Source organism: Candidatus Photodesmus anomalopis (assembly GCF_000731785.2).
Classification (GTDB): domain Bacteria; phylum Pseudomonadota; class Gammaproteobacteria; order Enterobacterales; family Vibrionaceae; genus Vibrio; species Vibrio anomalopis.
This window is the reverse complement of record NZ_JGVJ01000010.1, coordinates 230,686-288,356: the sequence shown is the minus strand read 5'-3', so window position 1 is coordinate 288,356 and position 57,671 is coordinate 230,686. Positions and strand designations below refer to the sequence as shown.

The following is a 57,671-nucleotide window of genomic DNA, read 5'->3' as shown; positions in this document are numbered from 1 at the left end:
TTTTCATTACAGCACCTTGTAAATCTGCTGTAACAATACCTAGATTAGAAATAGCCTTAGATATGTCTTCATTATTATCGTGTAAAGCTAAGCTTGATAAGCGATTACGTACAAGAACTAACTCACCTACCATATTCATGATGCTATCAAGTGTTAAAGTATCTACACGAACAGTTTTATCATTAGATTGCTTTGTGTGAAATTTTAATATTTTATTAGTAGATTCAGATATCTCTTCTTTACTAGGAACTAAGAGTTTTTGATTTACAACTGGAGATGCTTTTTTAGAAGATGGACCTTTGCCAGAACCATATAATTCATCTAATAATTGTTCAAATTCATTATCTATAATTTCGTTTTTTTTTTCTAGCTCACTATCATTAGATGATATTGCATTTAAAGAATCAGTATTTTCACTGTGCAATTCATTCAAGAGCTTTTCATACTTTTCCTGAGATATATCATCAAGTGTTCCACTATTTGTAATCTGTTTTTTTTCTTCTAGTTCTGAACTACCAACATGAGATAATTCATTTAATAATTTTTGGTTGACTGCAATTAATGGCTTTCTGTTCTTAATACAATCAAATTGTTCATTTATAGCATCCAGTGTTTTTAAAATAGCATCGATTACACTGGAACTTACCAAATATTTCCTATTTCTTAATGAGTCAAAAATATTTTCAGCTCTGTGACAAAGATCTACAAATTCTGTTAAAGATAAAAAGCTTGCACCACCTTTAAGTGTATGAAAATTACGGAAGATTGAATTAAGCAATTCATCATCATCAGGTTTTTTTTCAAGTTCAATTAATTCTTGAGATAATTGTTCAAGTATTTCCGAGGCTTCTATTAAAAAATCTTGAAGGATATTTTCATCTAAATCGTAAGCCATAATTACCTCTAAAAACCAAGGCTAGAAAGCAAATCATCTACTTCATCTTGCGAGGTAAGTATATTAGCTTGTTGATCAGATTTTATAATGGAGTCTTTAGAATCTTTTAATGCTTTGTTTTTATTCAGTTTTAATGTTTGTGCATTTTTATTACTAGCAAATATAGTCAATATATCAACTAATCTTTTTTCTACTTCATTAACTAAAGCAATTACATGACGAATAATTTGACCTGTTAAATCTTGAAAATCTTGAGCTATTAATATTCTATTAAGTTGCTTTTTTAATTCAGAACTATTACTTTCAACATAAAATAAAAGTTTATCAAGCTTATGACATAGTGCTTTAAATTCAGATAATTTTATCCTTCCATGCATAAGTTCATTCCATTTAGGAAGAATTTCAATGGAATCATTATAAAATTTTTCTGCTATAGGCATACATAGATCAACAGCATTCATAGTTTTGTTTGCAGCTATTTCTGTTTTTTCAATAATGTATAGAAGTCGTTCTCTTGCATCAGGAATTTTATCATCAGTAATTTTTCTAATCCGTTCATCAAAACTAAAATGATTGAGAGAATCATGCAAATCCCTAGTTAATGTTCCTATATGTTTAAGCATGACATGCTCACTGTTTTCATAAATATTTTTTAAAAATATATCAGCTTTTTCTTTCTGATTTTGTTCAAGCAATTCAACAAGTTGCTTTGCCTGTTCTAATGAAATCATTTTAATTAGCCTTCTTAATTTCCTCAACTAAGAGTTGATATAATATTTTCTTATAGACGCTCAAAAATTTTTTCTACCTTTTCTTTAAGCGTTGCTGCAGTAAAAGGTTTAATAATATAACCATTTACTCCAGCCTGTGCTGCCTCAATAATTTGTTCACGTTTAGCTTCAGCAGTAATCATTAAAACTGGAAGATGTTTAAGTTGAAGATCAGAACGAATATTTCTTAAAAGATCAATTCCTTGCATACCTGGCATATTCCAATCTGTTACTACGAATTCAAAACCACCTTTCTTTAACATAGGCAAGGCAGTTAAACCATCATCCGCTTCTTGGGTATTATTAAAACCTAGTTCACGAAGTAAATTTTTAACGATACGACGCATCGTTGAAAAATCATCAACAATAATAATTTTCATGTTTTTATTCAAAATTTCCTCCAATACATTTAGGCACTAGCAATTATAATTCGTATTCTATAAATAGATTAAGTATTTAACCGATACGAAATTCACTTCACCCAATCATTTTTACAAATTCTTTTAAGTTTAAATTTTAATCATAATAAAACGATAGAACTCGACTTTCATATTCTGGCAACATTTGTATTGAATTTATTAATATTTGATGAAAGAACACATTCACAACACCTTTAAATAAAGTATTACCCTTACATTCTTTTATTGAAGCTATATATTTATCACTCACTTGGATAGTGGTCAAATTTACTTTCGAGTAATATAATCATCACTTGGGTGATTTTTTTAATCATAATTGCTTTTAAATCATTCAATAATGCTAATCATACCTACCTGGCAAAAAAAGTCTTAGCTATTATAGTTAGCACACTATTGAACTACTTGTAAGTAATAGTAATCGCTTTATTCAACGAATAATTCTCCTAAAAAAACCAGATTTGTTTAGTAATCTTTCTATAAAAAATTCTAAGTGACCATTTGGAACATCTGGTGTAGGCCATGAAAGAATCTTGTTTGCTAATGCAGTAATTGCTAATGCTGCTGGAGAACGAGGAAAAGCATCAACTACAATTTTTTGTTTTTTAACTGATTGACGAACTTTATCATCTAATGGGATACATGCCACAAAATCAAGACTGACATTCAAAAATCTTTGAGTAACTAAAGTTAATTTAGAAAACAATTCCCTGCCTTCACGATAACTTCTAAGCATATTTGCAACTACTTTAAATCTTTGTACTTGATGCTCTCTACTTAACAATTTGATTAAAGCATAAGCATCCGTAATAGAGGTAGGCTCGTCACATACCACCACAAGTACATTCTGTGCAGCTCTTGAAAAACTAATGACCATATCTGAAATACCCGCAGCCGTATCTATTAATAGTATTTCTATTTCTTCCTCTAATGTACTAAATGCTCGGATCAATCCAACATGTTGTGTATGAGATAGTTCTGTCATACTTCTCGTTCCTGAAGTTGCTGGAATAATTTTAATACCATAAGGACCTTCAATAACAGCATCTTTTAATGTACATTTTCCTATTAAAACATGGCCTAAATTAAGTTTAGGTCGAATTCCTAACATTACATCAATATTAGCTAAACCTAAATCGGCATCAAATACCATCACCTTTTTCCCTTGACGAGCCATACAAATTGCTAGACCTAAAGTTAGGTTAGATTTGCCTACCCCTCCTTTACCTCCAGTCACAGCAATCACTTTAGTTGATAAAGGTCTCGCTAAATGACGTAAACCGCTAGCCTGGTCACGTATTGTATTATTTGTCATAATTTTTTCTGCCTAACGTTTATCATCTGAATTACTATTCCAATAATAAGGTTCATTGTCTATTGATTTCTCTAGTAATTCATTTGCTTTCGCTACCATATATTTTGGTTTTGCTAAAACAATATCTTCTGGTACTCGTTGACCATTTGCTATATAAATAACAGGCAATGCGTTTTGAACTACTGCGCTTACGAATTCTCCTAATCCTAATGATTCGTCAAGTTTAGTCATTATACAACCAGAAAGTGGAATTCTTCTAAAGTGTTCTATAGTTTCTTGTAATACTTTTCTTTGAGCAGTTGCAGATAACACAAGGTAACTATAAATTATCTCATTGCTTTCTTGCATTAAGGTATCTAATTGCTCTGATAAACGTACATCACGTTGCCCCATCCCAGCAGTATCAACTAAAATCAATCGACGATTTTTTAATTGTTCGATAACACTAGCTAATTCATTGGAATCTTTAGCAATTCTTACAGGACATCCCATAATTTTCCCATAAATTGAAAGTTGCTCATGTGCACCAATACGATAAGTATCAGTAGTTATTAATGCAACATTATTTGAACCATATTCCATTGCTGCTCTTGTAGCTAATTTTGCAATAGTTGTGGTTTTGCCTACACCAGTTGGACCTAGTAAAGCAACTATTCCACCACGTTTCAAAATATCATTTTTTGGTACTGGAATTTGATCAGCAATTAAACTAAGCAAGGTTTTCCAGGCTTTTTTTGGTGGAGTGTTTTCTGGAATATAACAAGCTAGCTGTTCTGAAAGTTCAGAAGCAACTCCCATTCTTTCTAACCGTTTTATTAACATTGCACGTAAAGGTTCTCGACGTTCTACCTCTTGCCACATTAATCCAGAAACTTGATGTTCAAGTAAATGACGCATAGATGTCATTTCTTGACGCATATTTTCTAGTCCTTCTGATACCGTTTGAGCTAATGGAGCATTATTATTAATCACTTTTCTATGAGAATTTGAAAAAAACTTATCATTTTTTTGTTGTTTTTTAAAAATATCAGATAAAGATTTTTCATTCTTAAAATTATTTTTATGGTATACTTTTTGACTAGTTTGACTGGCTTCAGCATATTGCTTTAGCATGTCAGAAAAACAGTTTATAGATTGAGTAGTATTAGATTGTAAAGTAACTTGATCTTCCTTTAATTGACGTTTAAAAGGATCATAGATATTTGTTGAATGAATATTAATTTGTTCACTATCAACTGCTGCAATAATCTCTACACCATTATCAATTTTTTTATTTGACATAATTACAGCTTCAGAACCTAATTCTTCTTTTACTTGAAGTAGAGCAGAACGCATGTCTTTTGCAAAAAAACGTTTAATTTTCAAAATAAATATCCATCATTAAAATTATGCATCGATTAATTGCCAATCGTTTGTACAATTCGGATCTCTTTCTCATCTGGAATTTCTTGATAAGAAAGAACCCTTAACGAGGGAATAGTATTCTTAACAAACTTAGCTAGTGTAGTACGCAATATACCAGATGTTAGCAGTATAGCAGGCTCCCCTTTGAGTTCTTGTTCTTGAGTAACTTTACTTAATGATGTCTGCAACCGTTGTGCTAATCCTGGTTCTATAATACCTAATGATTCTTCAGATGAAACTTTCATACTCTTATTTAATACTTGCTCTAAATCCGGAATTAAAGTAATAACTGGTAATTCTATCTTTACCCCATTGATTTCTTGAATAATTAAACGTTTTAATGAAATTCGGACAGCCGCTGTTAAAATATCAGATTCCTGACTTTTGCTAGAGTACTCTGATAAAGTTTGGACAATTGTTTTTATATCTCGAATGGGAACAGCTTCATTTAATAAATTTTGTAAAACTTTAACTACAACTCTAAGAGGTAATTGTTCAGGAATAAAGTTCTCAACTAATTTTGGTGCAGTATGAGATAAGATTTCTAATAAATTCTGTACTTCTTCGTATCCAATTAATTGAGATGCATTATTAGTCAATAATTGACTTAAATGCGTAGCTAATACCGTTGATGCATCTACCACTGTATAACCTAATGCTTGAGCATGTTCTCGTTGTTCTTTTTGAATCCAAGCAGATTCCAAACCAAATGCAGGATCTACAGTTTTTTCACCTTTAATATCACCATGTACTTGCCCTGGATTAATCGCAAGTTCTTGATTGGGTTTTATTTCTGATTCTCCAACTATAACACCCATTAAAGTAATTCGGTAACGATTTGGTGTTAACTCTAAATTATCTCTAATATGAACTGCAGGGATAAGAAACCCAAAATCTTGAGAAAGTTTCTTGCGTACACCTTTAATACGATCTAACAATTCACCATTTTGTTCACGATCGACTAATGGAATGAGTCTGTAACCTACTTCTAAACCTATAGAATCAACAGGTTGTACATCATTCCATGATAATTCTTTCTGCATTAATACATCATTAGATTTTTTTATATCAAAAGTTTCTTTGATTGCTAATTTTTTTTTCTGTTTAATAAAAATCCAATATACACCAGCAGTCGATATAATAGCCAATAACAAAAATGGGAAATGGGGCATTCCTGGTACTAATCCCATTATACCTAAAATAAAAGAGGTAATCATAAGTGATTTAGGGTTATCAAATAATTGAAATATAACTTGCTGACTCATATCTTCATCAGTATTTTGACGTGTTACCATAATAGCTGCACCAATTGAAAGCAATAAAGAAGGAATTTGTGCTACTAGGCCATCTCCAATAGTTAATAAAGTATAAATTTCTACTGCTTTATTTAATTCTAAAGAATACTGGACCATTCCAATCAAAAAACCGCCAATAATATTAATAAATAAAATTAAAATACCAGCAATAGCATCACCTTTGACAAATTTAGAAGCACCATCCATTGAACCATAAAAATCAGCTTCTTTAGTTACTTCAAAACGACGAGCTCTTGCTTGGTCTTGATTAATAAGACCTGCATTTAAATCAGCGTCTATAGACATCTGTTTTCCAGGTAAAGCATCAAGGGTAAAACGTGCACTTACTTCAGAAATACGACCTGCCCCTTTGGTTACAACCATAAAATTAATAATCATTAATATAAGAAATACAACCAAACCAACAGCATAATTTCCACCAATCACTACATGACCAAAAGCTTCAATAACACTACCAACAGAACCAGATCCTTCATGACCATGAAGAAGCACTATACGTGTTGATGCAACATTAAGAGCTAATCTAAGTAAAGTAGCAATAAGGAGAATAGTTGGAAATGCAGAAAAATCTAATGGTCGGCGCGTATACACCGTCACCAATAATACTACCATAGACAAAGCAATATTAAATGTAAAAAATAAATCAAGAATTAAAACTGGCACAGGTAAAACTATCATAGCCAGCGTTGCTAAAACAACTATAGGAGCACCTACTGTTGGCATAGAGTTTTTAGATATCACTGGTATGTTTTTAAAAAATGAGAGACTATTTTTCATAAAATTAATTAATAATGCTATTGTTCCTGATCAACTATTTAAATAAAATTATTCAATAACTAAAAAATCATTAAGTCCTGTAGATAAAACAGAAAGCTTCAAAAGCATAAAAAGAGAGTAAAATACTCTCTTTTTATGCTTAATTCCTTAAAAAAAATAGCATTGATAACTTTCTTAGCTGTTTTTTATAGCTTCTTTCATACTTAATCGGATACGACCATGACGATCAATTTCAAGCACTTTAACTTGCACTTGCTGACCTTCCTTTAAATAATCAGATACTTTTTCTACATGAGAATTAGAAATTTGAGAAATATGAACCAAACCATCTTTTCCTGGAAGAATACTTACAAATGCACCAAACTCAGCTAAACGAACAACCTTTCCTACATAAATAATGCCAACTTCAACTTCAGCTGTTAAAAATTTAATGCGATTAATTGCATTTTCAGCTTGTTTACTAGAAGTTGCAGCGATTTTAACAATACCATCATCCTCAATTTCAATTACAGTACCAGTTTCTTCGCAAAGAGAACGAATAACAGTTCCACCTTTACCAATAACATCACGAATTTTATCCGTATTAATCTTCATTGTATGAATACGAGGGGCAAACTGAGAAATTTCTTTACGTGAACTAGAAATAGCTTTATTCATTACAGCTAAAATATGTTTACGTGCAGAATGAGCTTGGTAAAGGGCAACTTGCATAATATCTTTGGTTATACCTTCAATTTTAATATCCATTTGTAGTGCAGTAATACCATTAATAGTACCTGCCACTTTAAAATCCATGTCACCTAAATGATCTTCATCACCAAGGATATCAGAAAGAACAACGAAATCTTCCCCTTTCTTCACTAACCCCATAGCTATACCTGCCACAGCAGACTTAATTGGTACACCGGCATCCATAAGAGCCAAAGAAGTTCCACAAACAGAAGCCATTGAAGAAGAGCCATTAGACTCAGTAATCTCTGAAACTACACGAACTGTATATGGAAATTCTTCAATAGAAGGCATTACTGCAGAAATAGCTCGTTTAGCTAATTTACCATGACCAATTTCACGACGTTTAGGAGAGCCAACAAAACCAATTTCACCCACACAGTATGGCGGAAAATTATAATGTAATAAAAAATAATCTTTATGTTCACCTGTTATTTCATCAATAACCTGAGCATCACGTTGTGTTCCTAAAGTTACAACTACAAGTGCTTGAGTTTCACCACGAGTAAATAAAGAAGAACCGTGAGTCCTAGGAAGAATACCAGTACGCACATCTAAAGCACGAATCATCTCTTTTTCTCGACCATCAATACGTAAACTGCCGTTGAGAATACGATCACGTACTACATTTTTTTCTAATTCAATCAAAATGGATAAAATATCACGCTTACATAGTTCATTATTTTTCTCAAGTAACTCTTCAATAGTATCGTTTTTTATTATATTAATCTGTTCATAACGATTTATTTTATCATTAATTTGATACGCCTTAATAAGGCGAGTTTTAGCTAGTTTAACTATGTGATTTTTTAGTTCTGTATTAACTATTGGAGCTTTCCATTCCCACAAAGGAGTTGCAACTACATCTGCAAATTGATTAATCTCATTAATTAATACCTGTTGTTGCTCATGACCAAATACGATTGCTGATAACATTTCTTCTTCAGACAGATTATCAGCCTCTGATTCTACCATTAACACTGCATTATCAGTACCAACAATGACTAAATCAAGTCGAGAATGTTTTAACTCTATATTGCTTGGATTTAAGACTAATTTATTATCAATATGGCCAATACGTGCAGCACCAATAGGACCTTTAAACGGAATACCAGAAATAGAGAGAGCTGCTGAAGCACCAATAATTGCTACTATATCAGGTTGAACATCTGGATTTAGTGACATTACTGTTGCAATAACCTGTATTTCATTTGTAAACATACTTGGAAATAATGGACGAATTGGACGATCAATCAGACGAGCTGTTAATATTTCAGCTTCAGAAGGTCTACCTTCACGTTTAAAGAACCCCCCAGGAATTTTGCCTGCAGAATAAGTACGTTCTTGGTAGTTCACTGTTAAAGGGAAAAAATCTTGTTCCTCCATTGCTTTTTTATTACCAACTACAGATACAAATACTGTTGTATCATCCATAGTTACTATTACTGATGATGTAGCTTGACGTGCAATTACACCAGTTTCTAAAGTAACTGTATGATTACCGTACTGAAAAGTCTTAACAACTGGTTTTTTGAACATTCTCATTCCTTGCTAAGTATTAAATTAAGTATAAATTAAATTAAATTGAATAGACTCTACAAACTAGAAATTAACTCTGGAACTAAATAAAAATAATCGAACTTATTTTGCCTTACTTTTAGTTTTTTTAATCCCTTTAATAAAAATTTCTTAACGTTAATAATGCTAATATATGGTCAATTATAAATTGTAGAAGCTAGCTAAAATGTAGTATAAACTACTTGTAAAGAATTTTGGAAAGTTTATAGAGAATAAAAAAGGAGCAAAAGCTCCCTGAAAAATTCAAACCGTTCCTTTGATTTCTACTTATCTGCGTAACTCTAATTTTTTAATTAAATCTTGATAACGAAAATGGGACTTGTTTTTTAAATAATCAAGAAGTTTCCGACGGCGAGAAACCATAAATAAAAGGCCACGACGACTATGATGATCTCCTTTGTGAACTTTAAAATGGGATTGAAGATGATTAATGGTTCCTGTAAGCAAAGCAACCTGAACTTCCGGTGAACCAGTATCAGCCTTACCTCGAGCATATTGAGCAATAATCACTTTCTTACTTCCTGTGCTTAAAGACATAATATATTCCTAGAATCAAATTATTTTAAATGTAACAACCAAGCGTTTATTTCTAGGTCACTACTCTAATTAGTGAGAGATTGTAAAAAAAAACATCTAATATAGCAACTCTCTTCTTATTCAACTTTTAACATAATACAAAACTTATTTTTTATGCAATTCTTGTATTGAAATTAATAAATTAGAATAATTACTAGCGCTATGTGCCATACAGGTTGCAAACGCCGCATTTAAGGTAGTAGCATAGTTCACCTTTTCTGTTAATGCAGCACGTCGGAGAATTTTTGAATCCTTAATTGCCTGACGACCAGAAACAGTATTTACGATATAAGTATATTCATTATTTTGTATACGATCAAGAACATGAGGATGTCCTTCATGTACTTTATTAACTATACGAGGATTCATACCCGCTTCTCTAAGAACAATCGCAGTACCATAAGTCGCATCTAGTTCATAACCAATTTTTTCTAATTTTAATGCTAAATCAGCAATTCGCCCTTTATCACCTTTACAAACAGAAAGAAGTGCGCGTTTAATACCTTTATTAGAATATACATTACCACAACTTAACTCTGCCTTAGCGTATGCTTCATTAAATATTTTACCAATACCCATAACTTCACCAGTAGATCGCATCTCTGGACCTAATAATGGATCGACGTTAGGGAATTTATTAAAAGGAAACACAACAGCTTTAACTGAATAATGGGAAGGGATAATTTCCTTAGTAAAATTTTGAGATTTAAGAGATTGACCTAACATAACACGGGCTGCAATTTTTGCAATCGGCACTCCAATTGCCTTAGATACAAATGGGATTGTACGTGCTGCTCGAGGATTAACTTCAATTAAATATACCTCATTCTTCTTAACTGCAAATTGTATATTCATTAAACCTAAAATATTGAGTTCAAATGCAAGTTTTTTGGCTTGTTTACGTATAATATCCTGAATTTCTTGACTTAATGTGTATGCTGGTAGGGAACATGCAGAATCACCAGAATGAATGCCAGCTTGTTCTATATGTTCCATAATACCAGCTATAACAACATGCTTACCATCACAAATAAGATCTACATCAAGTTCAACCGCATCATCAAGAAAAGCATCAAGGAGTACTGGTAACTGACTAGATAAACTAACAGCTTCTTTAAAATAACGACATAAATCTTGTTTATCATAAACGATTTCCATTGCGCGACCACCAAGAACATACGAAGGACGAACTACGAGTGGAAACCCAATTTCTTTTGATTGCTCAATCGCTTCTTTTATTGTATTAATAGTTGCATTTTTAGGTTGAAGTAAACCCAAATGATTCACTACTAACTTAAAATGTTCACGATCTTCAGCATAATCGATGGAATCAGGACTTGTACCCAATATTTGAATACCAACCTCCTCAAGAGAACGAGCTAACTTAAGTGGTGTTTGACCACCATATTGAATGATAATACCTTTAGGTTTTTCAATACGCACAATAGATAAAATATCTTCTAATGTGATTGGTTCAAAATATAACCGATCAGAAGTATCATAATCGGTAGAAACCGTTTCAGGATTACAATTTACCATAATTGTTTCATAACCATCTTCTCTCAATCCTAAAGATGCATGGACACAACAATAATCAAATTCAATTCCCTGACCAATACGATTTGGACCTCCTCCAAGTATCATGACTTTTTCTTTATCAGTAGGATCTGATTCACATTCATCATCATAAGAAGAATACATATAGGCTGTTTTAGTAGAAAATTCAGCAGCGCAGGTATCAACACGTTTATAAACAGGATGAATATCATATTGATTACGTAAAGAACGGACATCTTTTTCAGTTACTCCAACTAATTTAGATAAACGAGCATCAGAAAAACCTTTACGCTTCATTTGAGTCAAGTTTTCTTTATTAAAACCAGAAAATCCTATGATTTTAATTTTTTCTTCTAATACAATTAGTTCTTCAATTTGCATTAAGAACCAACGGTCAATTTGTGTTAAATGATAAACTTTATCAATAGACATTTTTGCTCGAAAAGCATCTGCTATATACCAAATACGCTTGGAGCTTGCTTGTTTTAATTCATAGCAAATTTTTATCAATGCCTCTGGATCATTTAGGTTAACAATTTCATCAAAACCGGTGACACCTACTTCTAATCCGCGTAATGCCTTCTGTAATGATTCTTGTTGGTTACGCCCAATAGCCATTACTTCACCTATTGACTTCATTTGGGTTGTTAATCGATCATTCGTACCAATAAATTTTTCAAAATTGAAGCGAGGAATCTTAGTTACTACATAATCAATAGTAGGCTCAAAAGATGCAGGCACTATACCACCAGTAATATCATTCATGAGCTCATCAAGAGTAAAACCTACAGCTAATTTTGCAGCGATTTTTGCAATAGGGAAACCTGTTGCTTTTGATGCTAAAGCAGAGGAACGAGATACACGAGGATTCATTTCAATAATAACCATACGTCCATTTTTCGGATGAATAGCAAACTGTACATTTGAACCTCCAGTTTCAATTCCTACTTCACGCAATACAGATATTGAGGCATTACGCATAAATTGATATTCTTTATCAGTCAAAGTTTGAGCTGGCGCTACAGTAATAGAATCACCAGTATGAATACCCATTGGATCAATATTTTCAATTGCACATACAATAATACAGTTATCTGATTTATCACGAACTACTTCCATCTCGTATTCTTTCCAACCAATCAGTGATTCATCAATTAGTAGTTCATGTTTTGAAGAAAGACTAAAACCACGGCAACAAATATCATTAAACTCTTGTTTATTGTAAGCGATACCACCACCAGAACCCCCCATAGTAAATGATGGACGAATAATACAAGGGAAACCGATTATCTCAACAATACGATCAGCTTCGTCCATGGTTCTAGCTATATCAGAATAAGGAGAATCTAAGCCAATAGATTTCATCGCATTATAAAAACAAGCTCTATCTTCTGCTTTATTAATACTTTTTGCTGTTGCACCAATCATTTCAACAGAGAATTCTTCTAGAACTCCATGTTTATCTAAATCTAATGCACAATTAAGCGCAGTCTGTCCACCCATTGTAGGAAGTAGAGCGTTTGGACGATCTTTTTTAATAATACGGCGTACGATTTTCCAGTCAATTGTTTCAATATAAGTTACATCGGCTATATCAGGATCAGTCATAATAGTAGCAGGATTAGAATTTACTAGGATAAGCCTATAGCCTTCTTCACGTAAAGCTTTACAAGCTTGAACGCCTGAGTAATCAAATTCGCAAGCTTGACCGATCACTATAGGTCCAGAACCTAGAATTAAAATACTTTTAATATCAGTACGTTTTGGCATTTATCTAAACTCCAAATTACGGCTACATATACTGTCTAATTAAATCTACAAAGTAGTCAAATAAAATAGATGCATCATGCGGACCAGCACTGCCTTCCGGATGACCTTGAAAACTAAAAGCAGGTTTATCTGTACGATGAATACCTTGCAAAGAACCATCAAATAAAGATTTATGTGTTGGTATCAAATTCTTAGGTAATGTATAAGGATCAACTGAAAAACCATGATTTTGTGATGTAATCATTACTAGACCACGTTTAATGTCTTCAACAGGATGATTGACTCCATGATGACCAAATTTCATTTTTATAGTTTTTGCACCAGATGCTAATGCTAATATTTGGTGTCCTAAACAAATACCAAAAATAGGTATGCTTTTCTCTAAAAATATTTTAGTTGCTTCAATGACATTGTTGCATGCTTCAGGATCACCAGGACCATTAGATAAAAATATTCCATCTGGCTTTAATGCTAATATCTCATCAACTAGAATTGTTTCAGGCACTACTGTCAAATGACAACCACGATCAACAAGCATCCGAAGAATATTACGTTTTACACCTAAATCATAAACAACGACATGATATGGCAATTCAGTATTATCTTTATATTTAGAATATTTTGTTAAGCATGCACAAGAACCTTGTCTCCACTTATATATCTTATTAGTGGAGACTGATTTTATAATCTTCATTCCTTTTAAACCAGGAAATTTCCTTACCTTAGATAACACCTTTGTTCGATCAAATTTTTTATTACCAGCAATAATACAAGCATTCTGAGCACCTTTCTCACGAATTATTCGAGTTAATTTACGAGTATCAATACTAGCAATACCAACAATTTTTTTAAATTTTATATAATCTAAGATGGATTGTTCGCTACGAAAATTTGAATGAGCTATAGGAAGTTCACGAATTACAATTCCTTGTGCATGAATTGAAGAAGATTCTTCATCCTCTTGATTTACCCCAGTATTACCTATATGAGGGTAAGTAAAAGTAATAATTTGTTGATAATAAGAAGGATCAGTAAGAATTTCTTGGTACCCTGTCATTGAGGTATTAAAAACCATTTCACCAATAGATATACCTGATACTCCAATAGAAACACCACTAAATTCTGTACCATCTTCTAAAAACAAGAATGCCGATTTACTCAAGATATCCTCCAGAATAAAAACATACAACTAAGATTTTGTTACAATTACAGCAATAAAGAAAACATAATTTTTATATGATCTAAACCCTATTTTTAACGATCGATAAAAAAATTATTTAAAACCAAAGTTCAATTTAGAATTAAGAAATAAATATTAAAGACCTAAAACATCTGTCATAGAAAATAAACCTGAACTTTTATCAGATAACCAAAGAGCTGCTGCAATAGCACCATTAGCAAACATCATACGATCAGTAGCTTTATGGACAAGTTCTACTCGTTCACCAGTGCCAAAAAAAATAGCCGTATGCTCACCAACTAGATTACTAGCTCTAATAACTGAAAAAGAAATTTTATTTTTGGACATCTGATGAAATACATCATCTTTAGAATTTTCCCTCATAGCATCAACGATGATATCTCTCATAGCAATAGCAGTACCAGATGGCATATCTACTTTATGACGATGATGAGCTTCAATGATCTCAATATCACAAAAATTCCCTATTACTTTAGATGATATTTCTAATAATTTAAAAAGCAAATTAATTCCAACACTGTAATTTGGAGAGATCATAACTGCTATTTCTTGTGCTGCTTCATTGATTAAAAAACGTTCTTTATCACTGAAACCTGTAGTACCTATAACTATCTTCTTTTTATATTTTTTACATAATTCAATATTTTTCAAAGTACTTTCTGGAGTTGTAAAATCTATTAAGATCTCAAATTTTTCTGCTGATTCCTCAAAATTATTTGTCAAAATAACTCCAATGTTTTTTTCACCGAATAATTTGCCAATATCCATACCAATAGACGAAGAATTAGCGGATTCAAAAGCAGCATTTACCATTATATCACGATGATTTAATGCTGATTTTACTACGCAAGAACCCATACGACCCATTATACCTGAAATACCAATTTTTACCATTGTATCCTCATATTGTATGTAATACTCATTAACTGAGTTTAAGCTGTATAAGAGTAATAGTAATTAAAGAGAGAATTTATCAGGATAAGCAAATAAATTAAAAACTATTCTTTTTACTTATCCTATCTATGATAGATATATTTGCTTTAGGAAAACGATAATTTTTTAGGTTGCTTAGCTTTATCCAAACTCCTTTCTGTCCCTCACGTCCATATGGTTCATTTTCAAATAAAGATACCAAAAAAAAATCAAATTGAAATAAGGTTCCCTGTTCCTTATAAATTGAACGTTCAAAATGATTTAACTTTATAACTACTATCCCTACTTCTTCCTTTAATTCCCTAATAAGAGCTTCTTGATAACTTTCTCTAGTTTCTACTTTACCACCAGGAAATTCCCAATAACCAGTTTTTTGAACATTTTTATGACGCTTAGTAATAAAAACCTCAGTTCTTTTTGGATTTAGAATAATGCCAGCAACAATTTTCAAAGGTTTCATTTATATAGATTCATTTCTTTATCCTACCATGGCAGTGCTTAAATTTTTTACCACTTTCACATGGACAAGATTCATTACGACCAACTTTACGTTTTTTATTAAAAATAAATTGTTTTTTTTTGCTAGAAAACGACTGTTTCTGATTTATAAAAGTACTATTCTGTGAATAATTTTGAGATTCTATGCTTTTAATATCTTGACTTTTTATAGAAAACTTTGAGAGTATAATGATTACATCAAATTTAAGTGAATCTAAAAAATTTTCAAATAATTCAAAGGATTCACGTTTATATTCTTGATTAGGATTTTTTTGAGCATAACCGCGAAGGTGAATTCCTTGACGTAAATGTTCCATTGCAGATAAATGTTCCTTCCAAAGGATATCAAGTGTTTGTAACATAACTGACCTTTCAAAATTACGCAGAATCGTTGTGCCAATTATTTTTTCTTTCTGTTTATAAACTTCAACTGCTGAGAATAAGATCTTATCAAATAGATCTTTTTCAGTTAATTCAGTGTCTAGATTTAACCAAGATCTAATTGATATATCCAGATTAAAATCCCTTTTTAATCGATTTTCAAGAGAAAGCACATCCCAACTATCTTTAGGAGATCGAAAAGGAATATATTCACTCATTACTGATAAAAAAACATCACTACGATTCTGTTTGATCATTTGACTAATATTATCAATATCCATCAGTTCATCTCGAAGCTCATACACTACTTTGCGTTGCTCATTTGCCACATCATCATACTCAAGTAATTGTTTTCGAATATCAAAGTTACGACCTTCTACTTTACGTTGAGCTTTTTCAATTGAACGCGATAACATTTTACTTTCGATTGCTTCTCCTTCATCCATTCCACCTTGAATTAAACTTACTACACGGCTAGGCGTAAAAATTCGAAGTAATGAATCCTCCATAGATAAATAGAAACGAGATGAACCTATATCACCTTGACGACCTGCACGACCACGTAACTGATTATCAATACGACGAGATTCATGACGTTCAGTACCAATGATATGCAATCCTCCAGCATTAAGTACTTTATTATGATTAATTTCCCAATCAGCTTTGATTTTATTAATTTCCTCTAAGGTAGGATTATCTAATAATTCAACTTTAGATTTCCAACTACCACCTAATACAATATCAGTGCCACGACCAGCCATATTTGTTGCAATTGTAACTGCACTAGGCATACCAGCTTCAGCAATGATATCTGCTTCACTTTCATGAAACTTGGCATTTAATACATTATGTTTAATTTTTGCCTTACTAAGAGCATTAGAAAGTAACTCTGATTTTTCTATAGAAATTGTACCAACTAAGCAGGGTTGTCCTTTAATTACGCGTTTTTTGATGTCTTGAATAATTGCATTAAACTTTTCTAGTTCAGTACGATAAATAACATCAGGCATATCATTACGAATCATTAATTTGTTGGTTGGAATGACTACTGTTTCTAAACCATAAATTGAATGAAATTCAAATGCTTCAGTATCTGCAGTTCCAGTCATACCAGATAATTTTTCATATAAACGAAAATAATTTTGAAATGTGATTGATGCTAAAGTTTGATTTTCATTTTGAATATTAACCTTCTCTTTAGCCTCTATTGCTTGATGAAGTCCTTCTGACCAACGACGGCCTGGCATTGTTCGACCTGTATGCTCATCAACAATAATCACTTCACCATTTTTAAGAATATAATCAACATTTTTTTCAAATAGTATATGTGCACGCAAAGCAGAATCAATATGATGCAATAAACCAATATTTTTTGGAGAGTAAAGCGTATCATCTTTAGTCATTAGATTATTTTTAATCATTAATTTTTCTACAAAATCATGACCTGTTTCAGTTAAATAAACCTGCTTGGATTTCTCATCAACTGTATAGTGACCATTGCCTCGATATTCCATTGAATCTTCTCGATCCTGTTTTTTCAACAAAGGAATTAAGGAATTAATACGTATATAAAGATCAGAACTATCTTCTGAAACACCAGAAATGATAAGAGGAGTGCGAGCCTCATCAATTAAAATTGAATCTACTTCATCAATAATAGCAAAAGAACGCTCCTTTTGAACACGATCATCATGACAAAAAGCCATATTATCACGAAGATAATCAAAACCAAATTCATTATTTGTTCCATACAAAATATCAGTTTGATAAGCTTCTTTTTTTTCTTTATGCAACATATTAGATACATTTATACCAACATTCATATCAAGAAACTGAAAAAGAGGACGATTAACCTCTGCATCACGTTTAGCTAAATAATCATTTACTGTTACAATATGAACACACTTACCGGTTAAAGCATTTAAGTAAGCTGGCAAAGTAGCTGTTAAAGTTTTACCTTCACCTGTACGCATTTCTGCAATTTTCCCTAAATTAAGTACTAAACCACCCATTAATTGAACATCAAAATGACGCATTCCATGCACGCGTTTTGAAGCCTCACGTAATGTTGCAAATGCTTCAGGAAGCAAATTATCTAAATGTTCACCCTGGTTTATACGTTGACGAAATTCAGTTGTTTTTAATTTTAAATTAGCATCAGAAAGTTTTCTAAATATAGATTCATAGTTATTAACTTCTTGGACAATTTTATTAAGGTGACTTAATACTCTATCATTTCGACTACCAATTAACTTCGTTAACAGCTTAGTGATCATTTCCAAAAAATCTCTCTTTTTAAGTAAGTAAATTCAATTAATTTCGGTTATGCTTTGTGAAACATTTAATTGAATAAATTCTACTGACAATAAGAAATACCACAAGTACATTTTCGAATAATTAATTTACTACTTCTATTATTTCCTAATAATATATATTAACATGGTGCAAATTATTAATTTTTATTAAAAGTTCCTATGAATCAAAACAATACAGTTTTAATTAATAAACTTATGTTAGACCCTGGTTTTAGTCGGATTCTGAATCACTGTAAAAAAATCCTAGAAATTGACCAGTATCTTAAAAAAAATCTTCCTGAAATCATAGTTTCCTATTGCCGAGTAGCAAATATTAGAGATAATTGTTTAATTATAGAAGTTGCCAATGCTGGGTTAAAAATACTAATTAATTCTGAGATGTCAGGGATTTTAAAACAATTGAAAAAAGCTGGATTTACCTATCTTATGAAACTCAAGGTAAAGGTTAATCCTAACCTATATAATGATCTGAATAAGAAAAAATCTCCAAAACGATATCTATCTGACAATACAAAAGAATCGCTAGCAAACCTTAAAAACCTGATCTCTTTAAATATTCAAAAAAAAGCAATAAAATAGACTAACTAAACTGATAATAACCTAGATTTACCAAACTCGATTGGTGAACCAATTGTTTCTTCAAATGTAACTAATTCCCAAGCATCCTGGTCTGAAAGCAAACAACGAAGCAGTTGATTATTTAGTCCATGCCCAGATTTATAAGCACGAAATTCTCCAATAATAGAATGTCTACACATGTACAAATCACCAATAGCATCAAGAACTTTATGAGTAACAAACTCATTTTCAAAACGAAGGCCTTCTTCATTCAAAATCCGATATCTGTCTAGTACAATTGCACAATCAAAACTTCCACCTAAACATAAGTTCTTTGAACGAAGATATTCAATATCATGCATAAAACCAAAAGTTCTAGCACGGGAAATTTGTTTTACAAAAGCCTGAAATGAGAAATCAAAATGTAAATTCTGCTGATCAACATCAATTGCAGGATGGTTAAAATCAATTGTAAAATTAATACGAAAACCATTATAAGGGACAAATTCAGCCCATTTATCCCCATCTTCAAAACGCACTACCTTTTTTATACGAATAAAGCGTTTAGGAGAATTTAATGGTTGAATACCAGCTTGTTGTAACAAAAAAACAAACGGAGTAGCACTACCATCCATAATAGGAATTTCTGGTGCATCAACTTCAACAATAATATTATCGATGCCAATTCCTGCAAGTGCTGCATTTAAATGTTCAACCGTTGAAATACGCACACCTGCATCGTTTACTAAGGCAGTACACAACATAGTATCACGAACAGATCCAGGATCAGCTAGAAGATCTACAAAAGGATTAAGATCCGTACGACGATAGATAATACCAGAATTTGCTGAAGCAGGACGAAGAGTAAGAGTAACCTTACGACCGGAGTGAAGTCCTATACCAGTAGTTTTAACAATTTCTTTTAGAGTACATTGTGTAATCATATGCTTGCCTCAAAAAGCATCATAAATTGTAGTTTTAATAAGGATTCAAATCTAACATAATCTTAATCAGCCTTACGACGTAAAAATGCTGGAATATCTAAATACCCAGCATCTTGTTCTGTTTTTTTATCAATATGTTGTTTTTTTTCTGATGCTGATAAAACAGATGTTTTATTTTGAGGATAAAAATCAACTGGTGTTTTTTCTAATAATGAACGCCCTAATTTCTCTATTTTAGTAGATTCAGCATTCTGAATAATCTTAGATGAAGTACTTCTTGAAGTTAAAGAAAGCTCTTGATTTTTTTCATTACCGATACCTGTAGCAACAACAGTTACTCTTATTTCATCCGTCATACTTGAATCTAATGAAGTACCAATTACAACGGTTGCATTATCAGAAGCAAAGGCTTTAATGGTATTACCTACCGTCTCAAATTCATCTAAACGCATATCTATACCAGCAGTAATATTAATAAGAACACCACGAGCTCCAGATAAATCAATGTCTTCAAGTAATGGACTAGAAATTGCAGTTTCAGCGGCTTCTTCAGCACGATTTTCACCTTTAGACACCCCACTACCCATCATAGCATGTCCCATTTCAGACATAACTGTACGTACATCTGCAAAGTCAACATTAATCATTCCAGGACAAGTAATTAACTCTGCAATACCTTGAACAGCATTTTTCAGAACATCATTAACACTAGCAAAAGCTTCTAATAGTGTAATACCACGACCTAAAACTTTTAGCAATTTTTCATTTGGAATTGTAATTAAAGAGTCTACGTGCTTAGAAAGTTCTTCAATACCTTGCTCAGCAAATGCCAAGCGTTTTTTACCCTCAAAACTAAATGGCTTTGTCACTACAGCGACAGTTAAAACACCAAGTTCTTTAGTAACTTCAGCGATTACAGGAGCAGCACCAGTACCAGTTCCACCTCCCATACCAGCTGCAATAAATACCATATCTGCACCATCTAAAACTTCTTTAATTTTTTCGCGATCTTCTAAAGCCGCTTCACGGCCAAGTTGAGGATTAGCACCTGCACCAAGCCCTTTTGTAATATCAACACCAATTTGAATAACACTACTTACATTAGTTTTTCGTAATGCCTGAGCATCTGTATTAACACTAATAAATTCAACACCTTCTATAGACTCATTTACCATATGTTCTACAGCATTTCCACCACCACCACCAACCCCAACGACTTTAATTATAGCATCGTCGGATATTTCCATCATTGGTTCAAACATTTATCATCTCCGTTTTCCCTGATGTTTAGGTTAAAACTCTTTTTTTATCCAATTACGTAAACGACCAATAAATCCTGATATTGATTGGTGATTTACTTTGCTATATCCAATACCATTAGCTATTTGACTATTTTTTGCATAATGAAGCAAACCAACTACTGTAGAATGATATGGCTCTTTAACACAATCTGTTAAGCCATGAACTCCAATTGGTTGACAAACTCTAACTTGATTATTAAATACTCGTTCAGCACACTCTACTAAACCATCTATTTTTGATGCCCCGCCAGTAAGCACAATGCCAGACGCTAAATGATGTTTAAGACCATTTTTATATAATTTACCTTGAACTACATTAATAACTTGATTAACTAAAGTCATCAGCTCAGTATAACGAGGCTCTATTACTGAAGACAACATTTCCCTTCGTAAAATTTGAGGTGTTCTAGTTCCAATACTTGGTATATTGATGATATCATCTTTATCCGTTGATGCATGTACTGCAGAGCCATGTCTAATCTTAATTTCTTCAGCATCGTTCACTGTAATACCAAATGCAAATGCAATGTCGTTCGTAACTGAATCCCCCGCATAAGAAAAAACTTCAGTATGCCTTAAAACACCATCGGTCCAGATAGATAAATCCATTGTCCCTGCACCTATATCAACTACGCAAATACCATGTTCACGTTCATCATCGGTAATAACAGCATTACTAGTGGCTAATCCTGAATAAACAAGTTGCTTAACTTTAATGCCACAACGCTCTGCAACCTTAATTATATTTTTAGCCATATCAGTATGACAAGAAATTAAATGCACACTAACTTCCATACGAACACCAGACAAACCAAGTGGATTTTTAATACCTTCTTGATAATCAAGTGTAAATTCCTGGGGGATTACATGTAAAATTTTTTCTTCATCACTAATTTTTATTGATTTAGCAGTATAAATAACTCGATCTATATCTTTCTGTGATACTTCTTGATCTGTAACAATACCCATACCTTTTTCAATTCGACTATTTATATGCTTGTCAGAAAGTGATAAAAAAACCTCACTAATTTCATATCCTGCCATTAGCTCAGCTTGTTCTAATGCTTTTTGAACAGATTTTACAATTAAGTCTAAATCACTTACCCCTCCTTTTTTCATACCTTTAGAAGGAGTATACCCTGCCCCTAGAATATTAATTTGAGAATCAGGCAATATCTCAGCAATCAAAGCTGATACAGCAGCAGTTCCTATATCAAGAGCAACAATAATTTTTTCATCGCTGGAAGCTCTAGTCATCTTCTACTCACTTCAACTGACGTTTGTTTAGAGAACCAACCAATAGCGGCTCCAGTATCATATCTCAGATCAACATAACTAATATTCTGGCTAGTATCTGTTCCTAAATTTGTATAAAGCCTCAAGAAACGGTTGATTCGCTTACTTAGTGACTTTTTCCCAAGTTCCAATCTAATACCATTATCTAAAATTAAATGCCATGCTCGACGTTCATCTAAGCCTATTGAATGAATTTTCAGACCTAATGATTTTAAAAATGGAGTAATTTTATAATAAATGTCTAAAACTTCCTGACTACTTCCTTTTGGGCCATGTAGTCTAACTAGTTTTCCTTTTAACTGAGTAATATCTGCATTAAAAAAATCACCTTTTGTACTTAATAAAACATCTTCATTCCAAATAGCTTCAACATTATGCTCAATTAAAAAAATTTTAATTGTATCGGGCCATTGCTTGCGAATAGCAGCATGAGAAACCCAAGGTATTGAAGAAATTATATCTTGCAATACCTTGATATCCTGGGACATAAAAGTTCCAATGGATTCTAGTTTATTAAAAGCATGTTGAATATCTCCTACTGTTACATGATTTAAATCACCTTCAAGTACCATTCTAGAAAGTGGTAGCCGATTATCATCCCACATCCAAGATAAAACCAAGTAAAGAAGAAAAATAATTGATAGCAAAACCATCAAAAAAAACAAACCTCCAATAATATGCTGCTGAAAATAGGGAGCAACTCCTTTTTTATTATTTTCATCTTCGCAAATAGTTCTTATCAAATTAATACTTCCTTAAGTTTAATTAATTTTTAACCCTAAAATAATCTTAACTTAAATTAAATTATACTAAGCTAATACAAAGTATCAAATGTAGAAAGTTATGATTGAAAGATCAAAGATAAGTTAATTTATTTAAACCCCACAAATAGGCACCTTCCTATTAGAATGTAATCGCATATTTTTAAGGTTTAATCTAAAAATAAGAAGTTGTTTGGCTACTTGAGCAATATCACCTGCACCTTGAGTTAATAATAAATCACCATCTTGTAAAATATCTGATAATACTGAAAATACCATACTTTCAGAAGATAAAATTGGTGTAATCTTTCCACGATTATGGATACTTTGACACAAGGAAGGTGTATCAGCACCTGGAATAGGAGATTCACCGGCAGAATATACATCAAGCATAATTAGTAAATCAACCTGTTCCAAAACATTCAGAAAATCATTATATAAATCACGAGTTCGAGTATAACGATGAGGCTGAAAAATCATTACTAACCGCCTATTTTTCCAACTAGCACGAACTGCTTTAATAGTTACATCAACTTCAGTTGGATGATGTCCGTAATCATCTACTAGAACAACTTGACCATCACCTATATCAAATTCTCCTAAGTAATCAAATCTGCGACCAGTACCCTGAGTTCCAATCATTGCTGCTAAAATAGCTTCGTCATTAATATTATCTTCTGTTGCTACTGCAATTGCTGCTACAGCATTTAGTGCATTATGACGACCTGGAATATTAAGAGTGGTTTCTAATTTTTTTTTACCACGACGAAGTACAGTAAATTTACCTTGTAATCCTATCTGATAATAATTTTCTATACGAACATCTGCACATTCTGAAAAACCATAAGTAATTACTTGACGATTAATTCTAGGTATGAGGTCACGAATAACAGGATCATCAACACATACTATTGCTTGACCATAAAATGGAAGATTGTGTAAAAAGTCGATGAAAGCCTGTCTAAGTATTTCAAAATTTCCATCATATGTATCCATGTGATCAGCTTCAATATTAGTTACAATACTGACCATAGGTTGCAAATGCAAAAATGAAGCATCACTTTCATCAGCTTCAGCAATAAGAATTTTACTAGACCCTAATCGAGCATGTGTACCAGCGCTTTTAACTAAACCACCATTCACAAATGTTGGATCTAATCCAGCTTCTAAATAAATCTGAGTTACTAATGCAGTAGTGGTTGTTTTTCCATGAGTTCCAGATACTGCAATCCCATAACGAAAACGCATTAACTCAGCTAGCATTTCTGCTCGACTAATAATAGGAATTTGACGTTCTTGAGCTGCAATAATTTCTGGGTTACAAGAATGAATAGCAGTTGAAATTACTACTACACTTGCTTCTTCTATATTTTCTGATTGATGCCCAATATAAATAACTGCACCTTTTTTAATAAGAGATTTAACAATAGTACTTTCTGATACATCTGATCCAGTAATATTATAACCTTCATTAAGTAAAACTTCTGCAATTCCACTCATACCCGCACCACCGATACCAATAAAATGAATAGACGTAACTTTACGCATTTTATAATGCCGTTTATAAATTTGGTCTAATTCTCAAGTATATTTTATGATATATCAATCTAATTTTATTATTTTACTAAACTTACAATGGTATTTGCGACTTTTTGTCCTGCATCTGTAATTGCTAATTTACGAGCTTTTTTAGCCATATCAATAAGATGAACTCTGTTAAGTTTAGAAATCTCAAAAACTAATTTTTCAACACTTAATTCAGTTTGTTTAATGATTTTTGCTGCTCCAGATTTTACTAAAAAGTCAGCGTTAAGTGACTGATGATGATCTTTGTGAATAAATGGAATAAAAATAGCAGGCAGACCAGCTACTGCTATTTCAGAGACAGTTAAAGCACCAGAACGAGATACTACTAGATCTGCCCAACCATATGCTTCTGATATATTATCAATAAATTCAATAACTTTTACTTGATTAAAATTTACTTTGTAATAAGCTGATTTAATTCCTTTTTTCTTATATTTCCCTACTTGATGTAACACTTGATAAGTATTACCTAACTTAAACATTACTTTAGGCATAATTGTATTTAAAATCAGTGCTCCCTGACTACCTCCTATTACCAAGATACGAATAGGACCTTTTCTCTCTTTCATACGAATTTCAGGAGGATCTAATTCTATAATACTCTTTCGTATTGGATTGCCTACAGTTTCTGCTTTTGATAATGTACTAGGAAATGCTTGTAACACTTTCTTAGATATCTTCGATAACCATTTGTTTGTTAAACCAGAAACTGAATTTTGTTCATGTAATACTATAGGTACGTCGCTCAACCATGCAGCAAAAACCCCTGGTCCGCTAACATAACTTCCCATACCAAGAACAATATCTGGTTTCCATTTTTTTATATATTTTCGTGCTTTTAAAACCGCATAAAAAAAATTTAGACACACCTTAATCCATTCTATCTTTTTTTTTCCTTGCAACCCTTGTATTTTAATAAAATAAATTGGAATGCCATATTTTGGAACCAAACATGTTTCCATACATTCAAAATTACCAATCCAAGCAATTGACCAATTTTGTTGCTCAAGCTGTTTAGAAACCGCTAATCCAGAAAATATATGTCCACCAGTTCCACCAGCCATTATCATTAATTTCTTATTGTTCTTCATAATTTTTTATCGTCAATCGATATTCATAATCAATACGTAATAACATAGAAATAGCAATAGATATAATGATCAAACTTGAACCACCATAACTAACAAGTGGCAATGTAAGACCTTTAGTTGGAACAATACCAGTAACTGCACCTACATTAATTAATGTTTGTAAAGTGAACCAAATCGAGAAAGAAAATGCTAAATAACCAGAAAAATATTGATTATTTTCAAAGGATTTCTTTCCAATAAAAAGAGCTTTTAACACCAAATTTAAAATTAGGAATAAAACTAAGATCACTCCAATAAAACCTAGTTCTTCAGCCAATACTGCAAATACAAAATCTGTATGTGCCTCTGGTAAATACTCAAGTTTTTGTATTGAGTTACCTAATCCTTGACCAAACCAACTACCTCTACCAAATGCCATCAATGATTGAGTTAATTGGTAACCACTCCCAAATGGATCTTCCCAAGGGTCTAAAAATGAAATCACTCGCTGGATTCGATAAGGTTCTAAAAAAATCAATAAAATAATAGACATTATTCCAAGAGCTATAAATGCAATAAAATGTAATAGCTTTGCACCAGCAATAAATAACATCCCAAATAAAGTAACTAGCATAACGATTATACTCCCTAAATCTGGTTGATATAGTAGTAAAATAGCTAAAGAGGAAAACACCATAACAGGTTTTAAAAAACCACCAAAGAAAGTACTTCTTACTTCCTTTTGTTTTCTTACTAAATATCCTGACATAAATATGAAAAGTGTCAATTTAGCTAATTCTGCTGGTTGAAAATTAAACATACCAAAAGATAACCAACGGGATGAACCATTCACTGGTTTTCCAAATACTAAAACAAGACCTAATAAAAAAAATGAAATAGCAAGTAATAATGGACTACATTTCATCCAATATTCCAGTGGAATTTTTAAGATTATGCTTGATATAAACAAAGCTAAAATACAAAAGATAGCGTGGCGAAACATAAAATAGAAAGGCTGCCCTGCTAATCTTATACTGATAGGGAAAGATGCAGAAGTAACCATAATCAAACCAACTAACATTAAACATAGTGAGGTCCAAAGTAATTGTCTATCAAAACCAATGAATTTTTTAGAAAAAAAAATCTGTTTTTTTAGTAGAGGGAAAAAGTTCTTTAGTAAATCCATCACTCTAATCCTAAATTAGAAAATTTTTTAGCAAGCTCAACAAACAGATCTCCCCTTTTCATAAAGTTTTCAAATTGATCTGAACTAGAACAAGCTGGTGATAGCATTACGATATCCCCTTTTTTGATCCTTGTAATTATTGTACTTATAATAGAGTTTATAGAATCATATAACTTAGCCGATGAATGTAACAACATAAATTTTTTTCCATCACGACCAAAACAACAAAGTTCCACATTTAGATTTTTTAGTATAGGTTTTAGTGCAGATAAGTTGGCATTTTTACTGTCACCACCTACTAACAAATATAACTTTCCTGGACATGTTAATTGATACAAAGCAGCTAAAGTACTAGCAACATTAGTAGATTTTGAATCATTAACCCATTTAATTCCATTATTATTTAAAACAACTTGACAACGATGTTGCAAACCTCGGTAGGACTTTAGTAAATCTATACCTTTATTATAATCAACACCAGATTCTGATAAGAGAGCTAAGACAAATAAAACATTAGAAAAATTATGATAACCAATCATAGCAATTGAATCAGAAGCAATAACAGGCCTACCATTAGCTATCAAATGTTCTTTTCCCTTATAGTTTCCTAATTTAAACTGAAAAGAGTTATTAAAACCACATTTAAGTATTTTTTTAGATGAATCATCAGGAAAAGTACTTATATCATTTCCATTTACAATGCAAGTTTTCGCATTTTTAAAAATCCTTAATTTAGCTCGACGATAAGCTTCCATAGATTGATAACGATCTAAATGGTCTATTGATAAATTCAAAAAAGCTGCAGCAGTTAAGTTTAAACTTGAAGTTGTTTCCAATTGAAAACTTGATATTTCTAAAATATAAAGCTCAACTTTTCTTTGAAGTAAATCCAAGGCTGGTATCCCTATATTACCGCCAACAGCAACATTCACACCACTAGACTTAGCTAGCAATCCAGCTAAATCTACAACTGTACTTTTTCCATTTGAACCAGTAACTGCAATAACCGGCTTATCAACTTGCCAAGAAAAAAGCTCAATATCACCAACAACTTGAATGCCTTTGTCTATTGCTTGTTGAATTTCTTTAGTTAACAGTGATATTCCAGGATTAACTACAATTAAATTAGCCTTAAATAACCAAGAAAGATTCCAACGACCTTGGGATAGCTCTACTGAATCTGGCAGATTATTTCTACCAGGAGGATTCAATCTAGTATCAATAACTTTAATTGTTAACTTTTTAGGAAGTTTAATTAAATAGTTAACAACTGAAATCCCAGTAACACCAAGGCCAACTACTACAACATAGTTAATAAATTTCCAACGATTCATTTATAAAATACAGTGTTTTTTATCGAACTTTTAGCGTAACTAAACCAATTAATACTAGGACAATTGAGACAATCCAAAAACGGACAATAACACGTGGTTCAGGACAACCTTTTAGTTCATAATGATGATGAATGGGTGCCATACGAAAAATACGCTGACCACGTAATTTATATGAACCTACCTGTAAAATCACTGATAATGTTTCCATGACAAAAACTCCACCCATAATAAACAAAAGGAATTCTTGACGAACTAATACTGCAATTGTCCCTAGAGCACCTCCTAATGCTAGTGAACCTACATCACCCATAAATATTTGAGCTGGATAAGTATTAAACCATAAAAAACCAAGACCAGCACCTACAATCGCTGTACATACAATAACTAATTCTGAAGTTTGAGGAATATGAGGAATATGTAAATAATTAGCAAAATTTATATTACCTGTAGCCCAAGATATTGAAGCAAAACCAGCAGATACTAATATAGTTGGCATAATAGCTAAACCATCTAAACCATCAGTTAAATTTACAGCACTACTAGTCCCAATAATTACAAAATAAGCAAGTATAATATACATTAATCCAAGTTGAGGGAGTAATTCCTTAAAAAAAGGTACAACCAGTTGAGTTGCAGGAGTATTTTTACCATGAGTATAAAGAAATAAAGCTAAAATTAAGGCAATTAAAGATTGCCAAAAATATTTCCAACCTGCAATTAAACCGGAGGCATTTTGACTCACTACTTTACGATAGTCATCTATAAAACCAATTGTTCCATAACCTATTAAAACCAATACCACAGACCAAACATAAAGATTTGATAAATCAGTCCAAAGTAAAATAGTGAAAATAATAGAAACTAAAAGCATCACACCACCCATTGTTGGTCTACCACGTTTGTTAAAGTGTGATTCAGGACCATCATTGCGTATAACTTGACCAATTTGCAATAATTTTAAACTTTTAATTAAATGAGGTCCCATCCATAATGAAATACTTAAAGCAGTTAAAATGCTAATAATAGATCTAAATGATAAATATTCAAATAATCGAAAAAATGAAAAATATGGCTTTAGCCACTCAGCCAGCCAAAGAATCATAAATAATACTCCTTTAATGTAATACTTATTTTACTCATACAAGTACTATTTGCTCCTTTAACTAATAAAATATGATTTCGATCGTCATGTTTTATTAGTTTTTTTTGTATGTATTCAATCATATTTTTTCGAGAACTAAAATGTATGCCATGACAAATATCGCTAATAATTTTTGCATCTTTTCCATATGTTAAAACATATTCAAATTTATACTTATTAGCATAATTTGCAATGTTATAGTGCAATTGAAAACTTTCCATTCCTAATTCAGTCATATTTCCTAAAATTAACCAACGATAACCTTTGAAATTATTTAATAATATAATTGAAGCTTTCATCGATGGTACACTGGCATTGTAACTATCATCAATCAATTTTATGTTCTTTGCTAATTCAATAACTTCAGCACGCTTTTTTACTTTAATTAAATTAAGCAAACCATTCTGAATCACAGGAAATTCTATGCCTAACTCCAAAGATAAACAAATTGAAGCAAGTGCATTGGAAACATTATGTTGACCAATAATACCTAGGTAAATTTGTCGAGTGCCTTTTACGGTATGAACTAAAAAGTTAGACTTTCCTTCAATATCAATTAGAATATTAGATGCATATACATCTGCTTTTTCATTATACTGAGAAAAGCTTATTACTCTCTTATCAGTTAATAAAGAATCCCATAATTTACCACCATGGCTATCTAAATTTATTACAGCAACTGCTCCAGATTTTAAACTTTGATAAATTTCCCCTTTGGCATGCTTTATAGCATTAATAGAACCAAAACCTTCCAAATGAGCTTCTGCTACATTATTAACTAAAGCGATATCAGGAGAAACTAAATTTGCACTATACGCTATTTCACCAACATGATTAGCTCCAATCTCAATAACAGCATAATCATCTTGTGGTGTAGACCTCAACAATGTCAAAGGGACACCAATTTCATTATTGAAATTATCAGCTGTATAAAGGATTTTTCCTTTATTCGCTAAGATACTTACCATCATTTCTTTTACAGTGGTTTTTCCACAACTACCAGTAATAGCAATTGTCATAGTTTGACAATTTTTGTGTACCCAAGCTGCTAGCTTTCCTAAAGCAATCCTAGTATTATTGACAATTACTTGTGGTATAAGCACATCATATCGTTTAGTAACTAGCAATGCTTTTGCACCATTATGAATTGCTTGATATAAAAAATCATCACCATGAAATCGCTTTCCTGAAATAGCTACAAAAATTGCATCATTACCTATGCTTCGACTATCTATAGATACATTAGAAATTTGAATATTATCTCCAACAAGTTTTGCATTGAGCAATATGCATAACTGATTTAATGACATGGTAATCATTTAATTCCTAATAGTTTTCTAGCAGATTCACGATCAGAGTAGTAAATCTTACTATTTTTAAAAACCTGATGAGTTTCATGACCTTTTCCTGCAAGAAAAATAATATCCTCTTTGCTAGCAAAGTTCAGTGCGAAAGATATCGCTTTATAACGGTTATGTTCAATATGAACAGCTAATGGATATTCTAAACCTTTCAGAATATCTGTAATAATACTATCTGGAGATTCACTTCGAGGATTATCATCAGTTAAAATAATTTTATCTGCATATTTCTCTGCAACCTTTGCCATCATTGAACGCTTGCTTTTATCGCGTTCTCCAGAACAACCAAAAATCAACCATAACTTACCAGAATAATGCACACGAAGCGCTAACAAAGCTTGTTTTAATCCATCAGGTGTATGAGCGTAATCAACAATAATTTTAGGGTTTCCTTTTGCTTTAAACAATTCCATCCTTCCTATTATTGGAAGTAATTTTGGAGCACTTTCAAGCAACTTCTGTTTATCAAACCCAAGCATTAATAAAGAAGAAAAAGCTAATAGTATATTTTCAGCATTAAACCTTCCAATAAGTGGAACTAAAAGCTCTCCATTGCCATACTTACCTGAAAAAGAAACTTTAATTCCATCTTCAAAATATTGAATTAATTTAGCAAAAATAGAATTTGGAGTAAGAATGGACTTTGAAGAAAGAGAAACTGCTAATGCATTTGGCAACTTAATCAACCAATCAGCTCCAGATTTATCATCAGCATTAATGACTGCCAATTGGCAATCATGCTCAACAAATAAAGAAAATTTTGCTTCTTTATACTCTTGCATAGAAGAATGATAGTCTAAATGATCATGACTTAAATTAGAAAATATACCAATAGCAAACTTTAATGAACGTACTCTTCCTTGTACCAAACCGTGTGAGGAAAGCTCCAATGCAGTATATTCAGTACCATGCTTCTCTAAAGTACTTAATGTCCTTTGAATATCAATAGCATTAGAGGTAGTATTATTAACTTCTTTCAAGTCATTTAAAAAGCCATTTCCTATTGTTCCCATGACAGCTGCACGTTTTCCAAGTAATCCTAACCATTGGGCAATAAGCTGAGAAATTGTTGTTTTTCCATTAGTACCAGTTATACCAATCAGTATATTTGATTTATTATGGTAAAGACGTCCAGCTAATTCTGATAAACATATATTTAATCGTTTAATATATATAATGGGAATCCCAGAAAAATAATTAATTTTTCCATGCATCATAAAATTTGATTGAGCTAAAACAATAGTTGCACCAGCATATATTGCATTAGGGATAAATTTTCTAGCATCTATACAATGTCCAATTAATGCGATAAAAGTATCGCCTTGCATTACTTTTCGGCTATCTAATTCTATACGATGAACGGGTAAATTCCCTATAGCAATATTTGATAGCTTGACCCAAGGGAAAATTAATTGGGAAAGTGTAATACCAGCATTCATAATTCTTCTTCACTATTGGTGTTGAAATTTATTGTTATCAGGAGGAATATTTAAGATCTGTAGTGCACCTTGCATGATCTCTGAAAATACAGGACTAGCTACTATACCACCATAATAATGATCTCCTTGTGGTTCATTAACAATAACAACTAGTGCAACTTTTGGTTCACTAACAGGAGCCACTCCAGCAGTATAAGCAAAGTATTCATCACCATATCCTCCAGGAATCGCTTTGCGAGATGTTCCTGTTTTAGCAGCAACTCGATAACCAGGCACTGCAGCTTTTCTAGCTGTGCCTCCTGAATGAGTAACTTCTTCTAGCATTAATAAAACTTGTTTAGCAATATCACCATCAATTACTTGACGAGAATCTCGCAATTTGCTGCTCTTAATGATGTGTACTGGTTGATATTTTCCATAATTCCCTAAGGTTGCATAAGCATGTGCTAGCTGCAATGGGGTGATACTTAATCCATAACCAAATGCTAATGTTGCAATTTCAAATTGTGTTCGGTGGAGATTTTTATGAAAAATACCCGCTGTTTCTCCAGATAAATTTAAACCGGAAACTTCTCCAAAACCAACTGAACTATAGATATTTAATAATACTTCTAGAGGAATATTTAAAGCCAGCATTGCAATGCCAATATTACTTGATTTTTTTAATATAGTAGTGAGATCTGCTTTACCAACTTTCAATGTATCACGTACATAACTTTTACCGATCCTCATAACACCACTACCAGTATCAATTACAGTATCTTTATTAACTGCACCATTCTTCAATGCTGCTAACATTGCAAATGGTTTTACTGTTGAACCTGGTTCAAATGAATCAGTTATGACACGATTTCTCATCTTAAATGACTGAAGATCAGAACGATTATTTGGATTATAAGAGGGAGCATTAACCATAGCTAATACTTCTCCAGTTTTTATGTCAAGCAAAACAGCTGAACCTGATGTTGCACGAAAATCTGATACAGCTTGCTTGATAGCACGAAATGCTATTGCTTGTAAACGTTGGTCGATAGTTAACTTTAGTGGTTTCCCTTCTTCACGCTCTTCTAAAGAAATATTTTCAATTACTCTCCCATAATGGTCTTTTCGAATGACACGTCTACCTACCTCACCAGTTAACCATTTATTATAACTGTATTCTATCCCTTCTAAACCATAACCATCAATTCCAACGACACCAATAACATGTGCGCTAACTTCACCAGTAGGATAATATCGACGAGATTCAGATTTTAATCCAATACCTACTAGGTTAAGTTTACGAATATAATTAGCTATAACAGGAGTAACTTGACGCTGAATATAAATAAATCGACGATCATGATTTTCTTCAATTTTTTTAATTAATTCTTCTCTTCGTAACTTTAAAACATCAGCTAGTGCATACCAACGTTTTAAATCCTCTAAAGCATTTCCTTTAAAAATTGCTATAGGATCAGCCCAAACAGCTTCAACAGGCACACTTATAGCAAGTGGTTCACCGTTTCTATCTGAAATAATTCCACGAGCAAAATGAAGAGTTTTAGCACGAACAGAACGCATATCTCCTTGATAAATCAGCTGATCAGGTTCTAGAATTTGTATATATCCTATTCTTCCTACTAAAATTATAAAGATCCATAAAATGCATAAGAATATTAAACGAAAACGCCAAGATATCAATAATGACTTCATTTCTTTCAGCTACTTTTGAATAAAGTTACCTTTAACTTTATTATAAAGTGATTACTATTTCTTTCCCTGTGCTAGGACGTTTCATTCCTAACTCTTTTTTTGCTATATCATAGATGCGACTATGATCAGATAAAGCCGTTTCCTCCAAAAGTAAATTTCTCCATTCATTACTTAATTTATCTCGTTCAAGCAGTATTTGATTTTTCTCAGAGATTTCCTGTCTAGAATAATGAGTAATATAAACTACTCCAATTGCATTCAAAAGAACCAATGATAATAAAAATACTGAAGTACGCCCAGCTGTAAATAAATCCTGGAGAATGATTTTAGTTAAATTTTGTTTTAATTTACTCATATATTTACAACCGTTCAGCGATTCGTAATATAGCACTGCGAGAACGAATATTTACCATAACTTCATGCTGAGATGCCTTGATAGGTTTGCCAATTATCTTAAGATTTAAATTACTTAATTTTTTAATTTGATTATCAGTTAGTGGAAGCTGATTAGGTATCCTATCAAAATCACTTTTTTTGCGCATAAAATGCTTAACTATACGATCCTCTAAAGAATGAAAACTAATAACTAGCAACCGTCCTTTAGGAGCTAAAATATCTATAGACTGATTAAGTACAGAATCGATTTCTTCAAGTTCGTTATTAATATATATCCGAAATGCTTGAAATACACGAGTTGCAGGATGCTTTTTAAAATTTTTAGCTACTCCAGAAATAAGCTGAGCTAACTGACTAGTACGGGTTAAAGGTTCTTTCTTTACATCATTTCGGTATCTAATAATTGCCTTTGCAATACGGCAAGCATATCTTTCTTCACCAAATTTTCGAATTACCCATATAATATCATTCAAATTAGCTTTCAATAACCACTCAGAAACTGGGGTACCTGATGTCTGGTCCATACGCATGTCTAAAGGACCATCTCTCATAAAACTAAAACCACGCTCTGAATTATCAAGTTGTGGTGATGAAACCCCAAGATCTAATAAAATGCCATCTACTTGTTTAAGAATATTATAATAACCAGCATAGTTTAACATCTCTGAAAATGGACTATGAATCATTGTAAAACGAGGGTCATCAATTTTTTCCCCTTCTAGTACTGCTTCATAATCACGATCAATACTGTACAATCTCCCATGTTTTCCTAATCGGGAAAGAATAGCACGGCTATGTCCACCACGACCGAATGTAGCATCAATATAGATACCATTAGATTTAATAGCTAATCCATTTATAGATTCATTAAGTAGTACAGAAGTATGTGAAAAAAAATCAGGCATATCATCCTTCAAGATCAAACTGAAAAGCATACATAAAATTGAAAAACCCACCATAACATAGGTTATGATGGGTGATATAGACAGAGTTAGAATATATAAGCCGGGTTCTGTTCCATATTCATGGAGGTAGTCATTCATCTAGGCCAGTGATCACTCAAAGGCTCAAGCGACCTACCCACTTCTCATACGCGAGCAACGCAATGCGGAAGTCTATTTGGTCTTGCTCCAGGTGGAAGTTTACCTAGCTACGAACTGTTACCAGTCGCACGGTACGCTCTTACCGTACCCTTTCACTCTTACCTGTACATATATCCTATAAATCTATAGGAATATAGCCATCGGCGATCTTCTTTCTGCTGCACTTGTCATAAGCTCCTGCTTTCCAGAGATTATCTGGCACCCTGCTCTATGGAGCCCGGACTTTCCTCTTCTTTAGCAATCCCTTGATAATTGAGATGATAAAGCAGCGACTACCAAATTCTAACCCCGAGTCGGGAATTATATAGATAAGAATTTCAAATGTCTACTTTAATCTATAAAGTAGCATATTATTTTATTGTTTAATCGGTACCCCCTACAGTTAGAAAATCTAACTTTAATGTTGGTTGCCCAACACCAACCGGTACATTTTGTCCATCTTTACCACAAACCCCTACACCACAATCTATATTAAGATCATTTCCTATCATAGAAACTTGCTGCATAACTTCAATGCCAGAACCAATTAAACTTGCATCTTTTACTGGAGAGGTAATTTTACCTTCCTCAATTAAGTACGCTTCAGAGGTAGAAAAAACAAACTTACCAGAAGTGATATCAACCTGACCACCAGAAAAATTAGGAGCATAAAGACCTTTATGAACTGTAGAAATAATTTCTTCTGGTGTATGTTTTCCAGGAAGCATATAGGTATTAGTCATACGTGGAATAGGCAAATGTGCATAAGATTCACGTCGACCATTACCAGTTGAACTCATGCCCATTAAATGTGCATTGTGCTTATCTTGCATGTAGTTTTTTAAAATACCATTCTCAATTAACACACTGTATTGACCACTAGTTCCTTCATCATCAATATTTAAGGAACCACGTCTCCCTTTTAAAGTAGCATCATCAACAATTGTACAAAGATTTGATGTTACTTGCTGACCGATTTTCCCAGAGAATACAGAAGAACCTTTTCGATTAAAATCTCCTTCAAGACCATGCCCTATTGCTTCATGTAATAAAACTCCAGGCCAACCAGAACCTAAAACAACAGGCATTAAACCAGCAGGTGCTGAAATAGCTTCTAAATTAATAAGAGCTTGATGAATCGCCTCATCAGCAAATCGATATGCTGTTTTATAACCTATATTTTTATCTAAAAAAAAGTCATAACCTAAACGGCCACCACCACCTGAAGTTCCTCGTTCACGTCGATTCCCCTTTTTTACTAAAACACTAATTGAAAGACGAACTAACGGACGAATATCACCTGCATAAGTTTCATCAGTAGCAAAAACCAATATCTGATCGTACATAGCATTTAAACTGATTGATACTTCTTCAATTAATGATTCTTTAGAGCGAATATAGTAGTCTAACTGTTTAAGAAATTCTATTTTCTGCTTATTTCCCCACGTATTTAATGGATTCAAAGCAAAATAATAATCTTGATTTTCATTACGCTTTAATGACTGCACTTTACCATTTCCCCCTTTTTGAGCAATGCTTCGTGCAGCAAAAGCATTGCTCTTTAATCCATCAAGATTGATTTGATTGGAATAAGCAAAACCTGTTTTTTCTCCTACTATTGCTCGTACACCAACACCACAATCAATATTAAAAGAACCTTCTTTAATAATACTATCTTCTAAAATCAACGACTCTTGGGAATTTAACTGAAAATAAATATCAGCATAATCAATCTGACGAGTAGCGATACTTGACAGAGTACTAAAAATATCTTCTTCTGTTAAATCCGCTGGTTTTAATAACATATCCTTTATATGATTTATAGTCATTGTCCTGCTCTCAATTTTATTACTCAATTGATTTTTAATAATTGTATTTTGACTTAATTTTAGTATGAGTAAGTTTTTTTACTTCTAAGTCACCCAATGGTCCTTTTATTGAATAGTTAACTTGAGTTAATGCATCTAGTACAGGAGTTATTGCTGCTGTAATAGCAAAAACATATATTGTAGTGTGATATGACATAATCAAAGCACTTAAAAATGGTACTCCAGAAATGATATCAGGCACAAAATTTATTTCTGCATCAAGAACTTGTCTAATCAAGTCAGCTGAGCCATTAATAGTGATTTTCCCAGAAATTCCATTTATTATGGTATCATTAGTAACAAAAATTCCTTTTTTAATTTCACCAGTCCCTTTAATAGAATTAAAAGATATTCCTTTAGAAAAAAAATCCGAAAAATCTAACTTTATCTTGCGAATAATTGAGTCTAAATTAAATAATCCTAATAAACGCACACGTGAAGAGTTACTTACCTTTAAAAGGATACCTTTTCCTAATGCGCTGTTTACTTTCCCTTCAAGACTATCTAATTTTACTGACCAAGGAGAACCATCCCATCTTAGCAAGCTAGATAATTGAAGTGGGGCTTCCTGAATACGTGAAGTAATACCAAAACGCTCCATTAACTCGCTGTTATTTTTACTAGTCATTACCAAACTAAGATCAACATGACTACGAGTATTATCTAATGTCCAAGCACCGTTAATATGTATTTCGTTTCCATCGCTAATAAAAGAATTTTTTTTAAATTTTAACTTTTCTCTATCTCGCTTTATATTAATATTAACTTTTCCTACTTTATAACCTTGTAGCCAAAAATCAGTAATAGTGAGTGTTAAATTTGGCATTACTTTATGAAAAATACGGTTAAATGATTTAGTGGAATAAGAATCTGGTTTTTTTTCAATTGACCAAAGATTATTTTTGATAGTCTTACTAAACTTAGGGGAATATAAGTATAGTCTTTCTAATGAAATAGATAATTTAGATAACTCAATATAATTAGCTTTACCTTGAAATTCTTGACTAATAAAATCAAAATACCAATCTAAATTTTTACGATGAATAAAAAAATTAACATCATTCCATTGAATATTAGCTAAAGTTAATTCTGATGCATTTATCCTAATTTTTTCTGGAATTGGAATAATTAACTTATTAGGTTTTTTGAAAAAAGGTTCTTGATTAAAATATGCATAATAGAAAGCAATCCATTCATCTAAGTTAAATTGATTAGTCTGAATTTGAGCATAATGTCCATCCACTATAGGAATATCAATAACCTCACAAGCATCAGAACTAATAACAAAGTTACTTTTTCTAAATAATAATTTCTCAGAAATAATATCAACTTCAGCTTGATACCGAACTTTTGGTAGTCCAAACTCTGCATTAAAGGATTTATGATCACCAATAATTTGTAAATAAAACTTTCCCTCTTGTTTAAAATCCTTATGAAATGGATATGGATATTCACTTTTAATCATTTTTAAATCAGCGAAACCATCAATTTTATACATAAAGCCAAATTCATTTAATTGAACGTTTACATCCATTTTCCATTGAGTATAGCCAGATAAAAATCTTGTCCAATGTTTACCAACATAGGGAGATAAAAATTTAATATCATTATTTCCTAACAGATCAATTTCAAGTTCATAACCTGAATCAATATTTTTTACAACTAAATCTAATTCTACTGGTTGACTAAATAATTTTGTAGTAATTCCCTTAGCTTTAACAAGACCATTATTAAATTCAATTTGACCATAAACTGATTCTAATGCTAAAGACAAAGAATCTATTTTAACATTGTTATTATTAAGATCTACATAACCTATTGTTTTTAATTCACTATCCATATTTAAAGGGATATTGATTTGAACATTACAATGTACTTCTCCAGTCAAATGAATAGCACTTAATAACGTACCAACTGAATCAATCAATGGAGAAACAAGTATATAATCTCGAAAAGCATCGCCTTCCGCTACTACACTAACTTTCATCTCAATATAACTAGTTACACCTAGAAAAGGAATATGACCAGTAATACGATTAACTTTTACATCTAATGAATTAGCTTCATAAGATTCAAAATACATAGAATCATTTTCAAATAACAAATTTACTTGCATATTTGTCAATGGGGGCCAATCAGTATCAAAAGCAAACTGAGCTTTTTTAAGTCCAATCCAAGCTTGAAATATGCCATTATTTTTACTGTATGGAAAACCAGCTAATTTCCCATACCAAAGCAATTTAGCAGCATTTGCTTCACCTGCCTGAATAGAACTAGAAAGATAATTAGTTAAATTTTCTCCCAATAATGCCTTTGGTAAATAACGCCAAGTTTGGCTTGCATTATATAAATTAGCTTCCGCATAAAAAGATAGGAACGGACTTTGATTTTCTGGAAAATCTAAATGAAATGTACCTAATACTTGCAAATCAGGTGTGATTACTATGATATTATCAGACCATAAAGACCAACTATTTGCATTATTCTGCCAAATAAGATCAATTTTGCTTTCTTGAATATTTAATGCTGCTTGAAGAAGTTTATCATAAGGCAGTATTTCATCAATTAGTGTAATTGATATTTTTGCTTGTTGAATATTTCCAAATACTGAACCAGAAACATGATGAATCTCTGGAAAAAAATTCCACTGTTCCATTGAAACATTAGAAAATCCAGCAGAATAATGCAAGGAATCCCATGTTTTTTCCATAGAAACTCTTACATCTTTTAATAATCCTTTTAATCTAATCTGATTAAAAAATTGAATATTCTTATAAAAATTAGGTGCTAATTTCATAACAGAAAAAAACGTTTCCATATCAATTTGAACAATGTTAAAAAACCATTTTTCAGGTTGCCAATTTAATACCATATCAAGTTTTGGCCAAGTAATGTCATTTATTTGAACATTAACTAAATGGATATTTGTTATCCAATTATTCTGAAATGAAGATAATCTAAATCTGCCTGATTCTAGTAATAAAGAGTGTTTTGATTGGTCTTTCCAAATTAATTTTGATGGTTTTAGTTTTACATAAACATCTATAGTTTGATTATGAGAAATACTTAACCAACTATTAAAGCTAACTTCTCCTTTGTCAATTTCACTTGTAAAATATGAATTTAACCATGGAGTGACTGCAATATTATCAGCAGAGATGTATAACTCTCCAGAAAGATCATTAAATGAATTATTATCAATAAAATGACCTCTTATAAAAAGTGAATTTGAAGTGCTATCATCAATACTAATTAACCCTTCTACTCGATGGTCTTTTTTGTTACTTTGCCAGCGAAACTTTTCGATGTTAATATGGTTACTTTGACCATTTCTTGAATTGTAATGAATACTGGAGTTTAGAAAAGAGAAATTATTTAACTGTCTCAGGAGAAGACTATCAAAATTAGCAATAATAGTTCTAAGAAAGTCTAAGTTTTCCTTTTCTGAAGAAAAGTGTAAACCTATTTCTTTTATAAAATGGAATGGATTAATGCTTTTGAAATCCAATTGAAATTCATTGATAGTAAGGTTAGAAATAACCGGTTGCAATTGAATAATTGACTGAATCAGATCAAGTTTAATTTCAAGTTTTTTAGCAGAAAAAAAAACATTACAACTTTCAGAAGATTTAGGATGTAATCCTTCTAGAGAAATATAAATATGACCATTACGAAAAAATCCATTCATTTCAGATACTTGAAAATTAACACAGCTTGCTTGACTAAGCCAAGTTTCAAAATCTTCTTGAAAAAATTCAATTCGAAATAAAGTAATACGTAATATGGTTATTATTATTGCTAAAAAGATAGATGATATAGCTACTAGAAATAAAAAAAAACGAGATATCCGAATAAGATTTAGATTCACAAAACTTCCATTATATTACAACAACGTTAAAATGCTCTCGAAAATAGAGCGGTTCAATTTGAATAAATACTTGCTTTCCGATAATGGCTTGTAATTGGTATAATTCATGCGATTTATCAAATTGTAATATCCTTGCAACCTCAGGTGATGCATGTACAAAAAATTTTTCTTCTTTAACAGAATCTTTTTTACTCAAATACAAAATTTCACGAAGAATTTCAAAATATACTGTTTCAGATGTTTTTATAGTTCCCTTTCCTTTGCATGAATAGCAGCTATCACAAAGAACATTTTCAAGACTCTCTCGTGTACGTTTTCGAGTTATTTCCAATAAACCAAATCGAGTAAAACTACCAACAGTTGCTTGTACGCAATTTTTAGTTAACTCTGTTTTCAATGATGCAATTACACATTCACGATCTTTATCAGACATCATATCAATGAAATCGATAATAATAATTCCACCTAGGTTACGCAAGCGCAATTGATGTACTATCTCTTTAGTTGCCTCAATATTAATATTTAAAATTGTATCTTCAAATTTATTCATACCTACAAAAGTACCAGTGTTAATATCGATTGTTATCATTGACTTAGTCTGCTCAATGAGTAAATAACCGCCAGATTTAAATGTAACTTTAGGTTTTAAAGAACATTGAATTTGATTTTCAATATTATAAATATCGAATATAGGATCACTTCCTGAATAAAATTTAACTTTATTAGCAAGTTCTGGAATATAGTTCAAAGCAAACTTTTTGATTTTCTTATACTCCGAATACGAATCAACTAAGATTTTAGCAAAATTGTTAATAGTTCCAAAATCACGAAGAATGCTCTGAGTTAAGCCTAGTTCACTATAAAGCACTATACAAGTACTGCTTCTATTTTTTCTTTCTAAAACTTTCGACCAAATATTCTTTAAAAAAACGGCATCTTGAACAAGTTTAGTTTTATCAATACCTTCAGCAGCACTTCGGATAATAAAACTGAAATTTTTATCGCAATAATTAGAAATAATTTTTTTTAAACGATTGCGTTCATACTGGTTTGAAATATTTTTGGAAATACCAATATTGATAGAACCAAAAACAAAAATTAAATACTTTGAAGGAATAATAATTTTGGTAGTTAAACGAACCCTTTTTATATCTAATGATTCTTTTAAAACTTGAACAATAATATCTTGCCCTTGATGAATAATGTCAGAAATACTATTTACTTGAAATTTCTTGGTTTTCCTGTTTTTTGAATAAACAGAAATATCGGATAAATGCAAAAATGCAGGTTTATCTAAACCTAAATTAACAAAAGCCGATTGCATACTAGGTAATACTCGAATGACTTTACCTTTATAAATATTACCAACAATCCCATGATTAACTTTACGATCTATACGTATCTCTTGAAGGACTCTATTTTTAACTATAGCTAAACGAGTTTCACTCATAGTAACATTTAGAACCAACTCCATGCTCATTAGCAAATACCTTAAAAATAAGAAGATAGCCCAAGGATAAAGAAAACCAACTAGTAATTGATGATTGGAGTTGGTTCTCTGTACAATAGTTTTTCTCTACATTATCTAATTATTAATAATAACTATTTACCTTAAACACCAATGACGACGAATTCGGCGCATCAATAGAAATACCCAAGGCCAAAGTAAACAATTAAGAAAAGCACTCAATAAAAAGAGAGGATTAAAAGTAGTATCCTGAACTACATATTCTCCAAGAAAAATAAAAACTTCTAAAACCATTGACAATAACGCTATTAAAACTGCTTGTTGCCATAAAGCTGAATTACGTAGTATTAAAAAATTGAAAGCTATAATATAAACAACTATCGACATCATCATACCGCGTATCCCAAGAGTTGAACCCAACAACAAATCCCAAATTAAACCAAGTATTAATGCAGTGCCTACATTTACCCGATGTGGCAACGATAATACCCAATAGGAGATCACTAAAAAAATCCAAGAAGGCCTTAAAAAAACAAGATTGCCTGGCCATGGAATAGTTTGTAAAACCAATGCAATAAAAAAAGAAATATTAATTACTAAATAACTCTTTACAAAATCTTTTATCATAGTTAAAAATATCTCGTTTTTCTAAAAATCCAATCTTATCGAGATCCTCACATTTGATGTGCAGGCCAAAGTAATAACAAATACCTTAATCGTTCAAAATCTACAACTGGATTAGCACGAACTACCACAAACTTTTTTTGAGTATGATGTTCAACTTTATTCACATAGGCCACAGGATAACCTTGTGGGTAAACACCACCTAAACCTGATGTGACCAATAAATCACCTTCTTGAATATCAGTAGTAATAGAGATATGTTCTAACTGCATCCAATCCCAATTACCAGTGCCAGAAGCAATTGCTCGAACACCATTACGTATAGCTTGCACTGGAATAGCACTGTTATTATCAGTCAATAGCAAAACCCGGCTATTATATGCATTAACAGAAGCTACTTGACCAACGATACCATCTTCGCTAATTACTGGTTGACCTTCATACACACCATCATGATGCCCCTTATTAATAAGAATTTGACGACGATAAGATGTAGTATCAGCTGCCATTACCTCAGTAACAATTTTCTTTTCATCATGCAATAATGAAAACTCAAGAAGTTTACGTAAATTTTTATTTTCTTTTTTGTATTCATTTAAAAGCATTAAATCGCTTTTAAGAAGCAGAAGCTCCATCTTCAAAGTACGATTAGAATCGATTAATGATTTCTTTGTATTAAAGTTTTCATCAAAAAAAACAAAAACAAACCTAGGCATATCAGCTATATACTGTAATGGAATAATTAAACTATTTAAGAAATATCGAACTGTATAAAAAGCACTAGAATGACTATCTGCAAACATCAAACTAGCTGATAAAATAACAGATAAAAATAAACGAAATTGAATTGAAGGTCCTTTGTCAAATATAGGTTTCATTCTATTTAAATATCCAAATGTTGCTTTTTATTTTTAATCTTAAGAATATAGCCTACTAATTTTTTATAGTAATTACTCTTCATTAAATAAATCACCACCATGCATATCAATCATTTCCAACGCTTTACCACCACCTAAGGCAACACATGTTAAAGGATCTTCAGCCACTACAACTGGTATTCCAGTTTCTTTAGTTAATAGACGATCTAAATCTTTTAATAATGCACCACCGCCAGTTAAAACCATACCATTTTCAGAAATATCAGAAGCGAGTTCTGGAGGACACTGCTCTAAAGCAAGCATTACTGCTGAAACAATACTACTTAAAGGTTCCTGAAGTGCTTCTAAAATTTCATTTGAACTTAAACTAAAACTACGAGGAACACCCTCTGCTAAATTTCTACCACGAACTTCAATTTCTTTGACATCATTACCTGGATGAGCTGAACCAATTTTATGCTTAATCCTTTCTGCGGTCGCTTCGCCAATCAAACTGCCATAATTGCGACGTACATAATTAATAATTGCCTCATCAAAACGATCACCACCCATACGAACAGAAGAGGAATAAACTACACCATTCAACGAAATAACGGCCACTTCAGTTGTACCTCCACCAATATCAATAACCATTGACCCTGTAGGTTCAGATACACGTAATCCCGCACCTATTGCAGCTGCCATAGGTTCATCAATCAAATAAACTTCACGAGCACCTGCACCTAAAGCAGATTCACGAATAGCACGACGCTCTACCTGAGTAGAACCGCAAGGAACGCAAACTAAAACACGCGGACTAGGTTTTAGTACACTATTATCATGAACTTGTCTTATGAAGTGCTGAAGCATTTTTTCAGTTACATAAAAATCAGCAATTACACCATCTTTCATAGGACGAATTGCTAAAATATTACCAGGAGTTCGACCTAGCATTTGTTTTGCAGCATAACCAACAGCTGCAACACTTTTTCCTGAACGGGATCGATCTTGACGTATAGCAACTACAGAAGGTTCATCTAAAACAATGCCTTGACCTCTTACGTAGATGAGAGTATTAGCAGTGCCTAAATCAATAGATAGATCACTTGAAAACATACCACGAAGTTTTTTAAACATATTTTCGATTATCCTGAAAAAATTATAAAATAAAGAGAATTAAAAAGAACAAATAAAAAACTTCAACATTCAATAATGATTAAATATTATTTAAAGTTCTAATACCTAGTAATGATAAACCTTGTCTAATAGTTTTTGCTATTAATGCCGATAATTGCAACCGACTTTGTTTCAAAAGAATATTTTGTTTAATTAGAATAGGATAAACTTCATAAAATCTAGAAAACTGCCCTGCTAATTCAAATAAATAATTACATAGAATATGAGGTTGTCCCTGAACAGAAACAGATTTTATCACTTCTTCAAACTGTAGCAACTTCATAACAAGTGCTCTTTCCTTCTTGCATGTAATTTTAATAACACCTTTAAAAGAATCTATTGACAGGCCAACTTTAGTAAAGATAGAAATAAGACGAACGTACGCATATTGAATGTATAATGCTGTATTCCCTTCAATTTCTAGCATATGATCCCAATCAAATACATAGTCAGTATCACGATGCTTTGAAAGATCTGAATATTTTATCGCTGCTATTGCAATTATATTAGAAATATTTATTTTCTCATCTGCTTTCAAATTTGGTTTTTTTGATTCAACTAATTTCATTGCACGACTTTCAGCTTCATTTAATAAGTCTTTAAGAAGCACAGTACAACCTGATCTAGTTTTAAATGGACGACCATCCTTACCTAATATCATACCAAACGCATGATGCTCTAAAGAAACGTGTTTGGGAACATAACCTGCTTTTCGAACAATAGTCCAAGCTTGCATTAAATGTTGATGTTGACGAGAATCAACAAAATAAAGAATACGATCAGCATCCATCTGTTCATAGCGGTACTTTGCGCAAGCTATATCAGTTGTAGTATAAAGAAAACCTCCATCATGTTTTTGTATAATAACTCCCATAGGAGCACCGTTTTTATTTTTAAATTCATCTAAAAATACAACTTTAGCACCATTATCTTGTTTAGCTAAACCTTTCTTTTCAAGGTCAGTAACAATATCAGGTAACATATCGTTATACATGCTTTCTCCCATTACATGACTATGGGTTAGAGAAACATTTAAACGTTCATAATTACGCTGATTTTGAATCATACTAATATCCACTAACTGTTTCCACATTTCAGAACAAAATTTATCACCACTTTGTAACCTAACAACATAAGAACGAGCCTGGATTGCAAATTCCTTATCTGTGTCATATAGTTTTTGAGATTCACGATAAAATTTTTCTAAATTGGATAAATTCATTAATGCTGTATTACTTAAGCCTTTCTGTATCCGTTCAAGATTCGCAATAAGCATACCAAATTGAGTACCCCAATCACCAATATGATTTACACGAATAACCTCATGACCTAAAAACTCTAGTACTCGAACTACTGCATCTCCAATGAGAGTTGAACGTAAATGGCCAACATGCATTTCTTTAGCTATATTTGGAGCTGAATAATCAACCACAATGGTTTTACTAATTTCTTTTTGAATACCAAGACATTCATTAGAAACTGAAATTTTATTAATTTTTTCCTCTAAAAAACAATTATTTAGAAAAATGTTAATAAAACCAGGTTTGATAACCTCTATTTTTTTTTCAATACCATTTAGGTTTATGATTTTTGATACTTTTTTAGCAAATGTGTATGAATCAATTCCCAAACGTTTAGCAATGCTCATTATCCCATTTACTTGATAATCTCCAAATTCTTGTTTTGAAGATTGACGAACATCAGCAAAGCTTCCTAAAGGAGCACCAGCATCTTCAAGGGCATTCGATATTTTTTTATTAATTAATAATTGCATATTCACAAGATGTTCCTTTAAATCTTTAAAGCTGTCAAATAACTTATCTGAATAATAAAATCTGGCATATTTTGTACTTATTTAGTATGTTAACGCGCTATTTTTATGCTAAAAAAAATCTCTAGACAGACTTTAACAGTTCTGATTGAATCCAAGGCCAACATTGTTTTTTTCGACTTAGTGTATTCTCCATCATTAACATACCATTTTTTCTGTATTTATTTAGATTATCTGCCCATTTCCCCTTGTAAATTAACCTAGTTCTAGCTGTCATAATGTCAGTAAGCATAATAGCTGAAAAAGGTGAATTATTTTTTTTGCAACGAATTTCCAAATCATCTTCAATATCTTTGATGAGATTGCTAACTTGATCTAAGCTTGCAAGCTCAACTTGACCAATCATTAAATAATGACCATTATGTGTGTAGGCTTTAAGATCTTTTTCTACTAATTCAGTAGCTGATAATCCTTTGATATCTGTTTTAGCAATTAAAATTGATTTAGTAAATTGATCTAAATTTTCTACCGAAGCAATCTTTGCTAATTCTTGCACTGCATCTTTATCTTTTAAAGTACAAGTAGGAGATGAAAACGCAACTGTATCAGAAAGGATTGCAGACATCATTAAAATTGCTAGTTGTTGTGTAATTTGTACCTTTTCAATTTTAAATAGATTGAATAATATGGTACATGTGCAACCTACTGGCCAAATCCAAACCTCTAAAGGATTTATTGTCATAACATCACCTAGACGATGATGATCAACAATCCCTAAGATTTCAGCTTCGCCAATATCATCTGCTGCTTGTGCTAAATCAGTATGATCAACTAACCACACTTTTTTGCCAGAAATATTCGTACATAATTCAGGTTGTGCAACACCAGCAGTTTTAAGAATATATTCAGTTTCTCTATTAACCTTACCTTGACGTATGGGCTTAGCTTTAAACCCCCGCGCTTTTAACAAAGCTGTAGTTGCTAGCGCGCTACAAATACTATCACTATCTGGATTTTTATGACCAATTACAAGAATCATTTTTCCTCCTAATCTTAAGCTATTAATAATAATACATTTACCTAATCATAAGATAAATAGCTTGCCTCAATTTCAATGATTTACTAACTTTAACTTATTTTTTAAAAATATTTAAATATTGACTATATTATTCTTCTATGAAGATTAGTTATAATTAATCTTTAATAATAGCAAATATCCAGTTAAATCAAAAACTTAAATTAAATTAAATAAATCCAACGAATTGCAGAATATAGAAAATGTTAAAAAACATATTGATTCTAACTTCTATTTTTCATCATAGTTTGAATATAATCTTAAAATTAGCTTTTTATATAAACTAAATATTTCATTTGATTTAAAAGATATACAAATCAAACCATATCACTATGTTATGTTTAGAAGTACTTAAGGAATAAAAAATGAGTATTCTGTATGTTGGTTCTGAGGTAGGTCAACTAAAACGAGTATTGTTAAATCGACCTGACCGAGCTTTAGTCTATCTTACGCCATCCAATTGCAATAAATTATTATTTGATGATGTCTTTAATATACAAAAGGCCTTGAAAGAATATGATATATTTGTGAAGACTCTTCTTAGTGTAAAAGGAATCAAGGTATTTTTTCTTCAAAATTTGTTACTTGAAACTTTAGAAATAGATAAAGCTAAAGAATGGCTACTAAATACTCAAATCTCTAATTTTCGGTATGGTCCTGTTTTTTCTCAAAATTTACGTCATTACTTAAAAAATATGAAAAACAAAGAGTTAGCTAGTATACTACTTGGTGGTCTTGCTTATTCAGAGCTAAATATTCATTCATCATCAATCCTTCCTCAAATAAATCAATCTTTAGATTTTGTTATTGAACCTTTACCTAATCACATGTTTATTCGTGATACATCCTGTTGGTTATATGGTGGAGTGTCTCTTAATCCAATGATGAAATCTTCTCGAAAAAGAGAAACTAATCATTTAAGAGCTATTTATCGTTGGCATCCAATGTTTTCTAAGCAAGATTTTTTTACATATTTTTTTGATGAAAATATAAACTATGATAATGTTCATATTGAAGGCGGCGATATATTAGTTATTGGCAAAGGAGTAGTATTGGTTGGAATTTCTGAAAGAACAACTCCACAAGGTGTAGAAAGTTTAGCTTTTAATCTATTTAAAAATAATCAAGCAAGGGAATTAATAGCAATTAATTTACCAAAAGCGCGTTCCTGTATGCACTTAGATACAGTTATGACTCATGTAAACATTGATACTTTCTCTATTTACCCAAAAGTTATGCACCGAGATCTAGATACATGGAGTTTTACACCAACACTCAATGGTGAAGTTAAAATTAAAAAAGCTGAGAATTATATTTATGCAATTGAAAAAGCCCTTGGTTTAAGTTCTATTCAAATTATCACAACTGGTGGTGACAAATATCAAGCAGAACGTGAGCAATGGAACGATGCTAATAATGTTTTGACAGTTAAACCCGGATTAGTAATATCTTATGAGCATAATATTTATACAAATGAAAAATTTGATAAAGCAGGTATCAAAGTTTTAACAATTCCAGGTAATGAATTAGGGCGTGGTCGTGGTGGAACTCGCTGCATGAGCTGTCCTATTGAACGTGACTCTATTTGATTTTTTGCTATCTAACCTATTTTTTATTAAATCTTGGTAACATATATCAACATTTGTAATTAGAAGAACTGTTAACTTTTTCTGTAACTAAAACAAATCGAATCTATTACTAATGGAAATCTAAATTTGATTCTAAACTAAACAGTTAGCATACTTATATACAGCATTTTATTTTTATTTGAAATATAAGCATATATGAGAAACAGGAAAAAACAATTATTACACTTATATTACCCATAGAAACAAAACAAGATATATATTCTAATTATTATAATTGTACTATTCAAATAGTTTCAGTTACTTCTAAAAACGAGATTAATGAATTTATTCATAATTTACCAATACAAAGAAAGCAACCAATCTAGGTAAATCATAAGGTAGTTAATGATACTAAATGGTATACTGCTTTATATAGAAGGTATGAAATAGAATCAAAAAACAAAATTGATGCTTTTCCATTTAAAATTAGGTCATTGAACCCATTTTTTGAAACATATTGACACTGTTAAAATTTTTAAATTTCCAATATTAACTCAACTAATTTATTAATAACTTAGTTTTTTATTTTAAATATGAAACACCATTTCTAGAAAAAATGTAATAAATATACTATATGTATCTCTCTCAGATTCTCATGTCTAACAATCTATTTTCAAAGGAATTTTATTAATGAAAAAATCTATTGTCCTGAGTGGTATTCAACCGTCAGGTAAATTAAGTATTGGCAATTATCTTGGTGCATTACGTCAATGGATAGAAATGCAAGATAATTATAATTGCCAATATTGTATAGTAGATCTTCATGCAATTAGTATCCGTAAAAATCCAAAAGAATTAAATAAAAATATTTTTGACACTTTAGCTATCTGTTTATCTTCCGGTATCGATCCTAAAAAAAGTTCTCTGTTTATTCAATCGCACATACCAGAGCATACTCAACTTAGTTGGCTCCTTAACTGTTATACACAAATTGGTGAACTTAAAAGAATGACTCAGTTTAAAGATAAATCTCAATGTTATAACAACGTGAATGCAGGTTTGTTTAATTATCCAGTGCTAATGGCTGCAGATATTTTACTTTATGGAGCCCATAAAGTTCCTGTAGGAAATGATCAAAAACAACACCTAGAACTAGCTCGTAATATTGCTATTCGATTTAATAACATATATAGCCAAAATAATCCAATCTTTACCATCCCAAAAGCATATACTCCAAAAATCAATGGACGAGTTATGAGCTTACAAAATTCTGCTAAAAAAATGTCTAAATCAGATCATAATCACAAAAATATCATCACTCTTTTAGATGAACCTAAGACAATCCTTAAGAAGATTAATCAAGCACAAACTGATCTGGACAAACCACCACGTATCATATATGAAGCAGATAAAAAACCTGGAATTTCAAACTTAATGAGTTTATACTCAGCGGCAACCGGAAAAACTTTTACTGAAATTGAAACACAGTACCAAAATACAGAACTATATAGTCCATTTAAAACAGATGTTGCTGAAGCAATTATTTCAATGCTGGAACCAATTCAAATAGAATACAAACGTGTCAGAAAAGATTATTCATATCTTAATTCGGTAATGAGGGATGGTGCAAAAAAAGCATCAATTCTTGCTTCTAAAACATTAAAAAAAGTTTATGAAGCAGTAGGTTTTATTGTTCCAAATTTCAAATAACATATTACTGTTTCATATCATAAAAAAGGAGAAATTTTAATTGACACACACAAATAAAAATCACTATAAAAACAATCAAAACTTTTTGCTATGATGAAGAATATTCATTTTAATAAATAGAGCCGAAATTGCTGTTATAGGCAAAGAAAAAAAGTTATAAAATAAAATAAAGAACAGTCTATACTGTTATTAGAAATATATATACTTATATAGTAAGACCATAAAGTTGCCTTAGTAATCATCATGCCAATAAATACTATTATGGGGTTATTTGCAAAGTCCCCGATTAAACCTTTGCAACATCATGTTGTATGTGTTAACGAGTGCTGTTCACATCTCGTAAAATTCTTTAAGGCATCTTCTAACCGAGATTGGAAGGAAGCATCTGAAATTTACATGAAAATTTCTAATCTGGAAAAAAAAGCTGACATATTAAAACGTAAAATTCGGTTAAAACTACCTAGAGGTTTATTCATGCCTGTTGATCGAAGTGATATGCTTGAACTCCTCACCCAACAAGATAAACTAGCGAATTTATCGAAAGATATTGCTGGTCGTGTTTTCGGTAGACAACTAGTTATTCCTAAAACTTTTCAAAAAAACTTTATTATTTATTTAAAACGCTGTCTAGATGCAGCTAATCAAGCACAAAAAGTAATCAATGAACTTGATGAATTACTAGAAACTGGATTTAAAGGTCGTGAAGTAACACTAGTTGCTGAAATGATTGATCAATTAGATGTAATTGAAGATGATACTGATACGATGCAAATTCAGCTTCGCCAACAATTGATGGAAATTGAATCAGAATATAACCCTGTTGATATCATATTTTTATATAAAATTCTAGAATGGGTAGGAGCTATTGCAGATCAAGCACAGCGTGTTGGTGCCCGTCTTGAAGTAATGCTTTCTCGAGCCTAAATCATAATTAACAAGATAACTAAGAGCAATTAAATACTTTATATACCTCAGTTAATTAAGCGATGATTCTCTCACCGCCTGTCTTTCTTTGTGTATAGATGATTTTGCTTTAGTTATCAATAATTTGGTACCACTATGGATATTCTGGCAAACTATGGCAATGTCTTAATTTTGATTTCAGCAATTTTTAGTTTTTTTATGGCTATTGGAATCGGTTCAAATGACGTAGCTAATGCAATGGGAACATCAGTAGGATCAAAAGCACTTACTGTGAAACAAGCAATTATTATTGCTATGATTTTTGAATTCACAGGAGCATATCTTGCAGGTGGTCAAGTAACTAATACAATTCGAAACGGTGTAATTGACATATCTCTATTTAATCACAATCCAGATATACTTGTCTATGGTATGATGTCAGCATTATTAGCTGCTGGTACGTGGCTATTGATTGCATCCTATATGGGATGGCCTGTATCGACAACACACTCAACTATTGGTGCTATTATTGGTTTTACTTGTACATCACTAGGTATAGAAGCAGTAAATTGGGCAAATGTCCGAGGAATAGTAAGTAGTTGGCTTATTACTCCTATAATTTCTGGTTTTTTTTCTTATATTATATTTATTAGCACCCAAAAATTAATATTTAATACTGATAATGCACTTGTTAATGCTAAACGATTTGTTCCTATATATATGTTTATAACTACTATTATTATCACTCTAGTAACTATTAAAAAAGGACTAAAACATATTGGTTTAAATTTAAGTAATGAAAACGCTTGGATTTTGGCGGTGAGTATTTCCAGTATAATTATGGTTCTTGGTTATATATATATTCAAAAGAAGTTTATAAACTGCAAAAATGATCATAGCTTTTCTGGAGTAGAAGATGTTTTTGGTATTTTAATGATCATCACTGCTTGTGCAATGGCTTTTTCACATGGTTCAAATGATGTAGCTAACGCTATTGGTCCTCTTTCTTCTGTTGTCTCGACAATTAAGCATGCAACAAGTACAATCATTGCAAGCAAAAATACAATAACATGGTGGATTCTGCCATTAGGTGGAATAGGGATTGTCATTGGCCTTGCTACTCTTGGTCAAAAAGTAATGGCTACTGTTGGTACTGGTATCACAGAACTAACACCAAGCCGTGGTTTTTCTGCTCAGCTAGCAACTGCATGTACCGTAATTCTTGCATCTGGTACTGGTTTACCTATCTCAACTACACAAACTTTAGTTGGAGCTGTATTAGGTGTTGGATTTGCTCGTGGAATTGCTGCTTTAAACTTAGGTGTAGTACGCAATATTGTTGCCTCTTGGATTGTAACTCTACCAGCAGGTGCGATACTTTCAGTTATATTTTTCTATGCTCTTCAAAAGATCTTCAGTTAAAACTGATTAAGAAAAATAGTGTATATATATATTTCTAAAAAACTAAACTCTATCTAATATTGTCCAGAAGCAATAATCATAGTATTCTCAATCAAACTAGCTACTGTCATTGGACCAACCCCACCAGGTACAGGAGTTATAAAACTAGCGTGTTTTTTAGCTACTTCATACTCTACATCTCCAACTAATCGACCAGATCTTAAACGGTTAATACCAACATCAATTACAATAGCACTTTTTTTAATCCAGATTCCAGGAATAAAATTCGGCTTACCTACTGCAACTATCAATAAATCAGCTTGACGGACATGTTCTTGAAGATTTTTAGTAAAACGATGACATGTAGTTGTAGTACAACCAGCTAATAGTAACTCTAACGTCATAGGACGACCTACAATATTTGAAGCACCAACTATTACTGCATGTTTACCACATAAATTTATATTATAATAACTAAGTAACGTAATGATCCCTTTAGGGGTACAGGGTCTCAATTTAGGAATACGTTGAGCAAGACAACCAATATTATATGGATGAAATCCATCAACATCTTTTTCTGGAAGAATATGCTCTAGTACACGCATAGTATTAATGGAATTAGGTAAAGGAAGCTGAACAAGAATACCATCAATTTTTGAATCTTCATTTAACTGCTCTATAAGAGAAAAAAGCTGATTTTCACTAACAGTAGTAACTGGAATATTATACAATTTTGAAATAAAACCTACCTCTTCACATGCTCTCCGTTTATTGTCTACATAAATTTTAGATGCTGGATCTTGACCAACTAAAATTACAGCTAATCCAGGAACTCTAAAACCTGAATTAATCCGTTCTTTTACACGATTAGCAACCTCTAAGCGGATATTTTTCGCAACCGACATTCCTTCAATCTTTTGAGCAGTCATGAGTCTCCCTTACTAATGAAAGAATAAAACTTAGATTATCATGTAAAAAAAATGAATACAGCATGAAAAAGTTTGTTTAATTTTTTTTTCTAAAAAATAATTTTAGCTATTTTAAATAGTGTCTTATTACACAAATAAAATTGTTGATTTAATAAATTTAATCCGTACAATCTCCTTCTGGTATACATGCATACAATGCGCCCTTAGCTCAGCTGGATAGAGCACGTCCCTTCTAAGGATGTGGTCGAAGGTTCGAATCCTTCAGGGCGTGCCAAACATGCATTTTAGATTGTTTATTAATACTTATAACTATCCTACCTATATAAGATATAAGCTTAGAAAAATAGACTGCTATCAATAAAGTAAAGCTGCTTAATCCATTTACATTTATCTAAATATTATAAATGGATAGATTAAGTTTTACTCGTCTAAAAAACTACGCAAAGTTTCTGATCTACTCGGATGACGTAGTTTACGAAGTGCTTTTGCTTCTATCTGACGTATGCGCTCACGAGTTACATCAAATTGTTTACCTACTTCTTCGAGAGTATGATCAGTATTCATATCTATGCCAAATCGCATACGTAATACCTTTGCTTCACGAGGTGTTAGACCTGATAATACATCCCTAGTCGCAACTTTTAAACTTGTTGACGTAGCATCATCTAATGGTAATTCTAAAGTTGTATCTTCAATAAAATCACCTAAATGAGAATCTTCATCATCGCCTATAGGAGTTTCCATAGAAATTGGTTCTTTTGCAATCTTTAGGACCTTACGAATCTTATCTTCTGGTATTTGCATACGTTCTGCTAATTCTTCTGGCAAAGGCTCTCGTCCCATTTCTTGTAACATTTGACGAGAAATTCGATTAAGTTTATTAATTGTTTCAATCATATGAACGGGAATGCGAATAGTACGGGCTTGATCTGCAATAGAACGAGTAATTGCTTGACGAATCCACCATGTAGCATATGTTGAAAATTTATAACCACGACGATACTCAAATTTATCTACCGCCTTCATTAGGCCTATATTTCCTTCTTGTATGAGATCTAAAAATTGTAATCCACGGTTAGTATACTTCTTAGCTATAGAAATGACTAAGCGTAAATTAGCTTCAACCATTTCTTTTTTTGCTCGACGAGCCTTGGCTTCGCCAATAGACATACGACGACTAATATCTTTAATATTTTGAACTTTTAAAGAAGTTTCATTTTCAATAAGATTCAGTTTCTGAATAGACCGACGAATGTCATTTTCATGGCATTTTATCTTCTCTATATATGGATTATCTGAAACAAAAAGCTTATTTAACCATTCTCCACTAGATTCATTTCCAACAAATAAAGCAATAAATAACTTTTTAGGCATTTTGGCATATTCAACAGTTCGATACATAATCAACCGCTCTTGAGTACGTACCCGTTCCATAGCTGTACGCAATTCACTCACTAAATAATCAAACTGCTTTGGTGTCAAACGGAATTCAGAGAATACCTGTTGTAATATTTTCGTGGATTGAACAACTTTTTCACTATCTGCGCCGTATATCTTAATTTCTAATTGAAGTTTTTTATAAGTATCACGTAATTTCGAAAATTTTGAAAAAGCTAATTCTGGATCAATACCAATCATTTCTTCATCTTCGTCTTCAAGATCAGAATCTGTAAGATCAGAACCGACATGCGTAGCAGTTGGTGCTCCACTACCATAATCACTAGGATCAATAAAACCTGAAATTAAATCAGTTAGACGCAATTTTTCAGATTGAACTTTATCGAACTGTTCTAAAATATATGGAATAGCACCTGGATATTCAACTACAGCATTCTGAACTTGACTAATACCATCTTCAATACGTTTAGCAATATCAATTTCACCTTCTCGAGTTAACAACTCAACTGTACCCATCTCTCTCATATACATACGAACAGGATCGGTTGTGCGACCAATTTCATTTTCTACACTTGATAAAGCTGCTGCTGCTTCAGCCACATCTTCATCAGTAATTGCACTATCGCCATTTAGAACAAGTTCATCAGCCTCAGGAGCTGTTTCTACTACCCTAATACCCATATCATTAATCATCTGAATGATATCTTCTACCTGCTCAGCATCAACAATTTCTGTAGGTAGGTGATCATTTACTTCAGAGTAGGTTAGATATCCTTGTTCTTTACCTTTAATAATAAGTAATTTTAGCTGTGACTGCGGATTTTGATCCATAAAAAGGTATCCAACTTTTCATCTAGTAACGGATTTAGTGTATGAATTGCAAATTTTAAAATACTAACAAAATTATTTATTATCGATTAATCAAACTGAATCATGATTTTAAATCAAGCATTAAGGCCAATAACTTCTTTTTTTCTCCAGTTGGTAAACCAATACTTCTATCTTTAGCTTGAAGAAGTTCAATTTGTTTTTCTATACACTGAGACAATATTTTGTCTAGAGAATCCAAAAAAACATCTTCCTGATTATTTTCATCAAGAGGAATCATATAACTTGCTAGACGAGATAAAAGCATCTTGTTTTTCTTATATCGCCAGCTTTCCAGCAATTGACCTGTGCTAACATGGGGACAAGCTCGACAATAATCAAGAACTTCAAATAATAAATCAAGTCCAGGTAATGCTAACCCTTTGATACTTGAAAGATCAGGAACTAAATTAGCGTAGCTTGGATTTTGAATTAGCAAAATAATAACTTCGCGCATTGGAGTACGTTTAATTTTTTGATCTAATTTTAATCGACTCTTATTCAAGTGTTTTTTTAGGTGCTTAAAGTGATTATCAAATCCGGTTCTTTGATCAAGTAATTTCCCTAATAATTCTTGAAATTGATAATCTGGAATTTTATCAATTA

Annotated in this window: 43 protein-coding genes, 1 tRNA gene and 1 other RNA gene (2 of these 45 only partly in view); 6 read left to right on the top strand and 39 right to left on the bottom strand. The window is 31.9% G+C overall.

From position 1 onward, the window contains the following. The 13 genes from CF66_RS01890 to secA form a co-directional block, all read right to left on the bottom strand. Positions 1–895, bottom strand: partial view of a chemotaxis protein CheA gene (locus CF66_RS01890; protein ID WP_034411371.1) — the 5' end (the start) only. It extends 995 nt beyond the left edge of the window; only the first 895 of its 1,890 coding nucleotides appear in the window; the start codon lies at positions 893–895; its stop codon lies beyond the left edge, outside the window. 8 nt (positions 896–903) lie between these two features. Then, complete coding sequence (locus CF66_RS01885; protein WP_016503502.1) at positions 904–1,626, bottom strand: protein phosphatase CheZ; 723 nt, start codon at positions 1,624–1,626, stop codon at positions 904–906. Between the two features lie 50 nt (positions 1,627–1,676). Next, positions 1,677–2,045 carry a chemotaxis response regulator CheY gene (gene cheY / locus CF66_RS01880; RefSeq protein ID WP_034411369.1) on the bottom strand — a complete coding sequence of 123 codons (369 nt, stop codon included), beginning with the start codon at positions 2,043–2,045 and terminating at the stop codon, positions 1,677–1,679. A gap of 466 nt (positions 2,046–2,511) precedes the next feature. After that, positions 2,512–3,396 carry a MinD/ParA family protein gene (locus CF66_RS01875; protein WP_034411367.1) on the bottom strand — a complete coding sequence of 295 codons (885 nt, stop codon included), beginning with the start codon at positions 3,394–3,396 and terminating at the stop codon, positions 2,512–2,514. Positions 3,397–3,408: 12 nt separating this feature from the next. Further along, positions 3,409–4,761, bottom strand: coding sequence for a flagellar biosynthesis GTPase FlhF (gene flhF, locus CF66_RS01870; protein ID WP_034411366.1), 1,353 nt, complete (start codon positions 4,759–4,761; stop codon positions 3,409–3,411). A gap of 32 nt (positions 4,762–4,793) precedes the next feature. Then, complete coding sequence (flhA, locus tag CF66_RS01865) at positions 4,794–6,893, bottom strand: flagellar biosynthesis protein FlhA (protein ID WP_016503506.1); 2,100 nt, start codon at positions 6,891–6,893, stop codon at positions 4,794–4,796. A 174-nt stretch (positions 6,894–7,067) separates the two neighbouring features. Continuing rightward, a complete protein-coding gene (pnp, locus tag CF66_RS01860; protein WP_016503507.1) occupies positions 7,068–9,161 on the bottom strand; it encodes a polyribonucleotide nucleotidyltransferase in 2,094 nt (697 codons plus the stop codon). A gap of 306 nt (positions 9,162–9,467) precedes the next feature. Next, complete coding sequence (gene rpsO, locus CF66_RS01855; RefSeq protein ID WP_034411364.1) at positions 9,468–9,737, bottom strand: 30S ribosomal protein S15; 270 nt, start codon at positions 9,735–9,737, stop codon at positions 9,468–9,470. A gap of 144 nt (positions 9,738–9,881) precedes the next feature. Then, a complete protein-coding gene (carB, locus tag CF66_RS01850) occupies positions 9,882–13,103 on the bottom strand; it encodes a carbamoyl-phosphate synthase large subunit (protein ID WP_034411363.1) in 3,222 nt (1,073 codons plus the stop codon). A 22-nt stretch (positions 13,104–13,125) separates the two neighbouring features. Then, the gene (gene carA / locus CF66_RS01845; RefSeq protein WP_034411361.1) at positions 13,126–14,265 is read right to left on the bottom strand and encodes a glutamine-hydrolyzing carbamoyl-phosphate synthase small subunit; all 1,140 of its coding nucleotides are present in this window, start codon (positions 14,263–14,265) and stop codon (positions 13,126–13,128) included. A 153-nt stretch (positions 14,266–14,418) separates the two neighbouring features. Next, entirely contained in the window at positions 14,419–15,198 is a 780-nt protein-coding gene (gene dapB, locus CF66_RS01840; protein WP_016503511.1) for a 4-hydroxy-tetrahydrodipicolinate reductase, read from the bottom strand. Positions 15,199–15,295: 97 nt separating this feature from the next. Continuing rightward, a complete protein-coding gene (mutT, locus tag CF66_RS01835) occupies positions 15,296–15,697 on the bottom strand; it encodes an 8-oxo-dGTP diphosphatase MutT (protein WP_016503512.1) in 402 nt (133 codons plus the stop codon). A gap of 10 nt (positions 15,698–15,707) precedes the next feature. Then, the gene (gene secA / locus CF66_RS01830; protein WP_034411495.1) at positions 15,708–18,392 is read right to left on the bottom strand and encodes a preprotein translocase subunit SecA; all 2,685 of its coding nucleotides are present in this window, start codon (positions 18,390–18,392) and stop codon (positions 15,708–15,710) included. 198 nt (positions 18,393–18,590) lie between these two features. On the opposite strand from secA, the gene CF66_RS01825 reads away from it, so the two are divergent. Then, positions 18,591–19,010 (top strand): DciA family protein, encoded by a 420-nt coding sequence (locus CF66_RS01825; RefSeq protein WP_016503514.1) that lies wholly within the window; start codon positions 18,591–18,593, stop codon positions 19,008–19,010. Positions 19,011–19,015: 5 nt separating this feature from the next. On the opposite strand, the gene lpxC is transcribed toward CF66_RS01825, so the two are convergent. The 23 genes from lpxC to CF66_RS01710 form a co-directional block, all read right to left on the bottom strand. Then, positions 19,016–19,933, bottom strand: coding sequence for a UDP-3-O-acyl-N-acetylglucosamine deacetylase (lpxC, locus tag CF66_RS01820; RefSeq protein ID WP_016503515.1), 918 nt, complete (start codon positions 19,931–19,933; stop codon positions 19,016–19,018). 62 nt (positions 19,934–19,995) lie between these two features. After that, on the bottom strand, positions 19,996–21,195 hold the full coding sequence (gene ftsZ, locus CF66_RS01815) for a cell division protein FtsZ (RefSeq protein ID WP_016503516.1): 1,200 nt from the start codon (positions 21,193–21,195) through the stop codon (positions 19,996–19,998). Between the two features lie 30 nt (positions 21,196–21,225). After that, positions 21,226–22,491, bottom strand: a complete 1,266-nt coding sequence (ftsA, locus tag CF66_RS01810) for a cell division protein FtsA (RefSeq protein ID WP_016503517.1) — start codon at positions 22,489–22,491, stop codon at positions 21,226–21,228. Further along, complete coding sequence (locus CF66_RS01805) at positions 22,488–23,270, bottom strand: cell division protein FtsQ/DivIB (protein ID WP_242633029.1); 783 nt, start codon at positions 23,268–23,270, stop codon at positions 22,488–22,490. Before CF66_RS01805 ends, ftsA begins: the two co-directional genes overlap by 4 nt. A gap of 135 nt (positions 23,271–23,405) precedes the next feature. After that, a complete protein-coding gene (gene murC, locus CF66_RS01800) occupies positions 23,406–24,839 on the bottom strand; it encodes a UDP-N-acetylmuramate--L-alanine ligase (protein ID WP_052541658.1) in 1,434 nt (477 codons plus the stop codon). Positions 24,840–24,907: 68 nt separating this feature from the next. Continuing rightward, positions 24,908–25,969, bottom strand: a complete 1,062-nt coding sequence (gene murG, locus CF66_RS01795; RefSeq protein ID WP_034411358.1) for an undecaprenyldiphospho-muramoylpentapeptide beta-N-acetylglucosaminyltransferase — start codon at positions 25,967–25,969, stop codon at positions 24,908–24,910. Continuing rightward, positions 25,956–27,134 (bottom strand): cell division protein FtsW, encoded by a 1,179-nt coding sequence (gene ftsW / locus CF66_RS01790; RefSeq protein ID WP_016503521.1) that lies wholly within the window; start codon positions 27,132–27,134, stop codon positions 25,956–25,958. The genes murG and ftsW overlap by 14 nt, the downstream gene beginning before the upstream one ends. Next, the gene (gene murD / locus CF66_RS01785; RefSeq protein WP_034411357.1) at positions 27,134–28,468 is read right to left on the bottom strand and encodes a UDP-N-acetylmuramoyl-L-alanine--D-glutamate ligase; all 1,335 of its coding nucleotides are present in this window, start codon (positions 28,466–28,468) and stop codon (positions 27,134–27,136) included. The genes ftsW and murD overlap by 1 nt, the downstream gene beginning before the upstream one ends. Before the next feature lie 19 nt (positions 28,469–28,487). Then, positions 28,488–29,570 (bottom strand): phospho-N-acetylmuramoyl-pentapeptide-transferase, encoded by a 1,083-nt coding sequence (gene mraY, locus CF66_RS01780; protein WP_034411355.1) that lies wholly within the window; start codon positions 29,568–29,570, stop codon positions 28,488–28,490. Continuing rightward, positions 29,567–30,928, bottom strand: a complete 1,362-nt coding sequence (locus CF66_RS01775) for a UDP-N-acetylmuramoyl-tripeptide--D-alanyl-D-alanine ligase (protein WP_016503524.1) — start codon at positions 30,926–30,928, stop codon at positions 29,567–29,569. The genes mraY and CF66_RS01775 overlap by 4 nt, the downstream gene beginning before the upstream one ends. After that, positions 30,925–32,409, bottom strand: a complete 1,485-nt coding sequence (murE, locus tag CF66_RS01770) for a UDP-N-acetylmuramoyl-L-alanyl-D-glutamate--2,6-diaminopimelate ligase (protein ID WP_016503525.1) — start codon at positions 32,407–32,409, stop codon at positions 30,925–30,927. Before murE ends, CF66_RS01775 begins: the two co-directional genes overlap by 4 nt. Positions 32,410–32,421: 12 nt before the next feature. Next, the gene (locus CF66_RS01765) at positions 32,422–34,104 is read right to left on the bottom strand and encodes a penicillin-binding transpeptidase domain-containing protein (RefSeq protein ID WP_051348136.1); all 1,683 of its coding nucleotides are present in this window, start codon (positions 34,102–34,104) and stop codon (positions 32,422–32,424) included. 40 nt (positions 34,105–34,144) lie between these two features. Beyond that, entirely contained in the window at positions 34,145–34,459 is a 315-nt protein-coding gene (gene ftsL / locus CF66_RS01760) for a cell division protein FtsL (protein WP_016503527.1), read from the bottom strand. Positions 34,460–34,463: 4 nt separating this feature from the next. After that, complete coding sequence (gene rsmH / locus CF66_RS01755; RefSeq protein WP_016503528.1) at positions 34,464–35,405, bottom strand: 16S rRNA (cytosine(1402)-N(4))-methyltransferase RsmH; 942 nt, start codon at positions 35,403–35,405, stop codon at positions 34,464–34,466. An 80-nt stretch (positions 35,406–35,485) separates the two neighbouring features. Further along, positions 35,486–35,891, bottom strand: an RNA gene (rnpB, locus tag CF66_RS01750) — RNase P RNA component class A. Positions 35,892–35,965: 74 nt separating this feature from the next. Next, on the bottom strand, positions 35,966–37,411 hold the full coding sequence (gene tldD / locus CF66_RS01745) for a metalloprotease TldD (protein WP_016503529.1): 1,446 nt from the start codon (positions 37,409–37,411) through the stop codon (positions 35,966–35,968). Positions 37,412–37,445: 34 nt separating this feature from the next. Further along, positions 37,446–41,318 (bottom strand): YhdP family protein, encoded by a 3,873-nt coding sequence (locus CF66_RS01740; RefSeq protein ID WP_081846843.1) that lies wholly within the window; start codon positions 41,316–41,318, stop codon positions 37,446–37,448. 10 nt (positions 41,319–41,328) lie between these two features. After that, positions 41,329–42,798: a ribonuclease G gene (gene rng, locus CF66_RS01735; RefSeq protein ID WP_034411351.1), complete on the bottom strand. Its 1,470-nt coding sequence runs from the start codon at positions 42,796–42,798 to the stop codon at positions 41,329–41,331. Between the two features lie 126 nt (positions 42,799–42,924). After that, positions 42,925–43,413, bottom strand: coding sequence for a rod shape-determining protein MreD (gene mreD, locus CF66_RS01730; protein ID WP_034411349.1), 489 nt, complete (start codon positions 43,411–43,413; stop codon positions 42,925–42,927). Positions 43,414–43,460: 47 nt separating this feature from the next. Further along, positions 43,461–44,288 (bottom strand): rod shape-determining protein MreC, encoded by an 828-nt coding sequence (mreC, locus tag CF66_RS01725; protein WP_016503533.1) that lies wholly within the window; start codon positions 44,286–44,288, stop codon positions 43,461–43,463. Positions 44,289–44,360: 72 nt separating this feature from the next. Next, positions 44,361–45,404: a rod shape-determining protein gene (locus CF66_RS01720; RefSeq protein WP_016503534.1), complete on the bottom strand. Its 1,044-nt coding sequence runs from the start codon at positions 45,402–45,404 to the stop codon at positions 44,361–44,363. Between the two features lie 79 nt (positions 45,405–45,483). After that, positions 45,484–47,223: an arginine--tRNA ligase gene (gene argS / locus CF66_RS01715; RefSeq protein WP_034411347.1), complete on the bottom strand. Its 1,740-nt coding sequence runs from the start codon at positions 47,221–47,223 to the stop codon at positions 45,484–45,486. A gap of 115 nt (positions 47,224–47,338) precedes the next feature. Then, positions 47,339–48,253 carry a manganese-dependent inorganic pyrophosphatase gene (locus CF66_RS01710; protein ID WP_034411345.1) on the bottom strand — a complete coding sequence of 305 codons (915 nt, stop codon included), beginning with the start codon at positions 48,251–48,253 and terminating at the stop codon, positions 47,339–47,341. A gap of 401 nt (positions 48,254–48,654) precedes the next feature. Between CF66_RS01710 and arcA the strand changes: the two genes are divergently transcribed. From arcA to CF66_RS01690, 4 genes are all read left to right on the top strand, one after another. After that, positions 48,655–49,878, top strand: a complete 1,224-nt coding sequence (arcA, locus tag CF66_RS01705) for an arginine deiminase (protein WP_034411343.1) — start codon at positions 48,655–48,657, stop codon at positions 49,876–49,878. Positions 49,879–50,547: 669 nt separating this feature from the next. After that, positions 50,548–51,567 (top strand): tryptophan--tRNA ligase, encoded by a 1,020-nt coding sequence (gene trpS / locus CF66_RS01700; protein ID WP_034411341.1) that lies wholly within the window; start codon positions 50,548–50,550, stop codon positions 51,565–51,567. A 243-nt stretch (positions 51,568–51,810) separates the two neighbouring features. Next, positions 51,811–52,491: a TIGR00153 family protein gene (locus CF66_RS01695; RefSeq protein WP_016503539.1), complete on the top strand. Its 681-nt coding sequence runs from the start codon at positions 51,811–51,813 to the stop codon at positions 52,489–52,491. Between the two features lie 135 nt (positions 52,492–52,626). Next, on the top strand, positions 52,627–53,892 hold the full coding sequence (locus CF66_RS01690) for an inorganic phosphate transporter (RefSeq protein ID WP_016503540.1): 1,266 nt from the start codon (positions 52,627–52,629) through the stop codon (positions 53,890–53,892). Positions 53,893–53,945: 53 nt separating this feature from the next. Here CF66_RS01690 and folD read toward each other — a convergent pair whose 3' ends face one another. Continuing rightward, positions 53,946–54,800: a bifunctional methylenetetrahydrofolate dehydrogenase/methenyltetrahydrofolate cyclohydrolase FolD gene (gene folD, locus CF66_RS01685; RefSeq protein WP_016503541.1), complete on the bottom strand. Its 855-nt coding sequence runs from the start codon at positions 54,798–54,800 to the stop codon at positions 53,946–53,948. A gap of 197 nt (positions 54,801–54,997) precedes the next feature. On the opposite strand from folD, the gene CF66_RS01680 reads away from it, so the two are divergent. Beyond that, a tRNA-Arg gene (locus tag CF66_RS01680) sits at positions 54,998–55,074 on the top strand. A 146-nt stretch (positions 55,075–55,220) separates the two neighbouring features. On the opposite strand, the gene rpoD is transcribed toward CF66_RS01680, so the two are convergent. Both rpoD and dnaG read right to left on the bottom strand, forming a co-directional pair. After that, the gene (gene rpoD, locus CF66_RS01675) at positions 55,221–57,029 is read right to left on the bottom strand and encodes an RNA polymerase sigma factor RpoD (protein WP_016503542.1); all 1,809 of its coding nucleotides are present in this window, start codon (positions 57,027–57,029) and stop codon (positions 55,221–55,223) included. Positions 57,030–57,129: 100 nt separating this feature from the next. After that, positions 57,130–57,671: the 3' portion of a DNA primase gene (gene dnaG, locus CF66_RS01670; protein WP_034411338.1), read on the bottom strand. It continues 1,198 nt past the right edge of the window; the window shows 542 of its 1,740 coding nt (coding positions 1,199–1,740); the start codon falls outside the window, past its right edge; the stop codon is at positions 57,130–57,132.

Bases quoted from the DNA above. Each gene is read 5' to 3' on its own strand.
- mreC (WP_016503533.1), bottom strand. From the start codon at position 44,288: ATGAAACCTATATTTGACAAAGGACCTTCAATTCAATTTCGTTTATTT.
- tldD (WP_016503529.1), bottom strand. From the start codon at position 37,411: ATGACTATAAATCATATAAAGGATATGTTATTAAAACCAGCGGATTTA.
- carB (WP_034411363.1), bottom strand. From the start codon at position 13,103: ATGCCAAAACGTACTGATATTAAAAGTATTTTAATTCTAGGTTCTGGA.
- mreD (WP_034411349.1), bottom strand. From the start codon at position 43,413: ATGATAAAAGATTTTGTAAAGAGTTATTTAGTAATTAATATTTCTTTT.
- rpoD (WP_016503542.1), bottom strand. From the start codon at position 57,029: ATGGATCAAAATCCGCAGTCACAGCTAAAATTACTTATTATTAAAGGT.
- CF66_RS01765 (WP_051348136.1), bottom strand. From the start codon at position 34,104: ATGAAGTCATTATTGATATCTTGGCGTTTTCGTTTAATATTCTTATGC.
- ftsA (WP_016503517.1), bottom strand. From the start codon at position 22,491: ATGACTAGAGCTTCCAGCGATGAAAAAATTATTGTTGCTCTTGATATA.
- murE (WP_016503525.1), bottom strand. From the start codon at position 32,409: ATGAATGCTGGTATTACACTTTCCCAATTAATTTTCCCTTGGGTCAAG.
- dapB (WP_016503511.1), bottom strand. From the start codon at position 15,198: ATGGTAAAAATTGGTATTTCAGGTATAATGGGTCGTATGGGTTCTTGC.
- ftsW (WP_016503521.1), bottom strand. From the start codon at position 27,134: ATGGATTTACTAAAGAACTTTTTCCCTCTACTAAAAAAACAGATTTTT.
- CF66_RS01885 (WP_016503502.1), bottom strand. From the start codon at position 1,626: ATGATTTCATTAGAACAGGCAAAGCAACTTGTTGAATTGCTTGAACAA.
- CF66_RS01875 (WP_034411367.1), bottom strand. From the start codon at position 3,396: ATGACAAATAATACAATACGTGACCAGGCTAGCGGTTTACGTCATTTA.
- pnp (WP_016503507.1), bottom strand. From the start codon at position 9,161: ATGTTCAAAAAACCAGTTGTTAAGACTTTTCAGTACGGTAATCATACA.
- murG (WP_034411358.1), bottom strand. From the start codon at position 25,969: ATGAAGAACAATAAGAAATTAATGATAATGGCTGGTGGAACTGGTGGA.
- secA (WP_034411495.1), bottom strand. From the start codon at position 18,392: ATGATCACTAAGCTGTTAACGAAGTTAATTGGTAGTCGAAATGATAGA.
- trpS (WP_034411341.1), top strand. From the start codon at position 50,548: ATGAAAAAATCTATTGTCCTGAGTGGTATTCAACCGTCAGGTAAATTA.
- cheY (WP_034411369.1), bottom strand. From the start codon at position 2,045: ATGAAAATTATTATTGTTGATGATTTTTCAACGATGCGTCGTATCGTT.
- rng (WP_034411351.1), bottom strand. From the start codon at position 42,798: ATGAGCATGGAGTTGGTTCTAAATGTTACTATGAGTGAAACTCGTTTA.
- rsmH (WP_016503528.1), bottom strand. From the start codon at position 35,405: ATGCCTGATTTTTTTTCACATACTTCTGTACTACTTAATGAATCTATA.
- murC (WP_052541658.1), bottom strand. From the start codon at position 24,839: ATGCGTAAAGTTACGTCTATTCATTTTATTGGTATCGGTGGTGCGGGT.
- ftsZ (WP_016503516.1), bottom strand. From the start codon at position 21,195: ATGTTTGAACCAATGATGGAAATATCCGACGATGCTATAATTAAAGTC.
- murD (WP_034411357.1), bottom strand. From the start codon at position 28,468: ATGAATCGTTGGAAATTTATTAACTATGTTGTAGTAGTTGGCCTTGGT.
- CF66_RS01720 (WP_016503534.1), bottom strand. From the start codon at position 45,404: ATGTTTAAAAAACTTCGTGGTATGTTTTCAAGTGATCTATCTATTGAT.
- folD (WP_016503541.1), bottom strand. From the start codon at position 54,800: ATGACTGCTCAAAAGATTGAAGGAATGTCGGTTGCGAAAAATATCCGC.
- lpxC (WP_016503515.1), bottom strand. From the start codon at position 19,933: ATGATTACACAATGTACTCTAAAAGAAATTGTTAAAACTACTGGTATA.
- arcA (WP_034411343.1), top strand. From the start codon at position 48,655: ATGAGTATTCTGTATGTTGGTTCTGAGGTAGGTCAACTAAAACGAGTA.
- CF66_RS01695 (WP_016503539.1), top strand. From the start codon at position 51,811: ATGCCAATAAATACTATTATGGGGTTATTTGCAAAGTCCCCGATTAAA.
- mraY (WP_034411355.1), bottom strand. From the start codon at position 29,570: ATGATTCTTTGGCTGGCTGAGTGGCTAAAGCCATATTTTTCATTTTTT.
- CF66_RS01825 (WP_016503514.1), top strand. From the start codon at position 18,591: ATGAATCAAAACAATACAGTTTTAATTAATAAACTTATGTTAGACCCT.
- CF66_RS01710 (WP_034411345.1), bottom strand. From the start codon at position 48,253: ATGATTCTTGTAATTGGTCATAAAAATCCAGATAGTGATAGTATTTGT.
- ftsL (WP_016503527.1), bottom strand. From the start codon at position 34,459: ATGAGTAAATTAAAACAAAATTTAACTAAAATCATTCTCCAGGATTTA.
- flhA (WP_016503506.1), bottom strand. From the start codon at position 6,893: ATGAAAAATAGTCTCTCATTTTTTAAAAACATACCAGTGATATCTAAA.
- CF66_RS01775 (WP_016503524.1), bottom strand. From the start codon at position 30,928: ATGATTACCATGTCATTAAATCAGTTATGCATATTGCTCAATGCAAAA.
- rpsO (WP_034411364.1), bottom strand. From the start codon at position 9,737: ATGTCTTTAAGCACAGGAAGTAAGAAAGTGATTATTGCTCAATATGCT.
- CF66_RS01690 (WP_016503540.1), top strand. From the start codon at position 52,627: ATGGATATTCTGGCAAACTATGGCAATGTCTTAATTTTGATTTCAGCA.
- mutT (WP_016503512.1), bottom strand. From the start codon at position 15,697: ATGAAACCTTTGAAAATTGTTGCTGGCATTATTCTAAATCCAAAAAGA.